The 57,671-nt window shown below is 57.1% G+C and carries 49 protein-coding genes, 1 tRNA gene and 1 pseudogene (2 of these 51 only partly in view); 49 read left to right on the top strand and 2 right to left on the bottom strand.

Translation table 11 applies throughout. The annotated features are described in order from the left end of the window. Window positions 1-140 carry the end of a hypothetical protein gene (locus ACWGXE_RS08080; protein WP_447602747.1) on the top strand. It extends 640 nt beyond the left edge of the window, so only the last 140 of its 780 coding nucleotides appear in the window; its start codon lies beyond the left edge, outside the window; the stop codon is at window positions 138-140. 196 nt (window positions 141-336) lie between these two features. Here the strand turns inward: ACWGXE_RS08080 and rsmI are convergent, their stop codons facing one another. After that, window positions 337-1,038, bottom strand: a complete 702-nt coding sequence (gene rsmI, locus ACWGXE_RS08085; RefSeq protein ID WP_447602749.1) for a 16S rRNA (cytidine(1402)-2'-O)-methyltransferase — start codon at window positions 1,036-1,038, stop codon at window positions 337-339. A 63-nt stretch (window positions 1,039-1,101) separates the two neighbouring features. Here rsmI and ACWGXE_RS08090 point away from each other — a divergent pair, with 63 nt between their 5' ends. The 25 genes and pseudogenes from ACWGXE_RS08090 (at window position 1,102) to ACWGXE_RS08210 (ending at window position 30,032) form a co-directional block, all read left to right on the top strand. Next, window positions 1,102-1,908: a cytochrome C assembly family protein gene (locus tag ACWGXE_RS08090; protein ID WP_447602751.1), complete on the top strand. Its 807-nt coding sequence runs from the start codon at window positions 1,102-1,104 to the stop codon at window positions 1,906-1,908. A gap of 1 nt (window position 1,909) precedes the next feature. Next, window positions 1,910-3,307, top strand: coding sequence for a glutamyl-tRNA reductase (hemA, locus tag ACWGXE_RS08095; protein ID WP_447602753.1), 1,398 nt, complete (start codon window positions 1,910-1,912; stop codon window positions 3,305-3,307). Window positions 3,308-3,397: 90 nt separating this feature from the next. After that, the gene (gene hemC, locus ACWGXE_RS08100) at window positions 3,398-4,345 is read left to right on the top strand and encodes a hydroxymethylbilane synthase (protein ID WP_447602755.1); all 948 of its coding nucleotides are present in this window, start codon (window positions 3,398-3,400) and stop codon (window positions 4,343-4,345) included. After that, window positions 4,342-5,901 carry a uroporphyrinogen-III C-methyltransferase gene (cobA, locus tag ACWGXE_RS08105; RefSeq protein ID WP_447602757.1) on the top strand — a complete coding sequence of 520 codons (1,560 nt, stop codon included), beginning with the start codon at window positions 4,342-4,344 and terminating at the stop codon, window positions 5,899-5,901. Before hemC ends, cobA begins: the two co-directional genes overlap by 4 nt. Window positions 5,902-5,965: 64 nt before the next feature. Continuing rightward, a complete protein-coding gene (locus tag ACWGXE_RS08110; protein WP_447602758.1) occupies window positions 5,966-6,358 on the top strand; it encodes a CBS domain-containing protein in 393 nt (130 codons plus the stop codon). A gap of 7 nt (window positions 6,359-6,365) precedes the next feature. After that, window positions 6,366-7,337 (top strand): porphobilinogen synthase, encoded by a 972-nt coding sequence (gene hemB / locus ACWGXE_RS08115; protein ID WP_447602760.1) that lies wholly within the window; start codon window positions 6,366-6,368, stop codon window positions 7,335-7,337. 10 nt (window positions 7,338-7,347) lie between these two features. Further along, entirely contained in the window at window positions 7,348-8,298 is a 951-nt protein-coding gene (locus tag ACWGXE_RS08120) for a bifunctional riboflavin kinase/FAD synthetase (protein WP_447602762.1), read from the top strand. Beyond that, window positions 8,256-9,782, top strand: a complete 1,527-nt coding sequence (tilS, locus tag ACWGXE_RS08125; RefSeq protein ID WP_447602764.1) for a tRNA lysidine(34) synthetase TilS — start codon at window positions 8,256-8,258, stop codon at window positions 9,780-9,782. The genes ACWGXE_RS08120 and tilS overlap by 43 nt, the downstream gene beginning before the upstream one ends. A gap of 4 nt (window positions 9,783-9,786) precedes the next feature. Further along, complete coding sequence (hpt, locus tag ACWGXE_RS08130; protein ID WP_447602766.1) at window positions 9,787-10,338, top strand: hypoxanthine phosphoribosyltransferase; 552 nt, start codon at window positions 9,787-9,789, stop codon at window positions 10,336-10,338. An 88-nt stretch (window positions 10,339-10,426) separates the two neighbouring features. After that, window positions 10,427-12,241, top strand: coding sequence for an ATP-dependent zinc metalloprotease FtsH (gene ftsH, locus ACWGXE_RS08135; RefSeq protein WP_447602768.1), 1,815 nt, complete (start codon window positions 10,427-10,429; stop codon window positions 12,239-12,241). A gap of 165 nt (window positions 12,242-12,406) precedes the next feature. After that, window positions 12,407-13,294: a dihydropteroate synthase gene (gene folP / locus ACWGXE_RS08140; protein ID WP_447602769.1), complete on the top strand. Its 888-nt coding sequence runs from the start codon at window positions 12,407-12,409 to the stop codon at window positions 13,292-13,294. Continuing rightward, the gene (glmM, locus tag ACWGXE_RS08145) at window positions 13,287-14,636 is read left to right on the top strand and encodes a phosphoglucosamine mutase (protein ID WP_447602771.1); all 1,350 of its coding nucleotides are present in this window, start codon (window positions 13,287-13,289) and stop codon (window positions 14,634-14,636) included. The genes folP and glmM overlap by 8 nt, the downstream gene beginning before the upstream one ends. Before the next feature lie 21 nt (window positions 14,637-14,657). Next, complete coding sequence (locus ACWGXE_RS08150) at window positions 14,658-17,204, top strand: DNA internalization-related competence protein ComEC/Rec2 (RefSeq protein ID WP_447602773.1); 2,547 nt, start codon at window positions 14,658-14,660, stop codon at window positions 17,202-17,204. A 328-nt stretch (window positions 17,205-17,532) separates the two neighbouring features. Next, window positions 17,533-18,600, top strand: coding sequence for a DegT/DnrJ/EryC1/StrS family aminotransferase (locus tag ACWGXE_RS08155; protein ID WP_447602775.1), 1,068 nt, complete (start codon window positions 17,533-17,535; stop codon window positions 18,598-18,600). Window positions 18,601-18,726: 126 nt separating this feature from the next. Beyond that, window positions 18,727-19,758, top strand: coding sequence for an S-methyl-5-thioribose-1-phosphate isomerase (mtnA, locus tag ACWGXE_RS08160; protein WP_447602777.1), 1,032 nt, complete (start codon window positions 18,727-18,729; stop codon window positions 19,756-19,758). Window positions 19,759-20,187: 429 nt separating this feature from the next. Continuing rightward, window positions 20,188-20,607: a nucleoside-diphosphate kinase gene (ndk, locus tag ACWGXE_RS08165; RefSeq protein WP_447602779.1), complete on the top strand. Its 420-nt coding sequence runs from the start codon at window positions 20,188-20,190 to the stop codon at window positions 20,605-20,607. Window positions 20,608-20,748: 141 nt separating this feature from the next. After that, window positions 20,749-22,161, top strand: a complete 1,413-nt coding sequence (locus tag ACWGXE_RS08170; RefSeq protein ID WP_447602781.1) for a tetratricopeptide repeat protein — start codon at window positions 20,749-20,751, stop codon at window positions 22,159-22,161. Window positions 22,162-22,232: 71 nt separating this feature from the next. Then, entirely contained in the window at window positions 22,233-22,619 is a 387-nt protein-coding gene (gcvH, locus tag ACWGXE_RS08175; RefSeq protein ID WP_447602783.1) for a glycine cleavage system protein GcvH, read from the top strand. Between the two features lie 30 nt (window positions 22,620-22,649). After that, window positions 22,650-24,068, top strand: a complete 1,419-nt coding sequence (gene lpdA / locus ACWGXE_RS08180; protein ID WP_447602784.1) for a dihydrolipoyl dehydrogenase — start codon at window positions 22,650-22,652, stop codon at window positions 24,066-24,068. A 1-nt stretch (window position 24,069) separates the two neighbouring features. After that, a complete protein-coding gene (locus ACWGXE_RS08185) occupies window positions 24,070-24,552 on the top strand; it encodes a ComEA family DNA-binding protein (RefSeq protein ID WP_447602786.1) in 483 nt (160 codons plus the stop codon). Further along, on the top strand, window positions 24,549-25,766 hold the full coding sequence (gene tyrS / locus ACWGXE_RS08190; protein ID WP_447602788.1) for a tyrosine--tRNA ligase: 1,218 nt from the start codon (window positions 24,549-24,551) through the stop codon (window positions 25,764-25,766). Before ACWGXE_RS08185 ends, tyrS begins: the two co-directional genes overlap by 4 nt. 26 nt (window positions 25,767-25,792) lie before the next feature. Continuing rightward, window positions 25,793-26,695 (top strand): universal stress protein, encoded by a 903-nt coding sequence (locus tag ACWGXE_RS08195; RefSeq protein WP_447602790.1) that lies wholly within the window; start codon window positions 25,793-25,795, stop codon window positions 26,693-26,695. Between the two features lie 146 nt (window positions 26,696-26,841). Then, window positions 26,842-26,916 (top strand) — tRNA-Gly (locus tag ACWGXE_RS08200). A 739-nt stretch (window positions 26,917-27,655) separates the two neighbouring features. After that, window positions 27,656-27,817: pseudogene (locus ACWGXE_RS08205) on the top strand (SpvB/TcaC N-terminal domain-containing protein); the annotation flags it as partial. Between the two features lie 28 nt (window positions 27,818-27,845). Further along, on the top strand, window positions 27,846-30,032 hold the full coding sequence (locus ACWGXE_RS08210; RefSeq protein WP_447602792.1) for a hypothetical protein: 2,187 nt from the start codon (window positions 27,846-27,848) through the stop codon (window positions 30,030-30,032). Window positions 30,033-30,383: 351 nt separating this feature from the next. Here the strand turns inward: ACWGXE_RS08210 and ACWGXE_RS08215 are convergent, their stop codons facing one another. Further along, entirely contained in the window at window positions 30,384-30,536 is a 153-nt protein-coding gene (locus ACWGXE_RS08215) for a transposase (protein ID WP_447603907.1), read from the bottom strand. Window positions 30,537-31,113: 577 nt separating this feature from the next. Here ACWGXE_RS08215 and ACWGXE_RS08220 point away from each other — a divergent pair. The 23 genes from ACWGXE_RS08220 to ACWGXE_RS08330 all read left to right on the top strand — a co-directional run. Further along, on the top strand, window positions 31,114-31,998 hold the full coding sequence (locus tag ACWGXE_RS08220) for a hypothetical protein (protein ID WP_447602794.1): 885 nt from the start codon (window positions 31,114-31,116) through the stop codon (window positions 31,996-31,998). Window positions 31,999-32,016: 18 nt separating this feature from the next. Continuing rightward, window positions 32,017-32,331 carry a DUF3467 domain-containing protein gene (locus ACWGXE_RS08225; protein WP_447602796.1) on the top strand — a complete coding sequence of 105 codons (315 nt, stop codon included), beginning with the start codon at window positions 32,017-32,019 and terminating at the stop codon, window positions 32,329-32,331. Then, entirely contained in the window at window positions 32,321-32,881 is a 561-nt protein-coding gene (locus ACWGXE_RS08230) for a DUF4255 domain-containing protein (protein ID WP_447602797.1), read from the top strand. The genes ACWGXE_RS08225 and ACWGXE_RS08230 overlap by 11 nt, the downstream gene beginning before the upstream one ends. After that, window positions 32,878-33,864, top strand: coding sequence for a hypothetical protein (locus tag ACWGXE_RS08235; RefSeq protein WP_447602799.1), 987 nt, complete (start codon window positions 32,878-32,880; stop codon window positions 33,862-33,864). The genes ACWGXE_RS08230 and ACWGXE_RS08235 overlap by 4 nt, the downstream gene beginning before the upstream one ends. 381 nt (window positions 33,865-34,245) lie before the next feature. Then, window positions 34,246-35,466, top strand: coding sequence for a phage tail sheath family protein (locus ACWGXE_RS08240; RefSeq protein ID WP_447602800.1), 1,221 nt, complete (start codon window positions 34,246-34,248; stop codon window positions 35,464-35,466). A gap of 10 nt (window positions 35,467-35,476) precedes the next feature. After that, window positions 35,477-35,911: a phage tail protein gene (locus tag ACWGXE_RS08245; protein WP_447602802.1), complete on the top strand. Its 435-nt coding sequence runs from the start codon at window positions 35,477-35,479 to the stop codon at window positions 35,909-35,911. Between the two features lie 6 nt (window positions 35,912-35,917). After that, complete coding sequence (locus ACWGXE_RS08250) at window positions 35,918-37,516, top strand: phage tail sheath family protein (protein ID WP_447602804.1); 1,599 nt, start codon at window positions 35,918-35,920, stop codon at window positions 37,514-37,516. Beyond that, on the top strand, window positions 37,509-37,949 hold the full coding sequence (locus tag ACWGXE_RS08255; RefSeq protein ID WP_447602806.1) for a phage tail protein: 441 nt from the start codon (window positions 37,509-37,511) through the stop codon (window positions 37,947-37,949). Before ACWGXE_RS08250 ends, ACWGXE_RS08255 begins: the two co-directional genes overlap by 8 nt. A gap of 9 nt (window positions 37,950-37,958) precedes the next feature. After that, entirely contained in the window at window positions 37,959-38,147 is a 189-nt protein-coding gene (locus tag ACWGXE_RS08260) for a hypothetical protein (protein WP_447602808.1), read from the top strand. A gap of 15 nt (window positions 38,148-38,162) precedes the next feature. After that, window positions 38,163-38,861 carry a CIS tube protein gene (locus tag ACWGXE_RS08265; RefSeq protein WP_447602810.1) on the top strand — a complete coding sequence of 233 codons (699 nt, stop codon included), beginning with the start codon at window positions 38,163-38,165 and terminating at the stop codon, window positions 38,859-38,861. Between the two features lie 101 nt (window positions 38,862-38,962). After that, complete coding sequence (locus ACWGXE_RS08270) at window positions 38,963-39,979, top strand: phage late control D family protein (protein ID WP_447602812.1); 1,017 nt, start codon at window positions 38,963-38,965, stop codon at window positions 39,977-39,979. Beyond that, on the top strand, window positions 39,979-40,557 hold the full coding sequence (locus tag ACWGXE_RS08275; RefSeq protein ID WP_447602813.1) for a phage baseplate assembly protein V: 579 nt from the start codon (window positions 39,979-39,981) through the stop codon (window positions 40,555-40,557). Before ACWGXE_RS08270 ends, ACWGXE_RS08275 begins: the two co-directional genes overlap by 1 nt. 8 nt (window positions 40,558-40,565) lie before the next feature. Next, a complete protein-coding gene (locus ACWGXE_RS08280) occupies window positions 40,566-40,955 on the top strand; it encodes a PAAR domain-containing protein (RefSeq protein WP_447602815.1) in 390 nt (129 codons plus the stop codon). Further along, on the top strand, window positions 40,948-41,358 hold the full coding sequence (locus ACWGXE_RS08285) for a GPW/gp25 family protein (RefSeq protein ID WP_447602817.1): 411 nt from the start codon (window positions 40,948-40,950) through the stop codon (window positions 41,356-41,358). The genes ACWGXE_RS08280 and ACWGXE_RS08285 overlap by 8 nt, the downstream gene beginning before the upstream one ends. Window positions 41,359-41,366: 8 nt before the next feature. Further along, window positions 41,367-43,289, top strand: a complete 1,923-nt coding sequence (locus ACWGXE_RS08290) for a putative baseplate assembly protein (RefSeq protein WP_447602819.1) — start codon at window positions 41,367-41,369, stop codon at window positions 43,287-43,289. A 158-nt stretch (window positions 43,290-43,447) separates the two neighbouring features. Further along, window positions 43,448-45,169: a phage tail protein gene (locus ACWGXE_RS08295; RefSeq protein ID WP_447602821.1), complete on the top strand. Its 1,722-nt coding sequence runs from the start codon at window positions 43,448-43,450 to the stop codon at window positions 45,167-45,169. Between the two features lie 15 nt (window positions 45,170-45,184). Continuing rightward, window positions 45,185-46,543: a hypothetical protein gene (locus tag ACWGXE_RS08300; RefSeq protein WP_447602823.1), complete on the top strand. Its 1,359-nt coding sequence runs from the start codon at window positions 45,185-45,187 to the stop codon at window positions 46,541-46,543. After that, window positions 46,540-47,826 carry a hypothetical protein gene (locus ACWGXE_RS08305; protein WP_447602825.1) on the top strand — a complete coding sequence of 429 codons (1,287 nt, stop codon included), beginning with the start codon at window positions 46,540-46,542 and terminating at the stop codon, window positions 47,824-47,826. Before ACWGXE_RS08300 ends, ACWGXE_RS08305 begins: the two co-directional genes overlap by 4 nt. Window positions 47,827-47,993: 167 nt before the next feature. Beyond that, the gene (locus ACWGXE_RS08310) at window positions 47,994-49,733 is read left to right on the top strand and encodes a hypothetical protein (protein WP_447602826.1); all 1,740 of its coding nucleotides are present in this window, start codon (window positions 47,994-47,996) and stop codon (window positions 49,731-49,733) included. Between the two features lie 64 nt (window positions 49,734-49,797). Beyond that, complete coding sequence (locus ACWGXE_RS08315; RefSeq protein ID WP_447602828.1) at window positions 49,798-51,054, top strand: hypothetical protein; 1,257 nt, start codon at window positions 49,798-49,800, stop codon at window positions 51,052-51,054. Between the two features lie 21 nt (window positions 51,055-51,075). After that, on the top strand, window positions 51,076-53,058 hold the full coding sequence (locus ACWGXE_RS08320; protein ID WP_447602830.1) for a hypothetical protein: 1,983 nt from the start codon (window positions 51,076-51,078) through the stop codon (window positions 53,056-53,058). 8 nt (window positions 53,059-53,066) lie between these two features. After that, window positions 53,067-55,376 (top strand): ATP-binding protein, encoded by a 2,310-nt coding sequence (locus tag ACWGXE_RS08325; protein ID WP_447602832.1) that lies wholly within the window; start codon window positions 53,067-53,069, stop codon window positions 55,374-55,376. 479 nt (window positions 55,377-55,855) lie between these two features. Further along, a protein-coding gene (locus ACWGXE_RS08330) for a hypothetical protein (RefSeq protein ID WP_447602833.1) crosses the window boundary here: on the top strand, window positions 55,856-57,671 show its 5' portion. 1,322 nt of this gene lie beyond the right edge of the window; only the first 1,816 of its 3,138 coding nucleotides appear in the window; its start codon is at window positions 55,856-55,858; its stop codon lies beyond the right edge, outside the window.

Below are 57,671 nucleotides of genomic sequence, written 5' to 3' on the forward strand. Positions count from 1 at the left end.
CCGGAACTGCTCCCTGCTGGAATTGCGAGCCCCAGCCGGGATGGGGCTATCAGACCGTTGCCCCGGAGACCAAGATGCAAAACAAGTCCGATTATGGAACAGATGCTCAGAAGCCGAATCTTGTGAAGGGCGCCAACTAGGCCTTCGAGTCGTAGAATTGGAAAGGGGCGCTTCTACCGAAGCGCCCCTTTTTCTTTGGCTGCGGTTTTCAGATGACCGCGCTTGTCAGACACGGCGGTTGGATATAACTGTCATTTCTGAAGAGCGTATCGAGCACTCGTACCGAGTTAGAATTCGCAGGCGCGATCCATCCCTATATCGACGCTGACTCCCTTCTTATCGTCGGGCTATAACCAGAGTTACCTCCGCATTTGGATAGCGAAGTGGCTGCGTGCGGAGCAGTGTCCTGATCTTGCCGCGGAGAAGGTGTTCAGTAGGTTTTGTGAGATCCACCGCGATCAGCGCATCCCTGTTGCCGAAAACCTTTTCGATGAGAGCCAAGATCCTCCGCAGCCGTTCGGGTAATATGAAAAAAATGCTTGTACAGCCGTGGTTTTTGATCGAGACCAGCAGACGTCTGCCGGCTGCTGGTGCCGCCGGAAAGCGACCACTGAAATACAGTGTATCTCCGGGCATTCCGGAGATGGCCAGCGCCGCCGTCAGGGCGGAGGGCCCTGGCACCGAAACGACGGGGATGCCCGCCCGATGAGCATGGGCGACTAACTGAAATCCTGGGTCATAGAGACAGGGAGTTCCGACAGTGGAAACCAGAGCGACGGTGTGTCCTAGCCTGAGGTGATGCATCAGGACCGATATTTTGTCCTGCGCGTTACGGCGGTCATAGGTGGTGAGCAACGCGCGCATACGATAGTGACGCAGGAGCGCTTGCGTCTGCCCGGGTTCCTTCGTGGCCACCACGTCGGCTTGGCGAAGCAGGCGAAGAGCACGAAGGGTGATATCCTCGGGATTTCCAATAGGGAGCCCGACAATATAGAGTGTTCCCGGTGAGGGCGTTTCTTGACTCCGTTCTCGCGTCATCGATATAATTTCACCTTTCGAAAATCTGGATTTTTTTCTTGAATCTTGCGAGGATAGGGTGGGATGTCTTCGATCTTCTTTATGGTGACGATGGGGCTCTATTTTCTGAGCACCGTCGGCTTCCTTGCCTATCTTCTTCGCCGAGTCGATTCCTTATCAAAAATTTCCCTCGCGACGACCGGCATTGGCTTCGTGACGCATACGATCGCGTTGGTTCTTCGAATGGTCGGAGCGGATCGGTCGGTCTTCCCCTCTTTTCATGAGGCGCTGTCATTTTTCTCATGGATGCTGATTCTGGTGTTTCTCGCAGTCGAATTCCGGCGGCAAATTCACGTATTTGGGTCGTTCATTGTGCCGCTTGCGCTCGTCTCGCTCGTCTCGGCGGCCGCGGTTCCTTCCGAGAACGTGGAAACACTCCAACCCGTCTTTAAGACACTGTGGGTGCATGTGACTTTGAGCATGTTGGGAACCGTCGGGTTCGCCGTGGCCTTTGTGGCCGGTGTGATGTACCTGATTCAAGACGGATTGCTCAAGTCCAAGCGCTTCAACGTACTGTACGCCAAACTACCGGCGCTTGACTATCTCGACCATCTCAATCAGCAGGCGATGATCCTCGGATTCCCCTTGCTCACCTTGGGCATCATCACCGGCGCCTTCTCGGCTGAGATCGTGCGAGGCTCCTATGTCAGCTGGAATCCCGAGCAGACGTGGGCGGTGGTGACATGGATTTTTTACTTCGTCGTGCTGATGGGACGGTTGACGGTGGGATGGAGGGCCAAGCGCGCCGCCTATTTGACGATTATCGGATTCGCCGGCGTCATTCTCACGTTTGTTGGAGTCGTCTTGAAAGGCCACGGAGTGGATTCCTGACATGCACGTCATCGTTGTGGGAATCAGCCATAAGACCGCGCCGGTTGACATTCGGGAACGGTTGGCTGTGCCGGAGAGTCGTTTAGGGGAAGCCTTGACCCGCCTCTGTTCCTATCCCGGCATTAAAGAGGGCTTGCTGCTGTCGACTTGCAACCGGGTCGAGGTCTACGCCGTCGTGGACGAACTGGAGCACGGATACGGCCAAGTGCAGGAGTTCCTGGCCGATACCCATCTATCCCTCTCCTCGGAGCAACTGACACCGCATCTCTATTGGCATGCCGGCGACCGCGCTATCACACACCTGTTCCGCGTAGCCTCCAGCCTCGATTCCATGATTGTGGGCGAATCGCAGATCTTAGGCCAGTTGAAGGACGCCTTCGAAGTCGCATTGAGCCATAAAAGTTCCGGGCTGCTGTTAAACAAGATCATCAAGAAAGCAATTTCCGTCGCCAAGCGGGTCCGTACCGAGACCAAGATCGCCGAGACGGCCGTATCGGTCAGTTATGCCGCCGTCGAGTTGGCCAAAAAGATCTTTTCGAATTTGAACGACCAGACCGTCTTGCTGGTTGGCGCAGGTGAAATGGCGAAGTTGGCCGCCCGGCATCTGATCGGCAACGGCGTGCGACAGGTTCGGATTACCACCAGAAATTCCCACCATGCCATCGAATTGGCGCAACGGTTCAATGGGACGCCGATCCCATTTGAGGAATACAAGTCGGAATTGGCATCCGCGGATATCGTCCTCGTGTCCACGGGCGCCGCTCATTATCTGATCGGAGCGGAGGATATACAGCGGGCGGTGCGACAGCGGATGAATCGCCCGATTTTTCTCATCGATATTTCCGTGCCGAGAAACATCGACCCCGCGGTTCGCCATATCGACAATGCCTTCTTGTTCGACATCGATGATTTGCAGCTTCGGGTTGATCAGAATCGGGAAGAGCGCCTTCAGGAGGCGGAAAAGGCCGAACAGATGGTGTGCGGCGAGGTCGGTGTGCTTCGCCAATGGCTGAAATCGCTCGAGGTCACCCCGACGATCGTCGCCTTGCGCAATCGCACCGATGATATTAAGCGGGCTGAGCTGGAGAAAGCTTTTGCCCGATTGAATCACCTATCGGACGATGATCGTCAGGCCGTCGAATCGATGGCCTCGGCCATTATCAATAAGATCGTTCATGGGACGATGGTGACGTTGAAAGCGGAAGCCAGCGGTTCCGGCGGCGCGGCGTTCGTCGAAGCGGCCCGGCGTTTCTTCAACTTGGAAGACGATGGACCGGCCTCCGATATTTCGAAACCGGAATGTCGCGAATTCGAATCCAATCTCTCGGCATCCGACCCGGGGTCGCGGGCGCCTGCCGGATTTCGCAAGGAACTCAAGGAGCGGGGACATGTCGGCTGAGCGACGCACGCATTTATTGAAGCAGCCAGCTCTGCGGCGTCGGCTCCGATGTGGGGTTCCGCTATTCCAGCCGGCTGGCCAGCGGGGCTCATGGCACAGGTAGCGGGGCGCCGTTGCTCACTCATTCTCGGGACACGCGGCAGCACGCTCGCCTTACAGCAGAGCCAATGGGTTCAATCCCGCCTGCAAGAGCTTGACTCCGACATCACGGTCTCGCTGCACCGGATCCATACTTCGGGCGATAAGATTCTCGATGTCCCCCTGGCAAAGGTCGGAGGCAAGGGACTCTTTGTCAAGGAGATTGAGGACGCGCTTCTCCGGGGCGAGATCGATTTGGCGGTGCATAGCATGAAAGATGTGCCGACCCTCCTGCCGGCGGCGCTTGATATTCTTTGTGTGCCGATGCGCGAAGATCCGCGAGATGCCTTGATCAGCCGCGAAGGGAACCGGTTTGCGGACTTGAAGCCGGGGGCGCGGATTGGAACCAGCAGCCTTCGCCGGCAAGCGCAGTTGCTCTCTCGGCGCCCCGATCTCACCATCGAGATGCTGCGCGGAAACCTCGACACGCGTCTCCGAAAATTGCGCGAAGGCCGGTTCGATGCCATTATCCTGGCTGCGGCCGGGCTGAAACGCTTGGGTTGGACCGAGCATATTACCGAGTATCTCGATCCGGACCTGAGCCTCCCGGCCATCGGCCAAGGGGCATTGGCGATCGAAGGACGCCGTGATGACGAACAGGTCAAGACCTTAGTAAGCCGCTTGAGTCATGCTCCCACATGGACGACTGTTCGGGCCGAGCGAGCGCTTCTACACCGGTTGGAAGGCGGCTGCCAAGTTCCTATCGCCGCCCATGCAGTGCTGGACGGAAATACGCTGCATCTGGACGGGCTCATCGCCGGTGTGGATGGAACCCGGGTCATACGAGATCGGGTTCGGGGGCCGTCGTCGGACCCGGAGGCGTTAGGTGTCCAGCTTGCCGAACGGCTGCTTGAGCAGGGCGGCGATATCATTTTGAAGGAGATTTACGGGCGGGCATGACAATGAAGGGAAAGGAATCAGGCAAAGTCTATTTGGTAGGGGCAGGCCCCGGTGATCCGAAATTGCTGACCCTCCGGGGAAAGGAATGCCTTGAGCAGGCCGATGTGGTTCTGTACGATTACCTGGCCAATCCGGCTCTGCTCGATTACGCCCCGTCCCAAGCCGACCGCATTTACGTTGGCCGCCGCGGCCGAGGCCATTACAGCAACCAGTCGGATATCAACCGATTGATCATCGAACATGCGCACGCGGGACGTGTCGTGGTTCGTCTCAAGGGAGGCGATCCGTTTGTCTTTGGACGAGGCGGAGAAGAGGCCGAAGCTGTCGCGGCGGCCGGTCTGACCTTTGAGGTTGTGCCGGGTGTCACGGCCGCGATCGCGGTGCCGGCCTATGCCGGAATTCCTGTGACGCATCGCACCCTCGCTTCGGCCCTTACCATCGTGACCGGACATGAAGATGCCGCCAAGGGAGAAAGTGTGTTGGAATGGCCTCGATTGGCGACAGCACAAGGCACGCTGGTGTTCCTCATGGGGATGATCAATTTACCCAATATTGTCAGCCGGCTGGTTGCTGAGGGAAAGGCCGTGACCACGCCGGCCGCCGTAATTCGTTGGGGCACCCGAGCGGCGCAACGGACGGTGGTTGGGACGCTGGCCGATATTACGGAGAAGGCAAAGGACGCGAAGATGGAGCCGCCGACCGTCATCGTCATTGGAGAGGTGGTGCGTCTGAGAGAGCAGCTCAATTGGTTCGAACAACGGCCGCTGTTCGGCCGCCGGATCTTAGTCACGCGGGCCAAGGGCCAGGCGGCGGAATTCGCCGATCTCATCGCGGCGTTTGGCGGAGAGCCGATTCTCTGTCCGACCATTCAGATCGCGCCGCCTGAGACATGGGAACCGGTCGATCGCGCAATCCGCAATATGGCGCACTATCACTGGTTGATCTTTACCAGCTTGAACGGCGTCGGCGCTTTTATGGAGCGCGTACGGTCGCATGAAGGTGACGCGCGGCTGTTGGCCGGGATACGGCTCTGCTGTATCGGGCCACGAACGGCCGAAGAGGTAACTCGATATGGTCTACGGGCGGATGTGGTTCCATCCGAATATCAGGCGGAGGGCATCATTGAGGCGTTGACCGGCCGCGGCCTGCGCGATCAGCGGGTTCTCATCCCTCGCGCCCGAGTAGCTCGTGAAATTCTTCCCGATCAGTTGCGCGCCGCCGGAGCCGTGGTGGATATCGTACCGGTATATCAGACGATTCGTCCAGAGGCGGAAGCAGCGCGCTTGACCGAACTGTTTGCGGGTCAGAGTATTGACATGATCACCTTCACGAGTTCGTCCACCGTGACGAATTTCGTCGACCTGTTCGGCGGTCCCGAGCCGATGCGTCGTGCCGTGGGCGAGATCCAGGTCGCCTGCATCGGGCCGATCACGGCTGCCACGGCGCGCGAGCATGGGATCAACACGAACGTGATGCCGAATGAAAATACGGTGCCGGCCTTGGCGGAAGCGATCGCTCGTCATTTTTCGCTGTCCGCTGAATCGGCCGGAGTATAAGGTCGCACGACCTTTGTAGGAAGCGGGCCTCGTTGATCGATCAACTGAAGAGGGAGGGACAGGCATGGTTCCGGTGAAATCATTCATGGTTCCTAAGGAAAAGTTTGTCACGGTGGAGCGAGACACGGATGCCCGCACGGCGGCACGGGTGATGCGCGACGGCAACATCGGCAGTTTGTTCGTCACGAACGGCAAGGATGTCATCGGCATCATCACCGATACGGACATGGTCCGGAGGGTCGTGGCGGCGGGCGCCGATCCGGCCAAGACGACCGTCGAACAGATTATGTCGGCTCCGATCGTCACGATCGAGGAAAACAAAACGTTGCTCGACGCCAATGATCTGATGGCCCAGTCGCACCTGCGGCACCTGGGCGTCACCAGGGACAGCAAGCTCGTCGGGATGATCTCGGTCCGTGACCTGGTGGTCTTCTTGACGAATCTGCCGAGAAAGTGAGCGTGACATGGCCTTTCCGGTGCAGAGACTCCGCCGCCTTCGTCAGAACGAGTCGTTTCGGAGGATGGTGCGTGAAACCTTGGTGTCGACGCGCGACCTGATCTATCCGTTGTTCGTGACCGAGGGGCGAGATCTCCGTACTCCGATCAATTCCATGCCGGGCCAGTTTCGATTGTCAATCGATCTGCTGATGAAGGAAGCGGCGGAGGTGGCGTCATTTGGCATTCCCGCCGTTATTGTGTTCGGTATCCCGGATCAAAAAGACGAACGCGGGTCTTCCGGGTATGATCCGAACGGTGTGGTTCAGCGAGCCGTCCGAGCGCTTAAAGATCAAGTTCCGCAACTGGCGGTTATCACAGATGTGTGCGTGGACGAATACACCAGTCACGGCCATTGCGGAATTGTCAAAGATGGTCGAATTCTCAATGACGAAACGTTGGAGTGTCTGTGCGCCATGGCGCGCACGCATGCCGAAGCCGGCGCCGATATGGTCGCCCCTTCGGATATGATGGATGGACGAGTGGCGGCGATTAGAAATGAACTGGATCGAGCAGGGTTTCCCGAACTTCCGATCATGGCCTATGCCGCCAAGTTCGCCTCATGTTTCTACGCCCCCTTCCGCGATGCGGCAGGATCGAGCCCGCAATTCGGGGACCGCCAAACCTATCAAATGGATCCGGCAAACGGCCGGGAAGCGTTGCGTGAAATCGATCTCGATATCGCGGAAGGCGCGGACATTATCATGGTCAAGCCGGCCCTGCCTTACTTAGACGTGATTGCGGCCGCCCGACGGAGGACCCTTGCGCCGATCGCGGCGTATCAGGTCAGCGGCGAGTACAGTATGATCAAAGCCGCCGGGCGAGCGGGCTGGCTGGACGAGTCGAGGGCGATGATGGAATCGCTGCTTGCGATCAAGCGGGCCGGCGCGGATATGATCCTGACCTATTTTGCGAAAGACGCGGCCAAACTGCTTCGTTGAACGACTTCGTATGAATGTGTTCCGAGGGCTCACCACTCCGGTCGAACGACCCTATCCGGTCGCGACCATTGGAAACTTCGACGGACAACATAGAGGCCATCGCTCTCTCCTCGATATCGTGGTCGCCACGGCAAGGCGGTTGCATGGCACGGCGGTCGTGGTCACGTTCGACCCTCATCCCGTCAAAACGCTAGCGCCGCACGTTGATCTGAAATTTTTGACCTCGCCGGAAGAAAAATTGGCTCGCTTTGAGGAAGCAGGCATACAAGATGTGGTATTCCTCAACTTTACGGCAGCCTTCGCGGCTTTTACACCGGCAGAGTTTGCCTCGCATGTCCTGAACAAGGGGCTCGGTTTGCGGGAATTATTTGTCGGAGAGCATTTTTCGTTTGGGAAGGGGCGGGCCGGGAAAGTTAGCGACCTTGTACAACTCGGAGCGCAATTGGGGTTTCAGGTTCATGCCGTGCCTCCGGTCAAGTTGGATGGAGAAGTCGTCAGTTCGACGCGCATCCGCCACCTGATCCAGGCCGGCGATATGCCGAAGGCCGCGCGGTTTCTCGGCCGACCGTATGCCATCGGTGGGGAGGTCATCCATGGCGATCATCGGGGTCAGTCATTGGGATGGCCCACCGCCAATCTCGCGGTTCCTCCCGAACGAATCCTCCCACCGGACGGGGTCTATGCGGCGGCGACTCTCTGGCAGGGGAAGCGTATGGAATCGGTGGCTTATATCGGGACGAGACCGACCTTCGGCGCCCGTGAACGGATCATCGAGGTGTACATTTTGGATCAACAACTGGGCCTGTATGGCGAACGCATTACTGTCCAGTTTATTGAGCGCCTCCGTGCCGATATGGCATTCAAGTCGGCGGAAGCCTTGGCCGAGCGAATCGAACAAGATGTGCAGGAAGCTCGAACATGTCTGAGACGGGCCTCACGGATGGCGGAAGTGATTCCGTGATCGCGCTTGAAGCGCCAGCGAAATGCGTTGCTTTCTCCGAGTCATCGTTGGTCCGGCGCGTGATCGCAGTTAGCCGGCGGCGGTGCCTGTTTCAACCTGGAAATAAAATTTTGGTGGCGGTCTCGGGAGGGCCTGATTCGACGGCACTGCTGTGCCTGCTGCATGGTCTTCAACGGGAGTGGGATCTCGATTTGTCGGTTCTTCATGTAAATTACGGGTTGAGAGGGACGGAATCGGATGAGGATGAGAATTTTGTCCGGCGACTCTGTCATCGCCTGGCGGTTTCTTGCATCGTGAGAACGGCTGATTTGTCGCATCGGGTGAAGGGCCCTCATCCAACGTCGCTGCAGGAACAAGCCAGAGATATTCGGTATCGCATCATGAAAGAGGTAGCCGCCGCGCAGAGCGTGGATAAGATTGCGCTTGGGCATACGGCCGATGACCAAGCCGAAACGATTCTCTTGTGGCTATTGCGAGGGGCAGGGTTGACCGGGTTGGCGGGCATGCCGATTGTGCGGGAGGGCCTTTTCATCCGGCCGCTTCTCTCCATCACCCGGCCGGAGTTGATTGCCTATCTTGCATCCCGTGAGATCGAGTTCCGCACCGATTCGACGAACGCGAAATCCCTGTACCGGCGGAACAGAATCCGGCACGAATTGATGCCTTGTATCACCTCGCTTGCGCCGTCGTTCATGAGGCTCATGGAGCGCCAGAGCGATGTACTGAGGGAAGAAGATCGATTGCTGGAACAGTTGGTGACGGACTGGCTGCCGCGGGTATTGACCCGGCGGGAAGGACAGCACATCTTCGACCGGTCGGTCTTGTTAAATGCGCCGCTGGCGTTGCAACGCCGTCTGGTGCGCCGGGTTCTTCGTCTCCTGAACCATCGCGGTGTCGCGTCACGGTTTGCGGTGGTGGATACCATTCTCCGGCAGATTGTGGCGGGATCTTCCGGCGCCCGCTTGACCGCCGGAGGAATTGAGGTCGTCCGAGAAGGAGGGATGATTCGATTCACGCGGGACGCGGAATCAAAATCGGCCCCACCCCTTAGACCGGCTATACCGATCGACGGCATCGACATTGATATCCCGGGATACGTCACATGGCCCGGTACCGGCGAGCGGATCGCCGTGGAACTCGTGGCGGGTATGCGCGCCCGAAAACTTCTACGATCGCACTCCAAGCGGGTCGCGCTTTTCGATGCGTCCACGTTTACACCCCGCCTTGTCGTTCGGGGATGGCAGTTTGGCGATCGATTTGCGCCGTCGGGTTTGCACGGGAAACAGAAGAAATTGCAGGATTTCTTTATCGACAGTAAGCTGAGCCGGTCGGATCGGCGACGGATCCCGTTACTCACGGCTCCGGAAGGTATTCTGTGGATCGTGGGGCACCGAGCCGATGAGCGTTTCGCGGCAACGTCCTCGACCAAGACGTTCGTCATGGCGTTCATTTCCACCGGCAGCTCAATGGAAGGACGGGATTGATACTATGGAGCGGTTGTTCGGTCGTCCGATCGTGACCCAGGAACAGATGCGAGCCCGGATCCGCGAAATGGGCCGGCAGATTACGAACGACTATGCAGGGAAGGATCTGATCCTTATCGGGGTCTTGAAGGGCGCCTATGCGTTCTATGCCGATCTCGCCCGCGCGATTCGGATTCCCATGAGAGTCGATTTTATCGTCGTGACCAGTTACGGCTCGCGGTCCAAAACGTCCGGCAAGGTCAAACTCGTGTCCGATCTCACCGAGGAGGTGAAGGGCAAAGACCTGCTGCTGGTGGAAGACATTATCGATTCGGGATTGACGATCAGTTACTTGATGAAGACGCTCGCAAAACGCAAACCACGCTCTGTCAAGATTTGCACCCTCCTCAGTAAACCGGAGCGCCGTGTCGTCGACGTCACCATCGACTACGAAGGCTTCCGCATCCCCAACAAGTACGTTGTCGGATACGGCTTGGATTATCAGCAGAAGTATCGGAATTTGCCGTATCTCGCCGTGCTCGATAAGGTCGATGAACCGGAGCAGGAGTCGGCCTGAAGTGTTGTCACCCCGGCGTAACCTGTGTTAACATTTCCAAGATTCCCGATTGGTTCCGGTCTGCCTGGAGCCTGCAAAGGAGAGGTGGATGAATTCACGTGTTAAGAACCTACTGTTCTGGGTCGTGGTCGGCCTCTTCATGATCCTGCTCTTCAACCTGTTCAGCGTTCCGACCCACGCACCTGAAGACGAAGTCATTTTCAGTGACTTCATGGCCAAATTGGACAAGGGCGAGGTCATGAAGGTCACGATTAAAGCCAATCATGTCAGTGCGATTTTGAAGGATCAAAGCCGGATTCGGACTTATACGGCCGAATATCCGGAGCTGGTCAAATCGCTGCGCGACAAGGACGTCCAGATCGAAGCGAAGCCGCCCGATGAAAGCCCTTGGTATATCACTTTTCTTGTGACCTGGGGCCCGTTCATCCTGTTCCTTGGTTTGTGGTTCTTCCTCATGCGCCAAATGCAAATCGGCGGAAACAAGGCGCTCTCATTCGGAAAGAGCCGCGCCCGCATGCTCACCGAGGAGCGGAAGAAGGTAACCTTCTCCGATGTCGCCGGGATCGATGAAGCGAAAGAAGAAGTCCTCGAAATCATCGAATTCTTGAAGGACCCGAGAAAATTCCAAAAACTGGGCGGTAGGATTCCGAAGGGTGTCCTGATTGTCGGTCCTCCGGGAACGGGAAAAACCTTGTTGGCCAAAGCGATCGCCGGAGAAGCGGGCGTGCCGTTTTTCAGCATCAGCGGATCGGACTTTGTGGAAATGTTCGTCGGGGTCGGCGCGTCACGCGTGCGGGATCTTTTTGAACAAGGAAAAAAGCACGCGCCCTGTATCATTTTCATTGATGAGATCGATGCCGTCGGCCGGCTTCGCGGGGCCGGATTGGGCGGAGGACATGATGAGCGCGAGCAGACGCTGAATCAACTTCTCGTCGAGATGGACGGCTTTGATACGACGGAAGGAGTCATTCTCATCGCGGCGACCAATCGGCCGGATGTCTTGGATCCTGCTTTGCTCCGTCCGGGCCGTTTTGATCGCCAGGTGGTCGTGAATCGGCCGGATCTCCGGGGCCGCTCCGAGATTCTCAAGGTCCATACCAAGAAAGTGCCGCTCGCGTCCGACGTGGAGTTGGACAAGATTGCTCGTGGCACCCCGGGATTCTCCGGTGCGGATCTGGAAAATCTCGTGAACGAGGCGGCCTTATGGGCCGCTCGACAAAACAAAAAGGAAGTCGAGTTCATCGACTTCGAGATGGCCAAAGACAAGGTTCTGATGGGAGCCGAGCGCAAGAGCATGATCCTCAGCGATGAGGAAAAGCGTATTACGGCTTATCATGAGGCCGGCCATGCATTGATGGCGAAATTGCTTCCCGGGACGGATCCCGTGCATAAGGTGACCATTATCCCGAGAGGCCGCGCGCTGGGAGTCACGATGCAGCTGCCCACGGATGATCGCCATAATTATTCCAAGGAATTCTTGTACAACACCCTGGCCATTCTCATGGGAGGCCGGGTCGCCGAGGAACTCGTCCTGAAGAATGTCACGACCGGGGCAGGAAATGATCTGGAGCGGGCGACCGACCTGGCTCGGAAGATGGTGTGTGAGTGGGGCATGAGCGAGAAACTCGGACCGCTGACCTTCGGCAGAAAAGAAGAGGAGATTTTCCTGGGCCGTGAGATCGCGACCAAACGTGATTTCAGCGAGCAGGTAGCATTGGAAATCGATCTTGAAATCAAGCGGCTCGTCAGTGAGAACTACGAACGGGCCAAGCGGCTGTTAACTGAAAATATGGTCATTCTGAAGGCCTTGGCTCAGGCACTGCTCGAAAAGGAAGTGCTTGATGCGCCGGAAATCGATCAGATTCTCATGCAAGGGTCCGCCCCGCAGACGGTTCCTGCCTGACAGTTCCCGAGAAATGGAGCGAATTCTCCAGATGCGCGGAGTTCGTGCTCCAGGCCGCATTGGAAAGCCGGAGCGGCCGCTGCCGACCCTCCGTCCTGCCTGTTGTCCGCGCCGCAACCAGTCCATAGCACGCCTGCCCACGCTCCGTAACGACCTGCCCAACCTATGACTTCTCCAACTCCAGATCGCTTGATTGTCAATGCGGGGCATTACCGGCTGCAATGCTCCGACCGGCCGCTTCTCATGGGAGTGCTGAACGTCACCCCCGATTCGTTCTTCGACGGCGGCTTGTACGAAGATGAGGCGGCTGCAGTGGCGCGCGCCAAGGACATGGTAGAAGAGGGAGCCGATATCATCGACATCGGAGCCGAATCTTCTCGGCCCGGTTCGTCGCCCATCACCGAAACAGAGGAATTGCGGCGGCTGATTCCCATCGTGGAAGCCGTGCATGATGCGGTCTCTGTTCCTCTCTCAGTCGACACGACGAAATCGGGTGTTGCCCGACGCGCCATTCAAGCAGGCGCCGTGATTGTCAACGACATCAGTGCTATGACGTTTGATTCAGATATGGCGCGCGTCGTATCGGAATCGGGAGCGGCCGTCGTCCTGATGCATATGCAAGGAGTTCCACGCACCATGCAGCGGGCGCCCCGGTATGGCGACATCGTCGAAGAGGTGCATACCTTCCTTGCGGATCGCGTTCAGGCGGCCAAGGGAGCCGGGATCTCTCGAACGCAGATCATCCTTGATCCGGGCATCGGGTTTGGTAAGCTGCTGGAGCATAACTTGACATTGTTGGCTCGTCTGAAAATGCTGAGCGACCTTGATCGTCCCCTCCTCGTTGGAATTTCTCGCAAAGGCTTCATCGGCCAGATCCTTCACCGATCCGTGGAGGATCGCCTGTTCGGCACGGCGGCTGCCGTGGCACTCGCGGTTCGGCAAGGCGCCGGCATCCTGCGGGTCCATGACGTGGCGGCCATGTGCGATGTGGTTCGAACCGCGGCGGCTATTTCACACTACACCGATCAGATTCACGAGGTGCCTCATGCGTAAGCTTTTCGGCACGGACGGGGTGCGCGGGGTGGCGAACCTCGAACCCATGACCAGTGAAACGGCCATGCAATTGGGCCGCGCCGCGGCGCATATCTTTATGCGCCGCGCAGGACGGCATCAGATCGTGATCGGCAAAGATACCAGGTTGTCCGGCTATATGCTGGAAGCGGCGCTGATTTCCGGTTTATGCTCAATGGGCGTCGATGTCCTGTTGGTGGGACCCATGCCGACTCCAGCGATCGCGTTCCTGACGCGGAGCCTTCGGGCCGACGCCGGCGTGGTCATTTCCGCTTCGCATAATCCCTATCAAGACAACGGGATTAAGTTCTTTTCGAGCGACGGTTTCAAACTTCCCGACGAGGTCGAATCGAGGATCGAGCAGTTGATCGTCTCCAATGAAATCCATCATCTTCGTCCGACCGCCGATGCCATTGGAAAAGCCTTTCGCATCGACGATGCGGAAGGCCGTTATATTGAATTCGTGAAGCGGTCCCTGCCGAAGGATTCGGATTTTCAGGGTATGCGTCTCGTCGTAGATTGCGCCAACGGCGCGGCCTATAAGGTCGCCCCGGCGGTATTGCGCGAGCTTGGAGCCAAAGTCGAGGTGCTGTGCGACAAACCCGACGGCATGAACATCAACGCCGGCTGCGGCGCCGTGCATCCCGAGCAGCTGCAGGACGCGGTCCGTTCTCATGGGGCGGACCTCGGTATTGCGCTGGACGGAGACGCCGATCGGGCGATTTTCGTCTGCGAAGAGGGCAAAATCGTCGACGGGGATCACGTCATGGCGGCGCTGGCGCTGGATCTCAATGCCCGGGGCGGATTGGCGAAACAGACGGTCGTCGGAACCGTGATGAGTAACTTCGGACTGGAGTTGGCCATGGGCAAGGCCGGCATCGAGTTACGTCGAACGCCGGTCGGTGACCGATACCTGATGGAACGTATGTTGGCCGATGGATATAATTTCGGCGGCGAGCAATCGGGACATTTCATTTTCCTGGACCACAACACGACCGGTGACGGACTGATTTCGGCTCTGCAAATATTATCGCTGATGAAGCGAACCCAAAAACCCCTCTCCGAGCTTGCGAAGGCCATGACCGCGGTGCCCCAAGTATTGGTGAACGTCAAGGTGAAGGAGAAATGCGATCTTGCGGGGCTGCCGGATATTCAGCAAGCCATACAGGCGGGCGAACAACGGCTCAACGGCACCGGAAGAATTCTGGTGCGCTATTCCGGCACCGAGCCGGTATTGCGAATCATGGTTGAAGGGGAACGGGACGTGACGATTCGCGACGTCGCAGATCACCTGGTTCAGACAGTCCGCGCCCGCCTCGGCTAGCCGACTTCCACGGCAGAGCCGATGCTGCCTGCATTCACCGCCGTCTTTTCTACCGGTCTGCTGCTGGGCTCATACCTTCCGTATTTTCCTCTGCTGACTACGGTCCTGTTGATCGGGTGCGCTCTCTTTCCAGGCGCCGCCGAGCGAGGTCCCGTGCAGTTCCCCCGGGGTGGAGTCGGTCTCTATGCGGCGCTGGTCCTCGGCCTGTTGTATTGGCATGTGTTTGGTTGGATCGCACCTGCCGTTTCGATCCCGGACGAGCAGAAATCGCCGGCGCGAAGCTACATTGGAACGGTCGTAGAGCCGGCGCAGCACGCTCAGGATCGCGTCACGATGGTGCTCAGACTTGATCCTGTCATGGTCGCGTCAACCGGTGTTGCTGGTGCGGGACGGGTACGGCTCGTGTGGAGGGAATCGAGTCAATCGTATGCTCGAGGTGACCGAATTGAATTTCAAGGGGTTCTTCGAGCGCCACACGGTGCCATGAATCCTAGGGGCTTTGACTATGCGGGATATCTACGGCGACAGGGAATCGGCGCTGTTGCTACGGTATCGGGATCCGATGCAATCCGTCTTATTGAGTCTGGGACAGATTCCCCGCGATGGTGGTTTTGGCATCGGGTCGATGAATGGAGAGACAGCATCCGGGCGGTCGCATCCAAGGATCTCAGCCAGCCCGTGCTCGGCGTATTTCTGAGTCTCATCATTGGCGAGCGGGGATACTTGGCGCAAGATGTTCGGGATTGGTTCATGGCCACCGGGACAGTTCACATTCTGTCGATTTCCGGGTCGCACCTTGGATTGGTCGCCATTGTAGCGTACGGTCTGTTCCGACGGTGCCTTGTCTTGCTCCCCTGGACGTGGCTGCTCGCTCTCTCAAGATGGACGACGCCCACCAGGCTCGCGGCCCTGTGGACCATCGTCCCTGTCACCTCGTACGCCATCCTGGCCGGGGCGGAGACGGCCACTATCCGGTCATTACTGATGGTGGCGACCGCATTGCTTGCGGTATGGCTCGGTTATCGCCGGCATCTGCTCCATGCCCTCGCCTTCGCCGCTTTGGTCATCCTTCTCGATGATCCACGGGCCTTATTCGACATCTCCTTTCAATTGTCGTTTGTCTCCGCCGGAGCGATCGCCTGGCTGGTTGATCAAACAAGCTGTAATAGCGAACCTTCGGAAACCGCGCCGTCTTGGTTTGAAAAGGGGCTGCAATGGGGCAGGGAATCGCTCGTCATCAGTGCCTGGGTTAGTCTGGCCACTCTTCCGCTGGTAGCGTTCTACTTTAATCAGATCGCCTGGATAGGGCTGGTGGCGAATATTATGGTGGTCCCGGTCACCGGCTTGCTGCTCGTACCAATCGGGCTGGCCGCGGCATTCTGGCACATCGCTATGGGCGGGGACAGCCTCCCGGCTGCAGCGATCATCGATCTGCTGACCGCTTTTGTCATAGAGGGGGTCCGGCTGATCGCCCGTTTTCCGGCGGTTGAGGTCTTTGTTGCGGCCCCCACGGTGCCGTTGATGGGCCTATTCTATTGGCTCGGCTATCTTCTCGCCACGAGGCCGCTCAATGGCCCGGTCCGCGCAGCCGCCACTCTTGGACTGAGCTTGATCGTTGGCTGGTGGATCTGGTCGCCGCGGCCGTTCCATGCGACCGGCGACCACTTGCGGGTGACGTTTCTTGATGTCGGCCAGGGAGACAGTGCGGTGGTGGAGTTTCCGGATGGGAAGGTCGCTCTCATTGACGGCGGCGCGGCCTATGAGCGATTCGACATGGGGCGAAGTGTCGTGGCTCCCTATCTCTGGAATCGGGGTATCCGACGTGTCGATCATGTGGTCGCCTCTCATCCCCAGCTCGACCATGTCGGCGGGCTGCCGTCGGTCATCGACCATTTTGCCGTTGGTCATGTGTGGAGCAACGGTTTATTCCGTGATGAAGGCTTCTGGAAACGGCTTGAAACATCAATAAAGAATAAGGGCCTCTCCATAGAGATCGCCCACGAGGGGCTCGACCTCTGGTCTACCGATCATTGCCATATGAATGTGGTGAGTCCGGAACGGACGATGGTGCACCGGTATGTCGAACGGCCGAGCCTCCACGCCAAAGGGCTGAACGACTCTTCGATTGTGATCGACATTGCGTGCGGCGAGCGATCGTTGTTGTTTACGGCCGACTTGGAACGGCACGGACTGGTGTCGATGCTGAGCCGTTACGGTTCTCGTCATGTGACGATTTTGAAGGTGCCTCATCACGGAGCGCGCAGCTCGTTTGATCCACATTGGCTGACATCCATACGTCCGGAGGTCGCCGTATTCTCCGTCGGTGTTCATAATCAGTATAGGCATCCGGCTCCCGATGTTGTTGAGGCCTACGTATCGGCCCAGGCCGCTGTGTATCGCACCGATCGTGACGGCGCGGTGTGGGTGGACCTGGATCTCGCGACATCCGCGTTCCGTGTTCATCGCACCCTCGAGTGGATGCTGCAGCCTGTGACCTTGTCACTATCGGATCCATTGAAGGAATTCGAGAATGTCCATCGGCTCTGGCGCAAATGGAACTGGCTATGAACCAATGTCGAGCTGTCGCTCAGTTTCTTGTGATCTGCGATGCCTGCCAGGCAGTAGGATGGAAGGCGGCACAATGGCCGATACTCAGGGTAGATCAACGAGATAATCTATCGTGCTTCTGTCGCGCTATGATCAGTGTGACGAGGAAAGAAACTCGGCTTGATGCTACCGTGGTCTCCAAGAATATCTTGTGTTATGAGTATCGGTAGACGCACAATTTCGCCCGAATCCGAGGCATGAGCCGGCATGCAGTCTTTGAGTTTCGGTCGATGAACCGGTCTCTGAGCAATCTCTGCTCTGAGAGCCCCGGCCGTGTAACGCACTCATCATGACGTTGATTCCCCATTCTCGTCCCTCGATCGGCCAGGAAGAAATTCGGGCGGTGACCGACGTGCTGCGTTCGGGCCAAATCACCGAGGGGCCATGCGTCAATCAGTTCGAGCGCGGGATGGCGGCTTATTTGGGCGTATCCGGCGGGGTGGCGGTTCACTCTGGGACGGTCGCCATTGAGTTGGCGCTCCGTGCTTTGGGCATAGGGCCGGGCGATAATGTCATCATTCCAAGCTACGTCTGTTCCGCGCCTTGGCTTGCGATTCAGCGGGTCGGGGCACAGGCCCGTGTGGTCGACATTGATCTTGAGACGTTTAATCTCGATCCGGGAAAGGTTCGGCGGGCCAGAACGGTGAGGACGAAAGCCGTCATCGTACCGCATCTGTTCGGCCTTCCCGCGGACCTCACGGCGCTGCAGGCGCTCGGCATCCCGATCATCGAAGATTGCGCCCAGACACTGGGCGCAATGGAGCAGGGGCGTGCCGCGGGAACGGTCGGTGTGTTGACCGTCTGTTCATTCTATGCCACGAAATTACTGTGCACAGGCGAGGGAGGGATGGTGCTCTCGAATGATCCGGTCTTGCTGGAGCGGGTTCGGTCGTTGCGGGAATACGACCAGGCTCCGTCTCTGAATCCTTCGGCGTTCAATTGCAAAATGACCGAGCTGCAAGCTGCGCTCGGACTCGCGCAACTGAATCAACTGGGATCCTTTCTGGAGCGGCGGACGGCGTTGGCCGCGGAATATCGGGCGGGGTTAAAAGACACCAAAGTTTTATTGCCGGTCGTTCCCATGGGCCGAACCCATGCCTATTACCGGTTCGTTGTCAGGATTCCGAAAGGGACCCATTCGCCGGACGAATTCACCGCGCTGTTGTCGCGCCTCGAACATCGCGCCGTCCAATGCCGGAAACCCGTATTTCGCCCGCTGCATCGCTATTTGGATCTATCGGATTTTCCCGCCAGCGAAGAAGCGGACCAGACGGCGATTTCTATTCCCATTCACCCCTCGATGTCGGATGAAGATGTGGCGCGTGCGGGACATGTGTTACAAGAGGAGCTGCGGTGACTACAGACTGTTTGCTTGTTACGGTGGCCGGCGATCCGAGCCGCCGGGCACGGTCGAAGGATGCCAAGAGTTATCGGGGCTTCACGCGTTCGTGCTACGAAACCATTTGTCACGGAGATGTGTCCCATGGTGCCGACGGTAGCATGGAAAGATAACGCCGTTTGCCTGTTGGATCAAAGCCGGCTACCCCAACATGTCGAATTCCTGATGTGCCGCGACTATGTGGCTGTCGGGCGAGCCATTCGAGAGCTTAAAGTTCGGGGGGCCCCCGCGATCGGCGTGACAGCCGCCATGGGAATCGCGCTCGGCGCCCGATCGCTGGAGGCAGCCGACTACGACGGATTTTCCAAATCCGTCCTGACCATCTGCGATCATCTCGCCGCCACGAGACCGACCGCCGTGAATCTGTTCTGGGCGATCGACCGCATGAAGCGAAAATTGAGGAGCCTCCGCGCGGCGCCGATCGATGAGATCAAAGGGGAACTGATCAAAGAATCTCAGGCCATACTCGATGAAGATATCACGCTATGCAAAACCATGGGCCGCCACGGCGCCGGTCTCATCCAAGACGGCCAGACGATTCTGACTCATTGCAATGCGGGGGCTTTGGCCACCGCGGGATATGGAACGGCATTGGGCGTGGTGCGCGCCGCCTGGGAAGCCGGAAAAAAGATCAAGGTCATCGCCGACGAGACGAGGCCGGTGCTTCAGGGGGCTCGGCTGACGGCGTGGGAACTGATGGAGGACAAGATCCCTGTCACGTTGATCACCGATAACATGGCCGGCTCACTCATGAGACAAGGCATGATCCAACTCTGCATCGTTGGCGCCGACCGGATCGCCGCCAACGGCGACGTGGCGAATAAAATCGGAACCTACTCGGTCGCCGTCCTCGCGAAAGCCCATGGCATTCCGTTCTACGTGGCCGCCCCCTACTCGACCATTGATCTTGGGACGAAATCCGGCCGGGACATCCCGATCGAACAACGCAATCCGTCAGAAGTGACAAGGGTCCACGGCGGAGATCCGATCGCGCCCTCCGGGATCGACGTGTACAATCCTGCCTTTGACGTGACGCCGGCCGAGCTCATCACCGGCATCATCACCGAACGGGGTGTCTTCCAGCCGGGGGAGCTGCAGCGGCACTTTCAGCAATAGAGTCATCGCTCCATTGCCTATTGCATGCAGAGTAGGCATCAGAAACATACCGAGATGAGTCACTATTCGATCCAGCCTCCTTGAGAGTTGCGCGAGCTGCTTCGACGTTGGACGAGCCGAGGCGGCTGAAGATCTCCACCGCACGCTGAGCGTGAGGCACAATGCGTCAGCGGACTTGCCTTGTCGCACGAGCGCAATGGCGAGGCGGCGGTGGGAATCGAGCGCGATCAATTCCTGGCGGCCCACCTCGTCGGACAAAGGCAGGGATGCGGTGATTGCTGTGTAGTACTTCATGGGGTGGCCTTCATGTGGTAATGACTTGTTTCTCACCGCGCACCTTCTATAGAATCCGGACACAATCGTTTTCTGGACCCGTGATCCTGCCTGTTGCTTAGCGCACGATCATACAGCCGAGAGGAATGTTATCCCATGAGTGAACGGACGTTAGCGATTATCAAACCGGACGCAGTGAAAAAGAATGTGATCGGCGATGTGATCGGCCGGTATGAAAAGGCGGGCCTGAAGCCGGTGGCGATAAAGATGATGCATCTCTCCAAGGCAACGGCGCAGGGATTTTATGCCGTCCATAAGGCGCGGCCGTTCTTTGACAGCCTGTGCGGGTTCATGTCGTCCGGCCCGGTGGTAGTCCTCGTGCTTCAGGGGGACAATGCGATCAAGAAGAACCGCGAACTGATGGGCGCCACCGATCCGGCCAAGGCGGACGCGGGCACCCTGCGGAAGCTGCATGGCACGAATATCGAGTTCAATGCGGTCCACGGGTCGGATTCACCGGAAACGGCCGCCTTCGAGATCGGCTATTTCTTTCCGGAGATGGAACTGGTCGGGTAGGCTCTCTTTTCTCTCCCGCGGGTTTATCGTTTGACTCGTCTTCCACTGTCCATCCTGTCGGGTTTGGTGGCTGCCTGTCTCTGGACGGCCTGCACAACGACGTCTGCGCCCGGTTCTTCGGGAGCTGCGGCGGATCCTTCCGTGGAAGCCGAAAATCGGCTCTGGGACGGCGCCGTCACGGCACAGGAGGAAGGGCGGCACGAAGAAGCAATCCGGACTCTCAAACGGTTTCTCGTCGTCTATCCCAAATCGCCGCGCCAAGGGGAAGGGCATTGGCGCCTCGGTCAATCGCTCGAGCAGGCCGGCGATCTGCAGGCGGCCGTGTCCGAATATCAAGCCTTGCTCGCCATGGAGCCGCTGTTGATCCCGACCGACTCCTTCCAGATCCAGGCCACGCAACGACTGGATGGCTTGCGGCGCGAAGGAGTGGTCTTTCAGCATGCCATCCACGGGCATACGGCCTTGCTCGTGTCGCCGGTCAGCGTAGCGTCCTTGCCCACACCAGACGTGTGGTTGCAGAAGACGCGCGCCTCCGGTGTGACCGTCTTGATGCTCGACGTCAGTTGCGATGCGAGGTGTGCCGACCGGGTGCACGCGATGCCATCCGATGACCAAGGTTCGGATAGTCGACATGCCGGCGTGTTATTTGCCACGGTGCATGCGCCGGTGGTTCGGCCGATCCTGAACGACCTAGTTCCGGAGGCGCATCGCGCCGGACTCTCGGTGGTGGCCGTGATCGATCTCTTGCGCGCGCCTTGGCTCGACGCCCGGGGCGAGTGGCAGTTGTCCGTCTTCGATCCACGCAACCGCATCGTCCGGCCCTGGACCACGCTCGATGTTCTGAATCCTTCCGTTAATACCCATTTATCAGCCCTGTTGTCTGATTTGACCAGGGCGGATATCGACGGGCTGCTGATCCGAACGCGAAGCCGAAACAGTTTTGCCTATGAAATAGGAGAGGCGGCGCTTGCCGGATTTCAAGCTCAGTATCAGGAGACGTCCGCGGATGTCATGGCGGCCTTGGCCAAATCGGCCGGGACCGTACAGAATACGGAGTCGCTTTCTCAGCCGCATGCGTCGATTACCAAGGAACAGGCGGCCGGCACGTTATGGCATTGGGTGGGATGGAAAGCCCGCCAGGAACTCGATGCGCTGGCCCAAGTCAGGCGCGCGTTGCAGCAAGTGCGACATGGACTGCGCGTGATTCTCGAGGTGCACTCGGATGCGGCCTCCGAACCCTTGTCCGCCTTGGTGAATTACGGCGAAGACGTGGCCGAAGCCAGCCGCCGCGGGTTCGATATTCTCTTGAACGGCCCTGCGCGGCTTACTGATCTGCAGCAGATGGCGGCATTGGTGAAGAATGCCGAAACGAAAGCGTTGCGGAAGCCGGTCGTAGGCCAGCCGACCACGCAGCAACTTTGGGTCCTGGCCCGCGTCAAGGGATTGAACAGCCGAATGGAGCCGGGTCAACTTTTGCAACAGGCCGATCGGGTTCGCATCCGTGAAGACGTCAATGTGCTTCTGGTGCCGGATCAGGGGGAGAGCCTTCCTTGACAAAGCCGCCGCCCTTTTCTAGGATCGCGATCCGGACACCTGTTGTCTATCTCAGCTGAAAAGAGGAAATCATGATACCGTCCAATCTTCGCTATCATCAGGAGCATGAATGGGCCCGCGTCGAAGGCAAGCAGGCGACGATCGGGATCAGCCATTTTGCGCAGGATGCGCTCGGCGATATCGTCTTCATCGATCTGCCAAAAGTCGGGACCACAGTCACGGCCGGGGATCAGATCGGGGAAGTGGAATCGACGAAAACGACATCCACCATTTATACCCCTGTGAGCGGCACGGTCGCCAAGGTCAACGGCGATCTCAAGGATCATCCCGAAGTGGTTAATTCCGACCCGTACGGCAAGGGCTGGATGGCGGTCATCGACCTCACGGATCCAGCCGATATCGACAAACTGATGACCGCCCAGCAGTACGAGCAATTCCTCGGCACGCAGAAAAAGTAAGTCGCACAATCACACAATCACACAATTTTTATGAAGCACATTGCCATTCTAGGGGCCGGCCCAGGCGGCTATGTCGCAGCAATCCGGGCCGCCCAGCTTGGCGCGCGCGTCACCGTCGTAGAAAACCAGACGCTCGGCGGTGTGTGTCTCAACTGGGGCTGCATTCCCAGTAAAGCCCTGCTGTCGGTCGTCGATCTGGGGGACAAGATCAAGAAGTCTGCGGATCTCGGCATCGAATTGACGGCCGGGTTCACCTACAACGCCACCTCCATGGTGGCCCGCAAAAACAAGGTGGTGTCCGGCTTGGTGAAAGGAATCGCCACACTGTTTGCCACCTGGGGCATCGAGCATCTCCAGGGGACAGGGGAACTGGCGGATGCAAAGACGCTTCGCGTCATCAAGACGGATGGTTCCCAGGCCAACGTGTCAGCCGATGCAATCGTCATTGCAACCGGCTCCTCGTGGCCGGATCTGCCCATGTTCCCGGTCGACGGCCGCCACATCATCACGAGCAAACAGGCTCTGGACTTGGAACGGGTGCCGTCCAGCTTGCTCATCATCGGTGGAGGGGTGGAGGGCTGCGAGTTTGCGTCGCTGTACAGCGGGCTCGGGACGAAGGTGACCATCGTCGAGCTGCTGCCCCGTTTATTGCCGCTGGAGGATGAAGAGATCGGCCGATTCATGGAACGGGAACTGAAGAAACGTGGGGTGGAAATTCGTGCAGGCCTCGCGGTGGAGAAACTGGATCGGACGGACAAGTCCTTGGATGCGCTCCTCAAAGACGGCAGCCGCCTTACGGTGGAGCAAATCCTGGTGTCAGTCGGGCGGGGATTCAATTCCAGGGGAATCGGCTTGGAAAAGGTCGGCGTGCAGATCGGCCATCGAGGAGAGATCCTCGTCAACGAACAGATGGAGACAAACGTTTCCGGTGTGTATGCGATCGGCGATGTCGTGGGCAAGGCGATGCTCGCGCATGTTGCATCGGCCCAGGGAAAAGTGGCGGTCGAAAACATCTTGGGCGAGCAACGGACCATGAATTATGATGTCGTCCCGGCCGGCATTTTTACCCTGCCGGAGATCGGGCGTGTGGGGCTGACTGAACAACAGGCCCGGGACCGCGCGCAATCACAAGGGCGCCAACCTGAGCAGGCCATCCGGGTCGGGCGGTTCCGCTATGCGGCCTTGGGAAAGGCGCAGGCGACCGGCGATACGGCCGGCCTGTTCAAAGTCGTCGCGGAGGCGGAGACAGACCGATTGCTCGGCGTGCATATCGTCGGAGCCCATGCGGCGGACCTTATCCATGAAGCCGCCTTCGCCATGCAGGCAGGCGCGACCGTTCATCAGGTAGCCGACATGATTCACGCTCATCCAACCTTGGCTGAGGGAATGATGGAAGCCATGGAAGATGTCGGGGGCCGGGCCATCCATATGGCGCGTAAACGGGGGTGACGTGCTTCAATCCGTTCTCATCAAGCTGGCGATGTTGAGCGCGACCTTGTCCGTCATTGTGGGGATCGGGTGGACGGTGCCCCCAAGTCCTGGCGAGGCGGGAGCCGACGGCGCATCCACTGTGCTTGGAGAGCCCGAGGTCACTTCTCCACCGGCTGCTCCTCGCGAAGTCCTTCCTCATCCGTCTCTTCCTGTCAGCCGGCCGGTGCGGACGGCCTCATCCCAACTGCAACCACGTCGTTCGGCGGCGCAGCCGGTTGTTGACATGAATCACGCGACCCTCCGTGAACTCGATCAATTGCCCGGCATCGGCCAGGCCCTGGCCGAACGAGTCGTGGAGTATCGCCGATCTCACGGGCCCTTCGCCGCTGTCGAGGACCTGTTGCTCGTGAAAGGTATCGGACCGAAAAAGCTGGAGCGCTTGCGGGGACTTGTCAGGGTCGGAAGCCAAGCAACGCGCGATAACCAGGAAGGACGCCTGTGAGTGAACTAGCGCGACAACTCGCTCTGATCCTTCGGGGATCAGTCGAAGTCATTCAACAGACCGAGCTGGAATCCAAAGTCACGCGCTCCCTGAAGGAATCCCGCCCGCTGCGGGTCAAGGCTGGGTTCGATCCGACCGCGCCTGATTTGCATTTGGGCCATACGGTCTTGATTCACAAGTTGAAGCATTTTCAGGACCTCGGCCACCACGTGATTTTTCTGATCGGCGATTTCACCGGGATGATCGGCGATCCGACCGGTGTTTCGGAGACGCGCGTAGCGCTATCCAAGGAAAAGGTGTTGGAAAATGCCAAGACGTACGAGCGGCAAATCTTTAAAATTCTCGATCCACAGAAGACGACCGTGGAGTTCAACAGCCGTTGGATGAGCACGATGACCGCAGACGGATTGATCCAGCTCAGCGCCCATTACAACGTGGCCCGCATGCTGGAACGGGAAGACTTCCACAAACGCTATACGGAGCAGAAGCCGATCAGCATCCATGAGTTCATGTACCCGCTCATCCAAGGATACGACTCCGTCGCGCTCAAGGCGGATATTGAGCTCGGTGGGACCGATCAAAAGTTTAATCTGTTGGTGGGACGGGACCTCCAGCGTGATTACGGGCAGGAGGCGCAAGTGGTCATCACCATGCCGCTCCTGGAAGGCACGGACGGCGTCAGAAAGATGAGCAAGAGCGTCGGGAACTACATCGCGCTCGAGGACAAGCCGGACGACATGTTCGGGAAGCTGATGTCGATCAGCGATGCTTTGATGGTGCGCTATTATGAACTGCTCACGACAGACGATCTCGTTCGTGTCAAGGGTCTCCATCCGATGGAAGCCAAGCAAGGGCTCGCGGAACAGATTGTGGGTCGCTACCATGGAGCGGAGGCGGGACGCGCGGCGAGGGCGGCCTTCCAGCAGAAATTTCAAGCTCGGGAATTTCCGGATGAGCCGGATGCCCGTGTCGTACTGACGCAGGCTGATGTGAAAGACCCCGCGACACCTTCGATCACTCTCCTGGAGATTGTCGCCAAGACTCATTTGGTTCCCAGCAAAAGCGAGGCGCGCCGCCTGATCGTGCAGGGTGGGGTGGAGATCGACGAGCAGAAACACATCGACCCGAATGCGGCGGTCAATCTGGTACCGGGTCGCCGGTACCGGCTGCGCGTCGGCCGTCGCAAATTCGCCATCGCCGAGTACCAATCGTAGGGGTACAAAGGATCAAAGGAGCCCCCATGTCCTCGCCGCAATCCATCGACGTACCCATCTTGCAGCACGTCTTCCATCCTTCCGACTTCAGCCAGGCCAGTGAAACCGCGTTTGCGCATGCGCTAACCGCGGCGCTTGTCGCCAAGGCCGGGTTGACCATTCTGCATGTGTCTCCGGAACGAGACACGGAGTGGACGGAATTTCCCGGCGTACGGTCTACGTTGGAACGCTGGGGGCTGTTGCCGCCGAACAGCCTGAGATCAGATGTCGCGAAGCTTGGGATCGATGTCAGGAAGATCAAGGCGGTTCATAAAGATCCTGTCGAATCGATCACGGCGTACCTGGCGAGCCATGCCACAGACTTGGTGGTACTTGCCACGGATCAGAGCAAGGGCGCCATTCCCTGGCTCAGTCGATCCATCTCGGTTCCGGTTGCGCAAGCATCCAGGCAGATGACACTGTTCGTTCCAAAGGGCGTGGAGGGGTTTGTGTCTCCAGAGGATGGCTCTGTTTCGTTACGCAATATATTGATTCCGATCGCAGCCGAGCCGCCGGCCCAACCGGCCGTCCAAGCTGCCGTGCGATTGGCGTCCCGGCTGGAGAGCAATGGAGGATTGTTCACGTTATTGCACGTGGGGGACGAGGAAGCCATGCCCTCTGTTCTTTGTCCCGACGTGCCTGGATGGCGATGGAGCAAAGTCACCAAACAGGGTGACGTCATTGACCGCATCTGCCAAACCGCACTGGAGACGGATGCCGATCTCATCGTCATGACCACGGAAGGCCGTCATGGCTTTCTCGATGCGCTTCGTGGCAGTCATAGCGAACGGGTTCTCCGGCGTTCCCCTTGTCCGTTGCTGGTCATCCCCGCAGGCGGGTTCCTCGCTTCCGTGCTTCAAGCCGAAGCGGAGGAGGGGGCGGCGTCCTAATCAGGGCCGGAAGGGTTGGTTATCCCTATCTCTGCTTCGCGGCCGGATGGAATGAGGACAAAGACCGGTCGCATCCAGGGCCGTCGTACGGCTGGACACCCACCGACCGTTCCTGTATAAAAGAGCGCCTCCACCATTCTCCGAGAGCGGGCGTAGCTCAGTGGTAGAGTCCTAGCTTCCCAAGCTAGTTGTCGTGGGTTCAAATCCCATCGCCCGCTCCAATCTTTTCAACTACTATTGCTATAAGCCACAAAAGTGTATTCTTAATCGCAGCCACTCGGTTCCTTCGTGGCTACACTCACGGGCCGTGTGCGATCCATGTCGGCGAGATACCTTCCCGAACCTTGAAGGTCCGAGCATACTAAAGAACAAGCGTCAACCGGATCTGAGTATTGCTCCTATGTACGTGTGCGAATAGATTTTTTCCGCCCATGGGATTAATGTTGGAAGTCGTTTCCACAGAGAGCAATAGTTTCCTCGGTGTTCTAAAGCTTGGCTGAACCGATTACATTACTGTGCCGAGCGGCCCTTGCGCTGCTGTTCCAATAAGGCCCGTTCAAACTCCTTGTGTAATGCTGTCCTATCCCCAGTAGGCAGGGACGCAAACCGTAATAGGCCGCCTCACATCGTGCCAAGCAAGGCCTAACCCTTACCGCGTCTGCTTCTGCTGCGTCCACGACTCCCCATACTTCCTGATCTCCCACAACCGAAAAGATACACCTGGTATCCAAATGGATACGACGAGTGGTAGAACTTACAGATGAAAACGTCTTGTTATGGGGAATTCCGATGCTACCTGACTTGGACCACATGTTGCAGCGAATTCGGCGACGCGAAAAAAGTCGCTGCCCTCAATTCCTATCAAAGCGCACTGACTACCGGAGTTCGAAAGGAAACTGCTTGGACCAAAGACTAGACAGCAGTCAAAAGCATAACGCGGAAGTTCAGAGTACTCCCAATAGTAACCACTCAGGCAGGAGTAATGGCCCATTCGGAATGGGCTGGAATCTCTCTCTGCCTCATATTACGCGCAAAACAGACAAAGGCCTTCCCCGGTATGAGGATGCCGACGAATCGGACGCCTTTATCCTATCGTGCGCCGAAGACCTCGTCCCGGTTCTGTCTAAGACCAAATAGGTCGGATGGCAAAATGACCATCGCACCATCGAGCATCGATTGGGATCGACCGATCAATATGGGAACCACTGTTAATACGGATTATTCATCTTCTTTTCGTAAGCGCCTCTTCCGTATGCCGACTACGGCGATTGTTCTTGGAATTGCTCTTCTCCTCATGAGCTGTTCATCCGATTTACCGTACTTTATCTCGATCAACTCCACCGACGAACACGGTCACGAAACCGGCGTGTCGCCATGCGTGCTGCCATTGGATCAGGTGGTGAAACTGGTTCTCGAAGACGTCCCCCGTGACCAATCCATGGAAGAAGATTCGATTCGAACACTACAGCGGCGGTTCGAGCTGGCGCTGGCCTTATCGGAAGTCGAAATGAATGTCTCGCGCAAGAAGCCCGAACAGTACGATGAGGCGCTCGAGAAACGTCTTAAGGAGCTACTGAACGGCCGCTCATGTAAGGCCCCTATTGAACGGAATAAAGTCGACCTTCGTCAGCGTGGCGCTGATACCATCGAACGGCTGAAGCCAGGACAGCCGCCGGCCGAGTTCTGGATCCGGCAAGCGGGCTCGAAATGGCGCGCTACATACTCGCTCGATCCAGCCGATCCGAACCACTCGCTGGATCGATTCGAAGAGTTTCTTCGTTCGTCCCAGTTGGTCAAAAAGCTGTCCGAAGATGCCTTACATTCCGATCAAGATCCCGCCGATACGGAATATAAATTGGTTGAAAAACCGCATGACGACGGTTCTCAATGGTGTGGCCGCCCGGTGTCTCCCTGCAAGGAGCAGCAGAGCCTGTACAAGGTGACGACCGAACCGCCCGACCTGTATGAGACGCGACTCGCCAAGCTGATAAAAGGCATTACTTCGGAGACCGACCCGAGTCGACTACACCAGCACCGAATCGTCATGGTCGGCTATCAATTGCCATGGGACGAAGACCGTACGCTAATCCGGTACGGTGTGACCTTTTACTTTGAGGATTGGTATGACCCGGCCGATCGGACGTCCCGGACAAAATTTCTCGGCTATGACTTGCTCTACGCGAATGAAGCGACACCGAAGACTCCAGGTCGTCATCAAGATGAAAAGCCGCCAGATACCACTCCTCTTCTGGTAGAGGCCTGGTATTGGAGCGGCTATCCGTTTTCAGCCGTTATCGGAATCAAAAACGCGGCGTTCGAAGTAATCAAGATACCCTTCAGCCTGATTGCTGGACTGATCTCGGGCCGCGACACGTGGAATTATCCCCTGCAGGATCTCCTGAATGCGCGTGATGCTTTGCAGGTGGAGTTGCTTCGGCGGCCTCGGCGGGGGGCTGAGGCTGGCCTGTATCGCTTGCTGACGGAAACGCCATTGGTAGGCCAGGCATTTCAGTACAATTGGGGGGCAGATTGGTCAGAACCCGATGTCTTACCTGAGGCGCCCCGCCGAAAGGTCTTCTTATCGCGTGGGATCTATGGAGGGAATAAGTGGGGCCAGGATACGGGCTTATGGGCCGCGTTCGCGCAGCGCGTCTATCCCACCTATGACATCTACAGTCCGCCGTACCGGCACGGCACCGCCGTCGATGTCGCCTGGTCCATGTTTAATCTGTCCCATGGGCCGGGGTATGCGGAAGCGCGCTATGTCATGGAGCATGCGGATCGAAATGATCGCATTTATTTAGCCGGCCACAGTGGCGGTGTCCAGCGCAGTGCTTCCGCCTCCCGAATTCTCTGGCACCATCGCTTCAGAGTGGTGAGGGTCTTGGGGATAGCCGGGCCGAGCATCGGGCAGGCGTTTGCGGATCCACGTTATCCAGAGCCTTTCCCGGTGTATCTAAGTGCGGGCGAGGGGGCAAATGCCGATATTGTTTCCCAAGTCGGTCTTGTCGCGGGCACCTTCAGTGCTATTCTCAATTATGCCGTTGTCGTGCCGGCTAAGTATATCGTGGGAAGCTTTTGCTTCACTGTTAGCCGATGCCGCGAAGCTGTCTATAGACATGCTGACCGCATTGGTTACTCCAACGCAGACATTGTGCAGGTCCTACGGAAACCGTCTAGTCAGCATCAGACTCCACTGCGTCTCTCATTGGGCAATCGCCTGGTCTTTGATGCATATGTCCGGAGTGAATTTGCGACGGCATTCCGGGAAGACCTTGAACGACCGATGCGACCCAATCGCACCGATCGCCCGGCCGCATTTGACTGGCAGCAATAGGCAACTCTCCACGCATGTCCGCAAGGCGGTGGCTGCAATCGTGCAGGCGATAAATCACCGACGTGCTTCCGATTGATCAGCTCTCCCGCCGAAGCAACAGCCATATCCGCAGGAACCCGAACCGTCGCCTTGCATCAGCCAGATCGCGAATGCACAGCCTCAGTGATTGCACGGCGCGCCCAAAATAGGGTGAGGCGACCGGCCTGCGCACAACTTCACCTGAATCCTCCCATGAAGCAGCAGGCGAGTTCCGGGCGGCGGGTGGGCCTTAGAGTTTTGTTGCAGCGCCTCCGCGAGTATATCCCTGTCGAGCGAGAGATCCCTCGCCAGCGTCTTAGCCGGCTGTTCTCTTCAGTTGCCGAAGGCGGCTAGTTCACTCACGCCGAGATGCTTGTATTTCTTCTTCCACGCATAGAAGGTCTGCTCAACGATCCCGTGCTGACGACACAGGTTGCCGATGAGCCTGCTGGCTTCCGATGGCGGAGGGCATAGATGATCTACTATTTTGAGGGGCCACTACTTTCTTCACGGACCGTTGAGCGGCCTCCTTTCTCATCTGAGCGGCGGCAATATGTGGCATTCTCTTCATATATTGAGCAAATACGATTCGGTCATCTCTTCTTGTGTTCCAATAAGTCTCGCAACTTGATCTAGCGCGATGCCCTCGCTCCCTGACTGATGGCCAGTAAGGCATACTGGCTTACTGGCCATGAAAGAACTGTTCTGCACGGGAATCCTATTAGAGGTAGTGAGAGAATTTTGGCTGTCTTGATGCACTTAATGGCCGAGTGCAGTTGAATACTGTCGACGAATTGTGTGTCACATGTGTAACTTCGCTGATCGGCTGCGATGTGACATCACAATCCCATTCTGCCGGTTCTTTCGCAGGAGTTCGTTGAGCGACTGTAACATTGATCTGTTACATAAGCGCCGCTGTTGATTCTTGTCCTGTCCCGCAGCCTGTGCGCACAACTCCTTGTTTCACGCTAACTTCTCTGTACTCTCCCGCAACGCAGGTTACTTGGCCTGGCATGTGCAATACCCCAAGTAGCTTTCGCTTTTTCTTAGAAGGAGATAGCAGATGGCAAATCCATCAACTCAGGATCCGCCTAAAGGATCATCGGAGCCAACCCCTTGTCCTCCTCCCACAATTCTTCAAGAGAAGATGCTTGAGCTTGAAGCTCAGAGCAAACAGCAGAATGTAAACGATTCGAACCTCCAGCTCGCAGCCATCAACAAAATCAATGGCGAGGTAGAGCAAGCGAAATCGAAGTACAAGGACGACTACAGATCGATGAAATTTGTGGCCGCGCAGCTTGCCGAGTACGCAAAGCAGCGAGAAGCGCAGGTGGATGCTGAAGTCACACAAGCCGAGAAAAAGCTCATCGATGAAATCGTAAAGTGCGCACAAGCCCATGTGGTGTACCTCGAAACGCAATGGAAGAATGCAAGAGCCGAGGTTCCCGATTTGCAAAAAACGTGGAATTTGGCCGACATCGCCCGTCAAGAAGTGGAAGACCTGTACAGAAAAGCTCTCGACTATAAGGCTAACCAAAAGGACCTTGAGACGCTGCAGACACAGAGCACAAAGGAGTTCGATGCTGGAAACTTCCATGGCGCATACTTTCTGGTCGGGACGGAAATGAAGGCAAAACTATCTGACCTTTCTACCCCGAAGGTATTCAACGAGCAGCTTGAAAAGGCGGCTATGACCTATTTCACCGCCTTAGAAGATGCGCGCAAAGCGAAGGCCGCCTTTGACCAAAAGACTGATGAAGAGAAAAAGAAGAAGAAAGCCTATGAAGATGTGAAGACAAAATTACGGGAGAACATTCTCAAGGAGATCGCCGGAACTCACTTTGATGGGTTGTCCCCCGGCGAAGAACCAAAATCAATCCCGTCGCCAGAGCAAACAAGCGAAAAAGCGTCAGGTCCTTCAGGATCAGGGTCAGGAGCTAGACGTTGACTAACGATGGCGGCATATGTGTCACACGACAAGGCCAATGAAGAAAACCAGATGGGTTCAGAGGATGTCGACCGGTCGCAGCTCGCCAAAGGGGAATACGCCAATTACTTTGAAGTCGGCCATGACTTTGTCGCTTTTTATGTCGATTGTGGACAGGTCGGCCATAGCGATCAAAAGACGTCGGTATATAACAGAATCATTACTTCTCCCATCGGGGCACAACGGCTATCAATCATTTTGACGAAGGCCATACAAGAGTACAGACATCGCTTTGGCGGGATTCGGAATGAAGACGGGATGATTGCCAAAGAGGAAAATCCCAATGAGTTCTAGTGCGGTGGTCAGTGAAGTCAGCAATCTTCTGAAAAGTATTCTTGAAGAGGGGCTTACAACTACCGGGAACCCCAATCCCACGGTGGAGCTGTCGAATCCTTCAGACGAGACTTCTGAGAAGACACTTTCTATCTGGTTGTATCAGGTAACACCGAACGCCTATCTTCGCAATGCACCGAATCTACGTACCGGCGATGATAGTGAACGATTCCCGCCCCTGTCGCTCGATCTCTATTATCTTCTGACGCCTTCGCAAAAAAACGAGCCGGCCAACCAGGCCACATTGGGCAGAGCGCTGCAGGTGCTATACGACAACAGCATTCTCACCCTGAATCGGGGTGGCGATGTCGAGGAATTGCATATGAACATCTGCCAGCGTTCCATTGAAGAACTGGCCAGTGTCTGGGAAGCGTTGCAAAAGCCGTATCGCCTTTCCGTGTGTTTTGAAGTACGTACCGTGCAAATTGATTCGGAACGCCTACTCAAAGCGGGACGTATTAAAGAGCGTACGAGTCATTTTCAGGAGATTCCCGCGGAAGCGCAAGCATGAATATGGTCCCGATACGCACCTATGAGCGCTTCACGCATTACCCCATCTATGCGTTGAATGTGATGGACGATTTTGCAGCCGCAAGACTCAGCAGAGACTCGAATGATCCAAGCCATCCGATCGAGATACCTTCCGTTCTGGGGAGGATCAGTTTCTTTGTGACACATAGGCTGACGCCGCCCGTTATCACGTACGATCGGCCGCTTGAATTCATAAGCCGGCTGACCCGTAGTGGCTTTTTTGTGTTTTCTGGCGAGACGAGAAGGCAAAGACAGGCGGGTACAGGGTCGCTCAGCCCTGGGCGTTATCGTTGGCGCATTGAGAGCGACTATTATCAAGGAATGAATTTTGAGCATGACTGGCCGCCGCATAAAACTCTCATGGAGCAAGGCATAAAGCTTCGTCCGGGGCCGCGATACCCGTTTCCCAATCTTGATCTTAAGCAGCGGGATCTGGGCGTGACGCTATTACGGGGTACCATTTTTATGCCCAACGGCAAGCCGGTGGAGAAAGCGAAGGTCGAGCTTACTTTGCCTGAATTGCCTTCGTCTTTTATCACATACGGAGAGTGCGACACCGACTTTCTCGGTGAATGGGTTCTGGTCTTGATCGAAAGGAAGAAAGACGAGCCACCACCCGATTTGGAACACTCCCGCATTCGCGTGCATCTCCCGGATAAGCAATATGACGTCGATCTGCACATCAGGCCTGGTGAGGAGAACAGCGTTCGGCAAACCGCCTTGCGGGGGCGTACGGTAAAGCCCGGCGGCATGCCAGCATCCGGGGCAATGATTACTACGTCGGCCGGAGAAGGAGAATCGATAGTTGGGGCAGATGGTCAGTGGAGTTTCTATTTTGATTTACGTCAGGGAGACGGCCCGGTCACTGTCACAGCGAAAGGCATTGATGGGCTCACGGGAAGCAAAAGTCATCAAATAGTGCATGGTCAAACGACAACGGTGCCGACGATACAGCTTTCGTAAGAAAGCAGGGGGAATCCTATGCCAGAGTATCTACACCCTGGGGTATACGTAGAGGAAGTAGCTGCAGGGCCCCGGCCCATCGAAGGAGTCAGCACAAGTACGGCCGGATTCGTCGGAGAGACGGAGCGGGGGCCGACGATTCCTACGCTTGTTACGAGCTGGCAGAGTTATTATCGGTGGTTCGGCGATTACATAGACAGGCCTTCCAACACCAGCCGAAACGTCTTCTTACCCTATGCGGTACGCGGATTTTTCGATAACGGTGGCCAGCGTCTTTTTGTCGCCCGGGTGGTAGGTCCGGCTGCAGTTTCCGCCACGGCTGATCTCGGGACCTGTACAGCTGAGGCAATCGGAGAAGGCACCTGGGGCAATAACGTTCTCGTGGCAGTTAAGAAAGCCACAGCAGCTGTCGACAACACTCCAACGGCCGATTGGTTTCGAATCCAGGTAGCGTATTATCGTGACGGCGTACCAGCGAACTTTGTGGACCCTACCGATGAGAAGAAGCTCGGCGATCCTAATCGTGCGGAGCCAGATGCCTTCGAGGATTACGATAACCTCACCGCGGACCCGACTGACTCGAATTTTGCGACGTCAATCATTAACGCCATCTCTAAACTGATAAAGATAACTCCGTGTACGGGAAAGCCTGATGAAGTGGATTTTCCTGATCTTCAGCTCGAGAACGGTGTGAGCGATCCGGCAACACTGACCGAATACCTGGATGAGAACACCGAGGACCCGGAAAAGCGGCGTGGTCTCGCGGGACTGTCGACGATTCGAGAAATCTCGCTCGTTGCGACCCCTGACGAAGTGGTCATTCAAGGTTTAAGCGACAAAGTCATCGAACGCTGTGAGGCGATGAAAGATCGTTTCGCCATCACAAGTGTGAACGAAAACACGGCCAGCATTGTGGCATTGCGGCCACCGAGGGATACAACCTACGCGGGATTGTACTATCCATGGGTCAGGATCTTTGCGCCGCACACAGCTGAAGGGCATAGAACGATTCCACCGACCGGCCATGTGACAGGCCTTTTAGCGCGCACCGATATCGAACGCGGCGTCCATAAGGCTCCGGCCAACGAAGTGCTGCGAGGCATCGTCACACGGGATCTTAACGGCAATAAGAAGCCGCTTGAGTTCACGCTTGGCAACCGCGAGCACGATATCCTCAATCCACGAGGCGTCAACGTGATCAGAGACTTCCGTCCCGATGGCCGAGATATCCGAGTGTTTGGAGCACGGACCATGTCTTCCGACTCGATGTGGAAGTATATCAACGTCCGACGATTGTTCATATTTGTGGAGCAATCTATCGATCGCGGCACCCAATGGGCGGTTTTTGAGCCCAATTCTGATCCCACGTGGAGTGCTATCCGCACGTCCATCACGGCCTTCTTGAGAACGGTGTGGCGTAATGGAGCTTTAATGGGAACGACCCAGGAGGAGGCGTTTTTTGTGAAGTGCGATCGCACTACGATGACGCAGGACGATATCGACAATGGGAGGCTCATCTGCCTTATTGGCATTGCCCCCGTGAAACCTGCCGAATTTGTAATCTTCCGCATCTCACAGAAGACCATGGAAGCGGAGGCATAAGGAGATCATCATGGCGGCAACTTCAAGCAGAAACGATCCGTTCACCTCCTTTAATTTCATCGTCGATATCCAAGGAATGAAGGCAGGATTTGCCGAGGTGGGAGGACTTGCGACGGAGACCGACATTATCGAGTACCGAGAAGGAAATGAGGACATTACCGTCCGTAAAATCCCGGGCAAACGTAAGTATACGAATCTCACGTTCAAACGAGGTTTTACAAACAGCAAAGATCTATGGGAATGGCGCAAGAAAGTGATGGACGGTAAGACCCAACGGCTCCCCGGCACAATTACGCTCCTCGATGAGGCCCGCAAACCAGCGCTCGTTTGGAAATTCTACGAAGGGTGGCCCTCAAAGTGGGCGGGCCCTGCATTCAATGCCAAGAACAACGAGATTGCAATCGAAGAAATGGATGTCTGTGTAGAAGGGCTGGAATTGGAGTAATTGGACTTGGCACTCTACCGCACACCAGGCGTCTACTTCGAGCGGAGGGATGTCAGCCCGCTCGGGATTGGACTGCCACGTACAGACATAGCGGGTTTCGCCGGCATTACAATGCGCGGCCCCCTGTTTACCCCTGCAAAGATCGAGAGCTGGACCCAATTTGTATCGGTCTTCGGCGACTTCATCCCACAAGGGTACTTAGCCTATGCAGTCTACGGTTTCTTTGCCAATGGCGGACGTACATGCTGGGTCTCGCGTGTGGCAGATCCGGCATCAGCGCAAAGGGCGACGGGTCAATTCGGTGGCGTGGCGGTCTCGGCAGGCAGTCCCGGTACCTGGGGCAATACTATTCGTGTTCGCCCTTATCTCATCGGGAATGATGTGTCCGCTGTACTGGTGCGGCTTCCCAACGGAACGGAGCAATTCCTACGCAGTCCCTTTACCAGCTCTTCCGATCGGCGCGAGAACTTATTCAATGTGGCACAGGGCAGTCTTGATCCGCGCCAAGCTCAAGCATTGCTGGTGTCGATATCCGTCTTAGACCTGGATACATCGCTTCCTCAAGAAGGCTTTCTCTCGGGAGGCGCCGACGGTCTCGGGGGTTTGAAGCCGGAGCACTTCGAACAGGCGTTCGACGCGTTGAGTGCTATCTCAGAGATCGGTATTGTTGCGGCACCCGATCTAGCTCCCAAGATAAGAGTGACTCACAAAGTCAGGCGCCCGCGTACCAATTGTTGCGAGAATCAGGCACCCGCTCCCGCAATGGAACGCCAGGACTCGATCGAGTTCCCGCCGTCCTTTAGCGATGAGCAGGTGCAGCGGCTACAGTTGGCGCTCGCTATGTCGGCCCAGGTGTCGCGGTATCGTTTTGCGATCTTAGACATCGGAGAAGAGCGAGCCGATCCGAGCCAAGCCATCATGTGGCGCAAGGCATTACCTGAAAACAGCTTCTCTGCATTCTATTATCCATGGATCCTTGTTGATGATGATCCTCTCCGTCTCACCGGCCCGGTGCGGGCAGTGCCGCCCAGCGGACATATCGCAGGTGTCTACGCTCGCAGCGATCAGCGCAAGGGCGTCCATAAGCCGCCGATGAATGAAGTGCTGGAAGAAGTGAGCGATGTGAGTTTCTCCATCGATGATGCTGACCATGGCGAACTCAATGAAAACAATATTAATGCCATTCGCGCTATGCCGGGTCGAGGCGTCCGTGTTATGGGCGCGCGGACGCTATGGAGCGATATTTTCTTTCGCTATATCAATGTCCGCCGGCTACTATCGATGATCGAAAAAGGCATCGAGCAATCGCTGATCTGGACGGTCTTTGAGCCGAATAATCCACGGTTATGGTCGGAGATCGATAGAATTGTGCGCGGTTTTCTGGAGAAATTGTTCCGCCAGGGCATGCTGGACGGAAGGACGTCGGAAGAAGCGTATTTCGTCCGGTGCGACGAGAAGACCAACCCCTCTTTTGAAGCCGACCTTGGACGAGTCCTATGCGAGATCGGAGTCCAGCCCCCGTATCCGGCAGAGTTTGTCGTGGTCACCATCGGAATTACACGAGACGGCATACTGGTTCAGGAAGGAAGGGAGCAACATGCCTGAGACCGGAGCGCGAAACGATCCATTTCCCGCATTTCGCTTCACGATCACATTCGACGATTTACCCCCCGGTGGATTCAGCGAATGCAGCGGAATCCAGATGGAAACAGAGGTGCAGGAGTACGCTGAAGGTGGTGTAAACACCCATATGTTGAAATTCGCGACGCGTTCGAAGCAGTCCAATCTCACGCTAAAGCGAGGCATCGTAAACAAGCATTTGTGGGACTGGCATCATGACATCAGGATTGGAAAAATGAAATATCGCAATGCCACCATCGTGATCCTAGATAGCGCGGGTGCAAGTGGGTTGATGGAATTTCAACTTCTGCAGGCCTTCCCGGTCAAGTGGATCGGGCCGGAATTGAGCGCCGGTCAGAACAACCTGGCGGTTGAGACAGTGGAGTTGGCGCATCAGGGGCTTGAGCGGAGAAAGTGAATAAAGAATATGCCGCTGCACATTGAAGAGTTGACCAGCGAAGTGACAGTGATCGATGGGGACTCGTTTCTGACGGAACAGCAGAAAGAGGCACTTGTGAAGCTAGTCATCCGACGTCTCGCGGACATGGCGCGAGAAGGCGAACGTAAGGCGAAAGCGACAGAGTTACGGCGACAGGTCACGCTGCTGGATCTGTAATCGTTCGAGGAGCGTATGGCACTGGAGAAGGCGGTGATCGAGGTCGAAGAGAGTGACCGTGGACCCGGCCTGGATCCGCGTATTCCGGTTCAGTTCAACCCCTCGGAATATACGTTGGCAAAAGCGGCTCAGATTGCGGAGATCGCGATTCCGGGTATCGATTCCCCGATTCTTCAGTTTGTTCGGGGGCAGACTCAGACGCTTTCCATGGAACTGTTCTTCGATACGACACAGGATGGCATGGGGGAAGGGGCGGTCACGGATGTGAGGACCAAAACCGAGCCGGTGTATCAACTCGTGAAGATTCAGCCCAAGACGCATGCGCCCCCGCGGATACGTTTCTACTGGGGGATGGGGCTTTCGTTCCGGGCGATCATCGAAAGCATTCAACAGAAGTTCACGCTTTTCAATCCCGCCGGCGTTCCGCTGCGCGCGACGCTCACCGTGAGCTTCAAGGAGTACCAAACCCTCGAAGAGCAATTAACGAGACTGAATTTGCAATCCGCCGATCATAGCAAAAAGCGTTTGGTAAAACGCGGTGAAACCTTGTCGCTCATAGCATATCGTGAATACGGTGATACAGCTCAGTGGCGCCGAATTTATGAAGAGCCTGCCAACGCAGAAGTGGTTCAGAATCCTCGCCGCTTGATACCTGGGTCTCAAATCACCATTCCGGCCATTGATGTGCTTGCCCGAACAGGAGAACAGACGTAATGGCGGGGACGACTCTGCAAGCCGCACCGATCTACGAAGGACGGGACTTTTACGTTCCTTACTTTGAGGTCAAGATTCAAGGTCGCCCCCAGGGACAAGACGTGATTAAGGACATCCTCTCGGTCTCGTATAAGGAGAACATTCAGGAACTCGATAGCTTCGACATCACGATCAACAATTGGGATGCTGCTGAACGGACCTTCAAATACAGCGACGCGAACTTATTCGATCCGGGGAAAGAACTTGAGCTCTGGATGGGTTACTACGGCACGAACCGCCTGCGTCTCATGGTGAAGGGAGAAATAACTTCTTTGCGGCCGTCGTTTCCTTCCGGTGGCGGATCTACGTTGACTATCAGTGGTCTCAATACCCTCTACAAATTCAAGGCGCAACAGGAGTCGCGTATCTATGAGAATCTAACGGATACACAGATCGCCCGACAAATTGGCGCCCGCCTTGGAATTGAAGTGGAAGGTGAAGATAAAGGCGAGGAGAAATTCAAGTATCTCATTCAGGACAACCAGTACGACATTATCTTCCTCATGGAACGCGCCCGACGAATAGGCTACGACCTTTTTATCGATGAGCCGCTGCAGGGCGGCAAAAGCGTCTTGAAGTTTAAAAGGTCCACCGATGTGCGCCGGCTCTCTTATAACCTGACTTACGGGACATCACTCATCGAATTCCAGCCCGAGCTAACCACCGCAAATCAAGTGGGGAAGGTAACCGTGCGGGGATGGGACCCTCTTCAGAAGAAGAAGATAGAGTTCACGGCGACACGCGCCCAAATTGTAACCAAAGGTGTCGGCGTCAAGGGCGGCCAGCCGGAGATCGACAAGTCATTCGAGAACAAAATTGAGGTTGTGGCCACAAAACCGGTCGAAAGTGAGAGCGAGGCTCGGACCTTGGCAACTCAGATCCTCGAAGGCATCGCCAAAGAAATGGTGAAAGGGACGGGTTCAACCGTCGGCCTTCCCGATTTACGGGCGGGGGTGGTGCTTGAATTGAAAGGCCTAGGCAGCCGTTTCAGCGGACGTTATTTTGTCGTGTCGACCACGCATACGATTGCTGACAGTGGATATACCACACAGTTCGAATGTCGGCGGGAGGAATTGTAGTGCAGCGAGAGAACGGAATCTTGATCGGCATTGTCACCGATCTGAAAGACCCTGACGGTCTCGGGCGCGTGCGTGTGCGGTTTCCGTATCTCGGCGATCAGCCCAGCGCCTGGGCAAAAATTTCTTCTCCTATGGCGGGAAAAAACCGAGGATTCTTTTTCCGTCCCGAGGTAGATGACGAATTGCTGGTCGCATTCGAAATGGGAGATCCGCGTCGGCCTTACATATTAGGCGGGCTCTGGAGCAAGACCGACACGCCACCGCCGGATGATGGGAATGCTGAAAAAAATAATTGGCGGTTTATTCAATCCCGGTCGGGGCACGTTTTGAAGTTTGACGATACGAAAGGCGCTGAGCGGATCGAAGTGATCGACAAAGATCGTAAACATAGAATCGTTATCGACAGCTCCGGCGATAAGATTCAGATTCACTGCGACAGCGGCAATGTCGAGATCAAGGCTTCCGCTGGCAAGGTGCAGATTGAAGCCGGCGATGCGGAAATTAAGGCGTCCGGCAACATGACGCTGGAGGCAGGGGGCCAAATGAGCCTCAAGGCCAGCGTCGTGAACATCAACTGAGGCACGGCATGGGACAACCGGCGGCAAAACAGGGAGACAGAATTGCAGCGGTGGATATGCACCTCATTCAACCCCCGGGGACCACGCCGCCGGTTGCCGTGCCTCATCCGTTCAACGGGATAATCGACGGAGGCCTCAGTACCAACGTGAACATTCAAAACAGGCCGGCAGCCACCGTGGGTAGCACGGCGACCAACACGCCGCCGCATGTTCCGCAAGGCGGGACGTTTGTGATTCCTCCGGCTAACCGCGGGACGATCATTACGGGCAGTGCGACGGTCCTGATCAACGGAAAACTGGCGGCAAGATCCGGCGATACGGCGCTCACATGCAATGATCCACTGGATGCGCCAGTCGGCACGGTGGCGGCTGTAGGGACGGTGAATATCGGTGGCTGAACAACAGAGAGAATTTCTCGGGACAGGATGGGCATTTCCGGTCATGCCAAATCCCAACGGCAATCTGCGATATGTGTCCGACGAGGAGGCAGTAGGCCAGAGCATCGAAATCATTTTAGGCACAAGCCAAGGAGAGCGCCAGATGCGGCCGGAATTCGGCTGCGGCATTTACGAGTTGGTCGGAGAAGCGAATACGGCAACATTGCGAGGAATGGTCCGCGAGAAGGTTCGCGAGGCGCTGGTGCGTTGGGAGCCGCGAGTCGACGTACTAAACGTTCGCGTTGAGTCGCCGGAGGAACAGAGGAATCGATTGAATATCTGGATTGATTATCGAATTCGATCCAACAACGCGCTGTTCAATCTTGTGTACCCTTTCTTCCTGCGCGAAGGAGCTGAACCGTAGAGGCCATTATGCCGCTCGCCAACGAAGAGCCAAAGCTGGATGATCGAACGTTTGATGAGTTGTACCGAGACTTGCGCTTGCGTATTCCTCGCTACAACAAAGAGTGGACCAACTTTAACGACAGCGACCCCGGTATCACGCTCCTGCAATTATTCGCCTGGCTGTCGGAGATGATGTTGGTGAAAATGAACCAGATTCCGCGAAAGAACTACATCAAGTTTCTCCAGTTGCTCGGCATGGAACTCAGGCCGGCTAAACCTGCTTCGGCTCACCTGACGTTTTTTACAAAATCCAGCCAAGTGGCGGAGCCGGTGCCAATGCGGTCGCAAATTTCTGCGCAGACCCCAGACGGTGGTCCCCCTGTCATCTTCGAGACCACCCAGGCGATTGATCTGATTCAAGCTCCTCTTGTGGTAGTGGGCGTTTCCGACGGCGGAGCGATCGTCAATGTGACGTCGGCGAACGAGAAGCCCGGCACAAAATTTCGGCCTCTGGGATGGTTCGCCGAGCCGGGCAGCGCGTTGTATTTGGGTTTTGAGAGGGTGGAGAATCTCGTGCCGTTCCCTCAACAGATGACCTTTCGAGTGTTTCTCTCAACAGAAACCAGGATAGACCGGGCGCGACGAGTGGATGAAGTCCCCGTTCCTCCACCCGTCAATATGGTATGGGAATACCGGCCGCGGGAGGGAGCCGATTGGGAGCGCCTGAATGTCTTCGCCGATGAAACGGCCGCATTCACCCGTGAAGGATATATCCGAGTCGAAGGCCCTCGCGAAATTGAGCCATCCAAGGAGCCTCGCCTCGGCGCGGATCCCCGCTACTGGATTCGCGCACGGCTCGACAGCGGACGCTATCCGAACGGGATGGGGCCTGAGGTCGACTTCGTTCGCCCGAACACCGTGCCCGCCGAAAATCTCGTTACAGTACGCGGCAGCATTCTCGGTCAGAGCCAAGGGCAGCCTCAAGAGATCTTCCCATTGCCGTTCAAGCCTGTTCAGCCTGACCCTCTTCGGATTGTGACGGAGCAGAACAATCAAACTGAAGAGTGGCGAAGGGTCCATGATTTTCTCAGTTCTAGACCTCTTGATACGCACTTCGTGTTGAACTCGACAGAAGGCACCATCCGATTCGGCGACGGGGAGCGTGGCCGTATTCCTGAGGCCGGGGCTCTCGTCATCGCGGACGAGTTTCGTCACGGCGGCGGCGCGCGTGCCAACCGAGCAGGCGCGGGAACCATTTCAAATCCACTATCCGTCCTGACCGGCGTCGATAGGGTGTCAAACGAACGGCCAGCCGTGGGCGGCGCCGACGAGCAGACAATTCAGGAATTGCAGCGCGACGCTCCGAACATTGTGCGACGGAGGGAACGCGCGATAACCGCGGACGATTTTATTTCATTCGTACAGGAGGCCGGGGGCGTCAGCAATGCCACGGCCATCGCCAATGCGCATCCCGAGTTTCCTGGCATCGATGTACCGGGCGCTGTCACGGTCGTGATCGTGCCCGATACCGGCGAGACACCGCCGATGCCTTCGAGCGATCTGATCGCCTCGGTTTGCCGCCGCCTCGAACCACGCCGGCTGATTACGACTGAAGTCTACGTCAAGGGCCCAACCTACAAAGAGATTCGCGTGGAAGCCTTTGTGGAGGCTGCCCCCAATGCGGCTTTCGATACCGTCTCCCGCAATGTCAGTAAAGCGCTGGATAAATTCCTCGATCCTAAGATCTGGAAGTTCGGCGAGGATCTCTATCCTACCCGCATTTATAAAGAGGTGTTAGACGCGGATGCGGATGTGGCCGCGGTAAGAAATTTGAATATCTACGTCGATGGTCGCCTGCATGACGGTCTGGGGCAGATTGTGTTGGACAAAGGCGAGCTTGTCTACGGACGAGGCCATCTCATTGTAGTCACACCAGCCGTGAATCGATAAACGATATGGTACCCGATGGCCCTAAATCCTGGTTGCTTGGCGCAGGCTATGATTGGCGCACTTCGCTAAAGTCTGGCGTTGCCGATAGTCGCACGGAAGGACTATCTCTTACCCGCACAGGTCCCGCCAAGGCGCCATTGCCTCCTGCCGCTCCTTCAGTGCCTCGGTATCGGTTCGACCGGTTGAGCTACGACATCAATCGAGCGCAGCGGGAGCTAGTCGCGTATACGCCGGATGGAAAACTCCGACACCGGTGGGGAGCTCGCGACGCCCAAGGCAACGACGTATCGGCATCCGATCCCGCCGCCTGGGATCCGGTTGATATCGCGGGCGACACGGGATGTGTTTTCTTACTCGACCGGCGCTATCAGACCATCTATACGCATACTTACGGCCGCGAAGCGCTCTCACCACTGATTCAATCTCAAGACTCCGATTCCCGCTGGTCCCGGATTACATTGGATGAACATGGGTGTCTCCTCGTTTTTGACAGCCGCGCAAAAGGGTCGAGATGCTATGGCCGCGGCGGCAAATTGTTGGGGGCCAGCCCGGCTCAATGGCCCGCCCCCATTTCCCCACAGGAAGGAAGCAACCAACCCTCTACACAGCAAGACGATCCGCCATATCCGACCGACGGTTATTGGTTGAGCCAGCCGCTCGACAGCGGACTCTACAAGTGCCAATGGCACCGGATAGAAATGATGCTCTCAAGCATGCCGCCCGGCACGCAAATCGAGGTGAAATCCTTCGCCTACCACGACATAGAACAGGCTCCTCTTACCGGTAGTGATCCGCGATGGGTGCCGGCTTACGCCGTTGCGGCGCCGGCTCAACCACCTCCGGCGGAGCGCACACGCCAACGCGTCGATGAATTCCTTGTTCACGGCGGTGCCGGACAGTTTTGTTCCTTGCTTGTCAGGCTGCGCGGTGATGGGTTTGAGTCGCCAGTGGTTCGCGGTCTCCGTATCCATTATCCCCGCGAATCATATCTCCAATATCTTCCGCCGCTGTATTCCGCCAATGAACCGATGCGGCGCTTCCTCGATTCTTTTCTCTCCATCTTTCAGACTGAATGGGATGAGATCGATCGCCGCGTAGACGAATCTGAAGCGTACTTTGATCCCGACGCCGTGCCGGAAGGCGCACCGATGAAATACCTCGCGAGCTGGCTGGGATTGCAGCTCGAAGGAAGCTGGAAGCCCGATGAAAACCGGAAACTTCTCCGGACAGTCCCGAGAATCTATCCCCGTCGAGGAACCGTATCGGCGCTGCGCGAGTACTTGTCCATTTACCTTGCGAATTTCACCGGTCAGGAACAGGACGTTGTGGCGCAAACGGCGTTTCCCGCCATCCTAGAAGGATTCCGCGAGCGCCAGTATCTCATGCTCTCGACGCCTGGAGGCAGCACGCTGGGCATCGCCAAGCCCCTCTGGAGCGATGGCGTGGTTAGGAGACTGCAATTCGGCGGATTCTCTCAACTCGGTGAAGTGGAGGTTGTTTCTACCGGGGATCCAGAGCGCGATCTGTTTCACTACTTCGCGCACCGGGTGCGGATCTATCTGCCAGCCTCTTGGGTCCGCACCGCTGAGCAAGAGCGGTTACTGCGTCGCGCCATCGAGAGTGAAATGCCGGCACATGTCAATTATGAGTTGTGCCTCGTGAACCCTGGAATACGCGTCGATATTCAATCCACGGTAGGACTTGACACGATCGTCGGCGAAGGACCGCCTTGGCGGCTTCCTGGTAAGCCGGAAGAACCGGCGTCCAGCCTGCAGCCTGTGAATACGCTGGGCCAAGGCACGGTGTTATCGCGAGACACCACTCCAGGGCCGGCGGTTCTAGACTGCACTGCGAGAGTGGGCGATTGGATTCTCGATTGAGTAAGGAGAGCCGGCATGGAACCGTCTAAGGGTCTTGATCATAAGGTGCAATGCGACGATTTGATGCAAGAGCGCGCACGCTATTTCATGGGCCGACATCTGACGGCGCGGGACTTTCGGGATGAACAGGCCTATCACCGCACTCATCGGCTGTTTCACAATCGCATCTTGCACGGCTGGGGTGTGGTGTGTGGATTGACGGTGAAACAGCATGCCCGTCATGATTGCCGAAACAGGTTCGTCGAACTGACACCCGGCATCGCGGTGGACTGTTGCGGTCGAGAGATCGCGGTCGAATGCGCGCCTACATGCAAAGAGCAGGGGATGCCCGAAATCCCGTGGAAGGACTACAAAGAGAGCCGCCCTCTGCTCCTGCTATGCCTCTGCTACGACGAAAGAAGAATCGAACCGGTCGCGGTTCTCCATCATGAAGGTGATTGCAGCGAAACGAAAACGGACTACGGTCGATACCAAGATGCTTGGAAGCTTTCCTGGCGATGGATTTCCGAATCCGATCTGCCACGGTATGAATGGAAGAACCAGTATGGCGGCTGTTTGCCGGAGACACAGCGGCAAGGCCAAGAGCACACGGAGGAAGGTAAGCAACACTCCACCGAGCAGACTGCAGAATCACAGCCTCCGTCGGAAGAAACGGGTTCAACGGAGCCGGGCCGACACGACAAGCAACGCGGCAGCGACCATCCGCTGATCGTCCCGGGTCCACCGTGCCCCGAAGACGACTGCGGCGATCCTTGCAGTGAAGGGTTTCGGAGTTGTATCGAGCCGCGATGCCCGCCTGACCATTGTATCCCTCTGGCGATCATTTGCGGCCGTCCTGGACAGCCCGTTGTGAACCAGCAAATCATCATGAAGGGGCGGCCTGAACTGCCCTATGGCCCCACACGACTCACGCACATCGCTCACGTCAACTGGCCGCACGGCGGTGTGGTGACGCCTGGCTGGTTCAAGCAGCATAGGGGGCGACTCGTGGTGAAATTCAATAGAAAACTTCGGAAGGCAGACGAAAGACCTTATCCCGGCCCATGGGGGATCAATGAAGCCATTTTCCTGGTTCAGTTTGGTAGACAGCAGGAAGATCTTGACTTCGCCACATTTGAAAACCCGCCTAGATTACTCGACAACCAGTGTGAGGCAGAGTATCAGATTGCTCCACGACGGCATCACCGTGACAACTATGAATATCTCGAGGGCCACATAGTGTGGATCACACTGAAATGCGATTTTCTCTATGACTGTCATGGCGTTCGGGTGGATGGCAATAACGACGGCGTCGCCGGCGGTACATTCGAAAGCTGGGTGACGGTTCTGGATGAGCACGAGTGCGAGCGGATGAAGAAGGAGGGTACGCTATGAATCAGACACACAGTGACACACAAACCCATGTGACCCTCGGCGGCCGCTGCGGATGTTCTGAATACCAGGGGGAGTGCTGCAAGCTGGAGTGTCTGCTGCGACCAAATTTCTATGGCGGACAGCTGCTCACAGACAGGGATTTGAAGTCACTGGTGGATTGGGTGGAAGGAAAGAGCGCACTTCAGCGGTTCCGTGAGGGATGGGGTGTCGCATGTGGACTGGAAGTGACATGCAGCCATAAATCAAAAGAAGAAGCGCGCGTCTATGTCGCCAAGGGGTATGCCGTGGATTGCTGCGGTCGTGACGTCGTGCTGTGCGAACCGGCCTGGTATGACTTCAAATGCGAGGTGCCGAACGACCCGTGCTGTCGCGAACGGAAGCCGGATCGGCCGTACGGGGGCACGGAGCAACCGGGCTATGAGGCACCTGCGGTTGCGTCGCCCCTCGGATGCATTCCGCTTTCAGAGCTTCGGGCCTTCGATCTTTGTCTACGCTTTGATGAGCAGATGACAGGGGGGCAAAGGGCCTTAGTAAGCGGAAGCTGTGCTCCCATGGGAGAGTGCCAGTTCACGCGCATCCGGGAAAAGGGAACACTCATCGCCAAAGAGATTAAAGACCCATGCGCCATTCCGACAACGTTGCCCGACGAGACGTATAGACGGAAGCTCAAAGATCTATTGGATCAATTAGCAAGACATCGGTCATCGCCGCAGAGCATGCTCGACTATATTCGTGGCAAACTTCATTCGTTCTGCTTTGTCGAAGACTGCCTCTGCAATCTGATACGCGACGAGAAGTGGGGCGATACCTGGTATGTAGACTGGGTCTTCTACATCCTTCAAGATTTTCGAAATCACTACTTTCAATGCTTCTGCGATGCCTGCAAACACAATCCCTGCGAGGGCGACGGCGTGCCGCTTGCTCGTGTGTGGATATGGGATAAGAAGGAAGATGACTGCCGGATCTGTAAGGTCGTCTACATCGACTCTTATCCACCGTACCGCAGATCCCTTGGAGGCGACTGCTGGCCTTCATATCCCGGCCACGTCAATCTCTCCCAATACATTTGGCATGAGAAGGTCGAGGTACGGCAGGAACTTGCGCGATCCGGGTTTACTACTATCGATGGAGGTAAGATCGATCCGCATACCGTTTCAGCATGGGAAAGTTCTGAGAAGGATCTTATCTTTGCCCCATACGGTTCTCAGCTTGTCATTAAATGGTATCCGGATCTCTGTGGACGGGAACGTGTAGTCGCATTTGAGAAGGGCGAGCCAAGATGAGCCAACGATGGCGGCCTCGTTTTCGTGAACGCCAGCGACTGCGTGCTGTTGATCTTCGAGCGGAGCAGAACTATCTGCTCGGACTCGCGGGCCGCCACCATATCGGACCTCATGGGTGGGGCATTGTGCGGGGCCTCGGCCTCTCAATGGAGAATGGCACTGCAACTGTGCAGCCCGGTCTGGCGATTGACGGGTATGGACGGGAGCTTGCCCTTTTTCAAAGTGTGACGTTGACCCTTCAGCCGGGCCCAGCGCCGCAGTACGTCTATCTTTTTTATTGCGAACGCCCGTACGGCGCGTGCGGGAGCGCGCCGGCGCCCCGCATAAAAGATTCGGCGGAAGTGGACGTCAGTTCTGAAAAATGGCCTGTGCCAAATCTCCAAGTGTCTTTAACCCATGCAACTGCTGCAGGACAAGCATCCAGACTACCGCTGTGGCCTGTCTTGCTTGGCGTCATTGAATGGAATAAGGAAGGCAAATTAGGGGTAACGCGTTCTCAATCGCCATTTACGCGAGTGCCCGGTTCGCATATTGCCGCGCCGTCAGGGAAGACCGTGATGCGCGTCGGGCAGGAGAATCTCGCCGATCCGTATCATTTCCGGATCTCATCGCAGGTAGCAAATGGCATGCTGCAGAATCGCTTTGCGATTGATCGCGACGGCAATCCGATCTTTTGGGGAAATGTGACCATTACCGGGTCCACACGTGCAGCAGTCATTCCGATCCCGAGCGGAGGAACTCCAATAAAGGCCGAACTGAAGTCATCTATTGGGGCAGATGTCCGATGGCGGGCGGCCCTTGAACCGAAGAAAGGTGGCAAGCAGGTTCTAAAAGTGTCCTTTCGAAGCAAGGCCGGCCCTGGCGAGAAGGTGGTTGAGGATACATTGGACCTAGACATCGGAGTGAAGGCCCGGAGGCTAAGCAACTTGCTGGGACAATTCAATGAAAACTCTAAGCTCGTCAACGTGAAGAAAATTGGGACAATGCCTCTGGCTTTGTTGGAACACCACCGGCCGAAGGATGACGCCGCTGAGCCGGACGATTTGAATCGCGGTCCAGTGTTTGATGACCGCGAATCATCCCTGGAATATGTGGGCGGCACATTGAGATTCACGCCGGAAGGAGCGGAACCCACGGGGCGGTTCTGCGGCTGCGACAGGGAGCCGGAGAGAACTAAGAAGCTGCCGGAGGGCGTCATCTTGAAGCCCGGCACGGCCGTTCCCGTGCCCTCGCCGCGAGACATCTACTGCATTCGGGTGAAGCCAGGCGATCAGGCACCGATTGAAGAAGTTCGGATCGCTGGAGGACCCTTCAAGGAAGAAGACTACAATCGCCGCGTTACTATCGGACATTCCCCGAGCCACTTCGAGCCATGGCTCACCATGCTAGGTAACGGCACAGTTGCATTGCCGGGGGGGAAGATTACAGACACAGGAAAAGCGTTTCCCATGATCAATGTCATAGGCACCCTTCGGCTGCCGGCGGTGAAACCGGACCCAAGAGATCAGCTTTTTAACAACCTGATGGTATTTGCATTCACCAGAGGGGTGTTATCCGTCAGCTCCTCCCTTATCAAGATTACGTTCAATCTGCCGGACTCCATTGGTCCAGACCCGAATTGGTCATATGACTTGTCGCTTCGCAACTTGAGCAGAACCGAGCTTAAACTGATAAACGGTATCGAAAGGATGGTGCGGGGCAACGCACCACAGAGCCCTACGATCATCCAGAATCTGCCTCAAAGAATTGGGCCATCTGGGACCGAAACCATTCAAATTGCTCATAATGGCATTCCGATTGGAACAGGCAATCTATCAATCGAAGTCACTGTGGTGATGCGAGCAGACAGCCTGACCGTTGCCGCAAAGGAAATGTCAAAAGAAATTGTAGTCAACGAGATTGGTTGAGCGAACATTGAGCCGATAATGGAGATCACCACCACGTAGTGCGCCATCAAAAAGAAGGACGACAATGAACAATAAGAAGTCTCCAAGTCGCGTCCATTACTTTGAACAACAGTATCTGCGTCGCCAGGAGTTTGCGGACGAACAAGCCTATCAGATCGCACTGCGACGGCGTCACAATAACGGCCACCACCGTTGGGGAATCGTAGTCGGTCTCGAGGTTACGCAGGAGGAGGGGACGCTTGTCGTTCGTCCCGGGATGGCGATTGACGGCTATGGCCGTGAGTTGGTGCTTGAGGCCAAGCGATCCATCTCGGCTGAGGAATTCCCGCGCCTCGGCTCCAATCGTCTCGATGTCTGGCTCTACTATGAATTGGTAGAAGGTGCCGGTGCCCCTGTGAGCTATCTCCCCTGCGGCGACGATCGTTCGGACGACTATTACCGATCAGATGAATCGCCTCGCCTGGTCCTGGAGCGCGCCGGCGTCAGCCGAATTAATGCGCGCCGCCCTAAACATGTTCCCGTTGCCGTTCTTGACGCGGTTGCGCCGCTAGAAACTCCCGATGATCCATTAGTGGTGTGGCCGGTCTATCTTGGCCGTGTGACATATGCTCCCGAAGAGCAGGATCCTGAGAAGCGATTTCTCATTGATGCATCCGATCGCCCATACGTCGGACTGCTCGCTGAGGTGATTGATCATCCAGCCAACGCGACACGAGTCGAGGTGGGCCGAGCATCGACGCAGGATGAGCAACGCCAGGTCAACGAGACAATGTACGTCTACAAGGCAACGGGTGATCGGGCCTTCGCCGTTTTCGTGCCGCCGCAGGACGTCGAATCGGATCGTGTTGACCTTCGACCGCGGTTCGAAATCGATGTGAAAGACAATAATTATCTTCGAGGCGAGACGACGGTGTATGGGAACCTCCAGATAGCAGGTGGGGCGGTTCAGTTCACCAAACCAGCCCAAGTTGATTCTAACGATAACCGGGATTATCCGTCTATTTATCGAGTGGCGAGCAACGGAAACGACGAATTGCGGTTCGATCTAGGAAAGGTGGCCGTACCCCCTCCGCAACAGCCTCGTGTGTTCACAATCGGTATCACGACCGACGATGGGCTGTTTCGTCCTTCCTTGAAGCTCGAGTATCTGGTCCCCGCCGGGGCGAGTGAGCCTCAACCATTGTTGACCGTGTACGGCGACCTGACAGTAAACGGTCTTCTCAATAGCCCCGACATCATTGCTCGATCCTTGAGCACGGAAACTCTCAATGCTCTCCTCAGCAGTTTTCAGGCTGGTGTGATAGCTGCCGGAGGCAAGTAGCGGGATGGGCTGAAGGAATGTATGGAAACGCGGGTGGGCCACGTTCACATCCATTACCGCGTACCCAAGTGCTCGCCATCGGCCACGGCTGCTCTGCCGACATTGGATCGGCTCGTGCGGGAGCGCCTCGCCGACCCGTGGGATCGGGCGCTGCGCGAGACGTTCGACGACGACCCGGCTGTCTATATTGTCCGCAAAGTTTTTGTGCGGATCGGCATACTCGCGCCACACCTGACAGTTCACTCCCGACTTGCTGAGCAATGGAGCAAACGCCTGTGCGCTTCAGTCGTTCGCTGTATTGCCGCGGGAGAGGACCATGACAATCTCGTCTGCTTCGCCAACCAGGCGGAGTTCGTGGCCAGCTTCTTGGCGGACTTCGTAAAAGGCCGTGCATGGGGCCACTGGTACTATGGAACCTTTCAGAGCTACCGTCGATTGTCGGAGTCTGACGTCATTCTTGCCGTACTTCAGGATAACCGGGAATGCATATGGGACATCTTGCGGCGCCTCAGGGGCTTAAGTGCCATCGAAGCGGTCCTTGCCCTGCTTGGCATTCATGGACAGCGGATGTTGTGGGGCAAGCTGGCAAATGCCGATGCAATCGATGAATCACCGGACACGTTCCGCATTTTCGTGGAGAGCGCCTATTGGATGATGGATGCGTTGGCTCTCTGGTCCGGCCCACGTCCGTCCGAGGCCGCGACGCTCGCTGCCTACCTTCACACGAAGCCGACTTCGCCGCAGTGGACTAGCTCGAGTTCTCTGGCGGAGGCCGTTGCCGATGTGATCCGTTTTCTGGCGAGGCAGAGCTTGGTCTCATGCTCCAGGTGGCTGGAGAACGAAGCGAAGTCTGATCTTGAACGCGCCCTCAACTCAAGGCTTGATTGGCTCGATACCAAGCATCTCGCGAGTCTCGCGGCCAGCATCCTGAAACCTCCGCCCTCACGAGCAGAAGCGTCGTTTGTCCTGCGTCCCATCGGAATCACTCCTGCGCAGAAGGCGTTACTTGAGAAGGTTCGACGCCTCATCCTTGAGGGACAATGCCGGCTCGATGGAGGCGCTGCGACGTCGGAGGCCAACCTCCTTCGTTTGATAACCGCCCTGTCCGAACAACTCGATCCGGCGTCCCTCTCAGCGGCGACGGCAATGCTCGAGAGTATCGTGGAGACCTGGATGGTCCTTCGCACGCATCCGTGCCCGGCTGACGCTGTGGGGCTTCTCCGCCAAGCGGCCATCGGTCCCATACTAGCCGCAGCACTGCCCAGAACCCGCGCAGCCATGGCGCACCATCTGGAACGGGTTGCTCGTCTCGGCGATCCCGCGATCGCTGTGGTTGAGGAACTGATCACACAATCGGGTGACGTTCCGGTTGGGCAGGGTACCATCGTCCAATCCCAATGTGCAGGATTGTTCTTGCTCACTCGAGCCCTCCAGGACATTCGGCTCGGTGCGGTGTTGAAAGAGTGTGGATTTGACATGGTTCAGCCGCTCCTTGTTGGTCTTGCTATCAAGATCGGGGGCCGGGCCGCCTGGGAAAACGGAATCCTCGATCCCGGCGCCGGCCTCTGGACGGGGTGTGAGTCCGAGGCAGCACTCGAATCATTGCGGCACTTAGAGTCCCTTGACCGGGACCGTTTCGATGCCGGTCTGTGCGACCTGCTGAGCGCTCAGCGGCTCATTGACCTTTATGATGGTCCATCGTTGGATGAAGGCGTCTCGCTTCCCTGTTCGGTGGAGCTCGACGCCATGCTCGACCGCACCGCAGCGCGGACACTGCGGGCATGGGCTCGTTGGCTTCCCGGATTCGGCCAGTCCAGCGCCTCCTATCTCTTATCCAACTTCATCCGGCGCCCAGGGTGGATCGAGGTAGGTCCGCGCTTCCTCCAGGTCCATCTTACCTCCGGGCCTCTCGACGGCATTTTGCGAATGGCCGGGTATCTCAGCGAGTCGCCCGCTGTGTCCTGGCTGGGCAATCGTACGGTCAGGTTCCACATCACCTCGTAGGCCTCGTCATGGTGCGTGCCCCAATACCCACGGTCACATTGCGTGGGCCGTATCGTTCCAACATTGATTATCTGCACGATGAGCTCGCACGTATCGAATTATTCGTCCGCGCGCAGGTTATCCGCTGGCAGCATTCCGCGGCCTGCGCCGCTCCGGAAAATGACTGGGGCATGGTGGTCGTGTCTCACGCCGAAGTCGAATGCTATCTGAAGTCGCCCATCGAAGCGCCGAGCGTGCTGTCAGCGGCGGTGTGGGAAGAAGTGAAGCCGTGGTGGGATGCGGCGGCCCGACTGCGTGAGGAAATCGACGAACTCTCTCTCGACGCGGATTCGATACGCGATCTGCGTCTTCTCCAGCTTAGTCAGTTGTTCGAGCTTTCCACTGCCGAAAGAGACATTCTCCTGCTCTGTCTTCTGGCGGAGCTCGATGACCGCTACCGCCGTCTGTTTGGATATCTGCAGAACGATGCCTCGCGCCAATCGCTGCAGGTTGAGCTCATCACGCAAATGCTTCCCGTATCCGTGCTTGGAGGAGGCGTGGGCCGCGACCTGTTTTCGCCAACAGGTCGTCTCCTCGCGAACCGACTGATCGTGATGAGCACCGATGCATCCGGCCAAGAGAGCTTGCCGCTCCGCTCGGTCCGCATCGATGATCGTATCGCCTCTTATCTCCTCGGCTCAGCCGGCGTGGACCCCCGTCTGACGGATATTGTGAGAAGGGGCCACGCTGGTGCCGTTCCGCGTCTTCATGCTCGTCCGGAGACGCTCGCTTTTTTCCAGCGCCTGCCTGCGGCCTTGCGCATGTCCCTTGAGGAGAAGAATGAAGGCGTACGTTTGCTGCTCCTTGGGCCGGATTCGCGTCTGGCCGCAAAAGCCGCTCGTGCCACGTGCAGGGCCCTCGATATTCCGCTCCTCGAATTCGACGTGCGGGGAGGCCTGCGCGGCAGTGCTCCGTGGGAATTGCTCGTGGACCTGGCCTACCGCGACGCGCGCCTCTGCGGCGCCTCGCTGTTCTTCTACGGCTGCGAGACCATCCTGGCTGCGGAGCAAGACCGGGTGCGATGGGAGTATCTGGCACAGGTGGCCTGCCGCTTCACCGGCCTGACGATCGCGGAAGCCGATTCCTCCGCCTTCCCTCGGGGTGTCGTCAGTGACGCGCAGTTCTGGCAAGTCGACCTGCCGCCGCCGGACTACGATACGAGAAAAGAAATCTGGCTCGCCAAGTTGCCAGATCCGGTCGATCTATCGCTCACGGAAGAGGAACGAGTCCGGCTGGCCGCCGATCTGGCCAACGCCTTCCAAACAACCGAGGCGCAGATCGAGGATGCCGTCGCCGGCGCATGGCATGTGGCGCGCCGAGACAAGCCAATAGCGGCGCACATCGGCGCAGGCCATCTCTTTGAGGCGTGCCGCCGCCAAGCCGGCAAGAGACTCGTCGCGTTTGCACAGCGGATCGAGCCAACCCGTACCCTTACGGTCGATGATGTCGTATTGCCGGAACCGAACAAGCGACAGCTCCTCGATCTGCGCAACCGGATTCGTTATCACCGCGAACTGCTGCATGGGACAGGATTGGACCAAACCATGCGTCTAGCGAAGGGGTTGTTGGCGTTATTCGCCGGATCGTCCGGCACGGGCAAGACTATGGCCGCTGAGGCGCTTGCGAACGGTCACGGCGTGGACTTGTACAAGGTGGATCTGTCCGCCGTCGTTAGCAAGTGGGTCGGCGAGACAGAAAAGAATCTTAGTCGGATTTTTGCCGAGGCGGAAGCCTCGAACGGGTGGCTGTTCTTCGATGAGGGAGAAAGCCTATTCGGCACTCGGGGCGATATTAAGCAGGCACAGGACCGGCTCCTGAACCTGGAAGTCAATTATCTGTTGCAGCGTATCGAAGAATTTTCCGGCGTGGTCATCCTCGCGACCAATTTGCGGCAGAATATCGATAACGCCTTCATTCGTCGCATCCATGCCTATGTTGAATTTCCGCAGCCGAATGCGCAGCTACGCGCCGGGATTTGGAAGAAGCTGATGCCGGCTTCTATACGTCGTGATGTTGACGATCAGCAGCTCGGGAAGCTCGCCGCACTGTTTGACCTCTCGGGCGGCCATATCCGGAACGCCATACTTGATGCCTTATTCCGTTCCTGCGCGACCGAAGATCGCATGCTCACGCTGCGCCACCTTGTTGCCGGCATTGCCCGCGAATATCAAAAGCTAGGCCGTCCCATTACCAGCGCGGAGTTTGGTGACACGTTCTATCAGTGGGTCGTGGAGGATATTCTCGACCCACAGCCAGCACGATTAGCTGCCAGGAAGTAATGCCAGCACGGTCAAAAGCACGGACGCAGGCACCTCAGCGGTCGGGAGCCGCCAAAACGACGGCTGTCCGAGTTCATCCACACGCACCTGCGCGTCCGCCTCGGCCCATGCGGCCGCCGCTGAAAGAGCCGAGCGAGCATGCCACGCCGATGCAGCGTGCCCGCATGTCAGCTGGGCTGCAGCAACGCATGGGCAACGCCCGCGTCATTGCCATGAGAAGGGAGTCAACCCCTTCTCCGAGAAAACCGATTAAACCAACCGCTCCTCTCGAACCAAAGGCGACTCCTACCCCGACAGCAATGGAGCCCGCCGCTATTGCGGCCAAGCTCACAGCGACAACGACTGCGGCCGAATCGGAGCCTATGGGCCCTGCTACTGCCCTGGATCGTGCCTCCATGCCGACTCCTACCCCAGGGTCGGCATTGGCTCAGCCGGCAGAGGAGGCGGCTGCTCCCAGTGAAGAACAGATGCCGGCTCGCATGGGCAAAGAAGCCGCCGCGCCTGCCATGGCAGCGTCTCCTGCGGCACCTCCGGACGCCGAGACCATGACAACGCAGCCCTCTTCGGAGACCACGAAGGAAGCGAAGGCGGCTGCCCCGTCACCGCGAAAGGCGATCGGCCCCGCGATCGCCGCCGTCCGTGGTCGCGCGGCCACTGCACGGAAACATTCGGCACCGGGCGTCACCGTCGCCTCGGCCCAGGCAGCGGCGATCAATCCGGGTACCGAGCAAGCCCGCGCTGCTGCTGCGCAGACAGTCGCGAATCTGGATGCAGTCAAGACAGAAGCGGTCAAGCGTGAGGAGTTCAAGACAAAACTCAAAGAGGCGATCAAGAACGCCACGCCGGAGCCGAAAACCGAGTCCGAGGCGGAGAACGTCATGAAGACGGGCGCTATCCAGGCGAGCAGTACGTTGCGTGGTCAGTTGGCGACGGAACGCGATGCAGCGGCGGGACCGCTTAAAGACGCCGCCGGCACTGAAATACCGGCGTCCACTCAACCTGCGCCGCCAGAAACCGATCTACAGCCCGAGCAGGTCGGCGCACCCCCGGAGCCCGTGTCAGCGGCGCCCGTCGTTCCCGCGCCCCTGCCGGCACAGCGGCTCGACTACTCGTCCGATCGCGCCCCCAGCGATCAGGCCATGGCAGAAAGCGGCGTGACCAAGGAGCAGCTCGAAAAAGGCAATGAGCCTGCCTTTGGCCAGACGCTTGAAGCCCGCTCGACGGCGGAAAAGCATGAAGCGACCGTAGAAGCGCGTTACCGGCAATCCGAATCGAAAGTCCAGAACCAGGCGCACAATGCGGCGGAGACAGAGTTGTCCAACAATCTTGCCGGCATGCATGAAATCCGCGCGGAGCATATCGGCCAAATCGTCGGACAGCAGGTCGGCACCACGGCCAAGAACGCACTGGAGCGCCAGCGTATCACCGACACGATCAACGGCATCAAGGACAAAACCCGGTCGGATGTCGGAGCTATCCTGACCACAATGGAAACTGAGGCGGGAAACATTTTTGAGGCGGGTCTTCAGCGCGCCGAGAAGGCGTACGAAGACACGTTCGAAGAGGCCAAGGGCGGTATTGGAACGTGGCTCACGACCTGGGGCAGCGACTGGGAAGAATTGATCGAAACCTCGCTTGTCAAAGCGCGGGCTGAATACCTGCGGCAGGTCGATGTTGCGATCGACCAGGTGGCAAACCTGGTAGACGCCAAGCTCCAGGCGGCCAAGCAACGTGTCGCCGACGGTCGCAAGGAAGTCGAGGACTTCGTCAAGGGACTCGACGACAGTGTCAAGCGTTTCGGCCAGGAGGCGCTTGAGGCAGTCTCGGCTGATTTCGATGCAATGGGTACGGAGATCGACCAGCGGCGCGATAGCCTGATCGACAAACTGACCGAGCAATATAAAGCATCCTACGAGCGCATGTCGGCGATGGAGGAAAAGCTTCGGGAGGAAAACAAGTCGCTGTGGCAACGTGTGTATGACGCGACCGTCGGCATCATCAAAAAGATCTTGGCCTTCAAAGACATGTTGCTCAGCGTGCTCGGAAAGGCGGCAGCCGTCATCGGAGAGATCATCTCCGATCCGATCGGTTTCCTCGGCAATCTGGTGTCCGGCGTCATGTTGGGTTTGCAGAATTTCATGTCGCGGATCGGCACGCATCTCAAGAAAGGCCTGATGGATTGGCTCTTCGGGGCGCTCGCCGGCGCCGGACTGCAACTGCCCGACACGTTCGATCTGAAAGGCATTGTGAGCATCGTCCTTCAGGTGCTGGGCCTTACCTATGCGAACTTCCGAG

The organism is Nitrospira sp. Nam80 (assembly GCF_965152575.1).

What these genes read in the sequence shown, in the direction of transcription:
- ACWGXE_RS08090 (WP_447602751.1), top strand. Translation starts at nt 1,102, where the DNA reads ATGTCTTCGATCTTCTTTATGGTGACGATGGGGCTCTATTTTCTGAGC.
- ACWGXE_RS08320 (WP_447602830.1), top strand. Translation starts at nt 51,076, where the DNA reads ATGGAAACGCGGGTGGGCCACGTTCACATCCATTACCGCGTACCCAAG.
- ACWGXE_RS08210 (WP_447602792.1), top strand. Translation starts at nt 27,846, where the DNA reads ATGACCATCGCACCATCGAGCATCGATTGGGATCGACCGATCAATATG.
- ACWGXE_RS08150 (WP_447602773.1), top strand. Translation starts at nt 14,658, where the DNA reads ATGCTGCCTGCATTCACCGCCGTCTTTTCTACCGGTCTGCTGCTGGGC.
- ACWGXE_RS08235 (WP_447602799.1), top strand. Translation starts at nt 32,878, where the DNA reads ATGAATATGGTCCCGATACGCACCTATGAGCGCTTCACGCATTACCCC.
- ACWGXE_RS08300 (WP_447602823.1), top strand. Translation starts at nt 45,185, where the DNA reads ATGGAACCGTCTAAGGGTCTTGATCATAAGGTGCAATGCGACGATTTG.
- hemC (WP_447602755.1), top strand. Translation starts at nt 3,398, where the DNA reads ATGGCACAGGTAGCGGGGCGCCGTTGCTCACTCATTCTCGGGACACGC.
- hemB (WP_447602760.1), top strand. Translation starts at nt 6,366, where the DNA reads ATGGCCTTTCCGGTGCAGAGACTCCGCCGCCTTCGTCAGAACGAGTCG.
- ACWGXE_RS08325 (WP_447602832.1), top strand. Translation starts at nt 53,067, where the DNA reads ATGGTGCGTGCCCCAATACCCACGGTCACATTGCGTGGGCCGTATCGT.
- ndk (WP_447602779.1), top strand. Translation starts at nt 20,188, where the DNA reads ATGAGTGAACGGACGTTAGCGATTATCAAACCGGACGCAGTGAAAAAG.
- ACWGXE_RS08110 (WP_447602758.1), top strand. Translation starts at nt 5,966, where the DNA reads ATGGTTCCGGTGAAATCATTCATGGTTCCTAAGGAAAAGTTTGTCACG.
- ACWGXE_RS08230 (WP_447602797.1), top strand. Translation starts at nt 32,321, where the DNA reads ATGAGTTCTAGTGCGGTGGTCAGTGAAGTCAGCAATCTTCTGAAAAGT.
- ACWGXE_RS08195 (WP_447602790.1), top strand. Translation starts at nt 25,793, where the DNA reads ATGTCCTCGCCGCAATCCATCGACGTACCCATCTTGCAGCACGTCTTC.
- ACWGXE_RS08245 (WP_447602802.1), top strand. Translation starts at nt 35,477, where the DNA reads ATGGCGGCAACTTCAAGCAGAAACGATCCGTTCACCTCCTTTAATTTC.
- glmM (WP_447602771.1), top strand. Translation starts at nt 13,287, where the DNA reads ATGCGTAAGCTTTTCGGCACGGACGGGGTGCGCGGGGTGGCGAACCTC.
- ftsH (WP_447602768.1), top strand. Translation starts at nt 10,427, where the DNA reads ATGAATTCACGTGTTAAGAACCTACTGTTCTGGGTCGTGGTCGGCCTC.
- ACWGXE_RS08290 (WP_447602819.1), top strand. Translation starts at nt 41,367, where the DNA reads ATGCCGCTCGCCAACGAAGAGCCAAAGCTGGATGATCGAACGTTTGAT.
- ACWGXE_RS08120 (WP_447602762.1), top strand. Translation starts at nt 7,348, where the DNA reads ATGAATGTGTTCCGAGGGCTCACCACTCCGGTCGAACGACCCTATCCG.
- mtnA (WP_447602777.1), top strand. Translation starts at nt 18,727, where the DNA reads ATGGTGCCGACGGTAGCATGGAAAGATAACGCCGTTTGCCTGTTGGAT.
- ACWGXE_RS08255 (WP_447602806.1), top strand. Translation starts at nt 37,509, where the DNA reads ATGCCTGAGACCGGAGCGCGAAACGATCCATTTCCCGCATTTCGCTTC.
- hemA (WP_447602753.1), top strand. Translation starts at nt 1,910, where the DNA reads ATGCACGTCATCGTTGTGGGAATCAGCCATAAGACCGCGCCGGTTGAC.
- ACWGXE_RS08155 (WP_447602775.1), top strand. Translation starts at nt 17,533, where the DNA reads ATGACGTTGATTCCCCATTCTCGTCCCTCGATCGGCCAGGAAGAAATT.
- gcvH (WP_447602783.1), top strand. Translation starts at nt 22,233, where the DNA reads ATGATACCGTCCAATCTTCGCTATCATCAGGAGCATGAATGGGCCCGC.
- ACWGXE_RS08280 (WP_447602815.1), top strand. Translation starts at nt 40,566, where the DNA reads ATGGGACAACCGGCGGCAAAACAGGGAGACAGAATTGCAGCGGTGGAT.
- ACWGXE_RS08260 (WP_447602808.1), top strand. Translation starts at nt 37,959, where the DNA reads ATGCCGCTGCACATTGAAGAGTTGACCAGCGAAGTGACAGTGATCGAT.
- cobA (WP_447602757.1), top strand. Translation starts at nt 4,342, where the DNA reads ATGACAATGAAGGGAAAGGAATCAGGCAAAGTCTATTTGGTAGGGGCA.
- rsmI (WP_447602749.1), bottom strand. Translation starts at nt 1,038, where the DNA reads ATGACGCGAGAACGGAGTCAAGAAACGCCCTCACCGGGAACACTCTAT.
- ACWGXE_RS08315 (WP_447602828.1), top strand. Translation starts at nt 49,798, where the DNA reads ATGAACAATAAGAAGTCTCCAAGTCGCGTCCATTACTTTGAACAACAG.
- ACWGXE_RS08305 (WP_447602825.1), top strand. Translation starts at nt 46,540, where the DNA reads ATGAATCAGACACACAGTGACACACAAACCCATGTGACCCTCGGCGGC.
- lpdA (WP_447602784.1), top strand. Translation starts at nt 22,650, where the DNA reads ATGAAGCACATTGCCATTCTAGGGGCCGGCCCAGGCGGCTATGTCGCA.
- ACWGXE_RS08265 (WP_447602810.1), top strand. Translation starts at nt 38,163, where the DNA reads ATGGCACTGGAGAAGGCGGTGATCGAGGTCGAAGAGAGTGACCGTGGA.
- hpt (WP_447602766.1), top strand. Translation starts at nt 9,787, where the DNA reads ATGGAGCGGTTGTTCGGTCGTCCGATCGTGACCCAGGAACAGATGCGA.
- tilS (WP_447602764.1), top strand. Translation starts at nt 8,256, where the DNA reads ATGTCTGAGACGGGCCTCACGGATGGCGGAAGTGATTCCGTGATCGCG.
- folP (WP_447602769.1), top strand. Translation starts at nt 12,407, where the DNA reads ATGACTTCTCCAACTCCAGATCGCTTGATTGTCAATGCGGGGCATTAC.
- ACWGXE_RS08220 (WP_447602794.1), top strand. Translation starts at nt 31,114, where the DNA reads ATGGCAAATCCATCAACTCAGGATCCGCCTAAAGGATCATCGGAGCCA.